The organism is Pantoea sp. Cr_R13 (assembly GCF_029222565.1).
Lineage (GTDB): Bacteria > Pseudomonadota > Gammaproteobacteria > Enterobacterales > Enterobacteriaceae > Pantoea > Pantoea eucalypti.
Genome location: NZ_JARHXL010000001.1, coordinates 57,672 through 115,342 on the forward strand (window position 1 = coordinate 57,672; position 57,671 = coordinate 115,342).

General features: G+C 51.6%; 42 protein-coding genes and 1 pseudogene (1 of these 43 only partly in view). 16 read left to right on the forward strand and 27 right to left on the reverse strand.

Features of this window, described 5'->3' with window-relative positions; all coding sequences use genetic code 11:
• Nucleotides 1–29: 29 nt before the first annotated feature.
• Complete coding sequence (locus P2R09_RS00265) at nt 30–599, reverse strand: pyridoxamine 5'-phosphate oxidase family protein (RefSeq protein ID WP_275765853.1); 570 nt, start codon at nt 597–599, stop codon at nt 30–32.
• A gap of 263 nt (nt 600–862) precedes the next feature.
• Between P2R09_RS00265 and P2R09_RS00270 the strand changes: the two genes are divergently transcribed.
• A complete protein-coding gene (locus P2R09_RS00270; protein WP_275765856.1) occupies nt 863–1,429 on the forward strand; it encodes a GNAT family protein in 567 nt (188 codons plus the stop codon).
• Nucleotides 1,430–1,490: 61 nt separating this feature from the next.
• Here P2R09_RS00270 and P2R09_RS00275 read toward each other — a convergent pair whose 3' ends face one another.
• Nucleotides 1,491–3,620: an EAL domain-containing protein gene (locus P2R09_RS00275; protein ID WP_008926797.1), complete on the reverse strand. Its 2,130-nt coding sequence runs from the start codon at nt 3,618–3,620 to the stop codon at nt 1,491–1,493.
• A gap of 1,089 nt (nt 3,621–4,709) precedes the next feature.
• Nucleotides 4,710–6,092, reverse strand: coding sequence for a methyl-accepting chemotaxis protein (locus P2R09_RS00280; RefSeq protein ID WP_275765864.1), 1,383 nt, complete (start codon nt 6,090–6,092; stop codon nt 4,710–4,712).
• Between the two features lie 348 nt (nt 6,093–6,440).
• Between P2R09_RS00280 and P2R09_RS00285 the strand changes: the two genes are divergently transcribed.
• The gene (locus P2R09_RS00285) at nt 6,441–8,228 is read left to right on the forward strand and encodes a GGDEF and EAL domain-containing protein (protein WP_275765868.1); all 1,788 of its coding nucleotides are present in this window, start codon (nt 6,441–6,443) and stop codon (nt 8,226–8,228) included.
• Nucleotides 8,229–8,246: 18 nt separating this feature from the next.
• On the opposite strand, the gene P2R09_RS00290 is transcribed toward P2R09_RS00285, so the two are convergent.
• Both P2R09_RS00290 and P2R09_RS00295 read right to left on the reverse strand, forming a co-directional pair.
• Nucleotides 8,247–9,830, reverse strand: coding sequence for a diguanylate cyclase (locus P2R09_RS00290; RefSeq protein ID WP_275765871.1), 1,584 nt, complete (start codon nt 9,828–9,830; stop codon nt 8,247–8,249).
• Nucleotides 9,831–10,227: 397 nt separating this feature from the next.
• Entirely contained in the window at nt 10,228–10,437 is a 210-nt protein-coding gene (locus tag P2R09_RS00295) for a hypothetical protein (RefSeq protein WP_003850629.1), read from the reverse strand.
• Between the two features lie 476 nt (nt 10,438–10,913).
• Between P2R09_RS00295 and P2R09_RS00300 the strand changes: the two genes are divergently transcribed.
• From P2R09_RS00300 to P2R09_RS00310, 3 genes are all read left to right on the forward strand, one after another.
• Nucleotides 10,914–11,825 carry an N-acetyltransferase gene (locus tag P2R09_RS00300; protein WP_275765876.1) on the forward strand — a complete coding sequence of 304 codons (912 nt, stop codon included), beginning with the start codon at nt 10,914–10,916 and terminating at the stop codon, nt 11,823–11,825.
• Nucleotides 11,826–12,041: 216 nt separating this feature from the next.
• The gene (locus tag P2R09_RS00305) at nt 12,042–12,587 is read left to right on the forward strand and encodes a chorismate mutase (protein ID WP_275765879.1); all 546 of its coding nucleotides are present in this window, start codon (nt 12,042–12,044) and stop codon (nt 12,585–12,587) included.
• A gap of 22 nt (nt 12,588–12,609) precedes the next feature.
• The gene (locus tag P2R09_RS00310; RefSeq protein ID WP_275765882.1) at nt 12,610–13,800 is read left to right on the forward strand and encodes a cytochrome P450; all 1,191 of its coding nucleotides are present in this window, start codon (nt 12,610–12,612) and stop codon (nt 13,798–13,800) included.
• A 28-nt stretch (nt 13,801–13,828) separates the two neighbouring features.
• Here P2R09_RS00310 and P2R09_RS00315 read toward each other — a convergent pair whose 3' ends face one another.
• The 7 genes from P2R09_RS00315 to P2R09_RS00345 form a co-directional block, all read right to left on the reverse strand.
• Nucleotides 13,829–14,833 (reverse strand): substrate-binding domain-containing protein, encoded by a 1,005-nt coding sequence (locus P2R09_RS00315; RefSeq protein WP_275765885.1) that lies wholly within the window; start codon nt 14,831–14,833, stop codon nt 13,829–13,831.
• A gap of 29 nt (nt 14,834–14,862) precedes the next feature.
• Nucleotides 14,863–16,272: a sucrose-6-phosphate hydrolase gene (locus tag P2R09_RS00320; protein WP_275765888.1), complete on the reverse strand. Its 1,410-nt coding sequence runs from the start codon at nt 16,270–16,272 to the stop codon at nt 14,863–14,865.
• Entirely contained in the window at nt 16,272–17,642 is a 1,371-nt protein-coding gene (locus tag P2R09_RS00325) for a sucrose-specific PTS transporter subunit IIBC (RefSeq protein ID WP_003850636.1), read from the reverse strand. Before P2R09_RS00325 ends, P2R09_RS00320 begins: the two co-directional genes overlap by 1 nt.
• A gap of 67 nt (nt 17,643–17,709) precedes the next feature.
• Nucleotides 17,710–19,245 carry a carbohydrate porin gene (locus P2R09_RS00330; protein WP_275765891.1) on the reverse strand — a complete coding sequence of 512 codons (1,536 nt, stop codon included), beginning with the start codon at nt 19,243–19,245 and terminating at the stop codon, nt 17,710–17,712.
• Nucleotides 19,246–19,402: 157 nt separating this feature from the next.
• Nucleotides 19,403–20,329: an aminoimidazole riboside kinase gene (locus P2R09_RS00335; protein ID WP_275765894.1), complete on the reverse strand. Its 927-nt coding sequence runs from the start codon at nt 20,327–20,329 to the stop codon at nt 19,403–19,405.
• A gap of 217 nt (nt 20,330–20,546) precedes the next feature.
• A complete protein-coding gene (locus P2R09_RS00340; RefSeq protein WP_275765897.1) occupies nt 20,547–21,518 on the reverse strand; it encodes a ParB family protein in 972 nt (323 codons plus the stop codon).
• Nucleotides 21,515–22,717: an AAA family ATPase gene (locus tag P2R09_RS00345; protein ID WP_275765900.1), complete on the reverse strand. Its 1,203-nt coding sequence runs from the start codon at nt 22,715–22,717 to the stop codon at nt 21,515–21,517. The genes P2R09_RS00340 and P2R09_RS00345 overlap by 4 nt, the downstream gene beginning before the upstream one ends.
• Nucleotides 22,718–24,705: 1,988 nt before the next feature.
• On the opposite strand from P2R09_RS00345, the gene P2R09_RS00350 reads away from it, so the two are divergent.
• Nucleotides 24,706–25,779 carry a RepB family plasmid replication initiator protein gene (locus tag P2R09_RS00350; protein WP_275765903.1) on the forward strand — a complete coding sequence of 358 codons (1,074 nt, stop codon included), beginning with the start codon at nt 24,706–24,708 and terminating at the stop codon, nt 25,777–25,779.
• Nucleotides 25,780–27,108: 1,329 nt separating this feature from the next.
• Here the strand turns inward: P2R09_RS00350 and P2R09_RS00355 are convergent.
• The 4 genes from P2R09_RS00355 to P2R09_RS00370 all read right to left on the reverse strand — a co-directional run bounded on the left by P2R09_RS00355 (nt 27,109) and on the right by P2R09_RS00370 (nt 31,471).
• A complete protein-coding gene (locus tag P2R09_RS00355) occupies nt 27,109–28,296 on the reverse strand; it encodes a diguanylate phosphodiesterase (protein ID WP_275765906.1) in 1,188 nt (395 codons plus the stop codon).
• 249 nt (nt 28,297–28,545) lie between these two features.
• Nucleotides 28,546–28,752 carry a YdgH/BhsA/McbA-like domain containing protein gene (locus P2R09_RS00360; RefSeq protein ID WP_275765909.1) on the reverse strand — a complete coding sequence of 69 codons (207 nt, stop codon included), beginning with the start codon at nt 28,750–28,752 and terminating at the stop codon, nt 28,546–28,548.
• A 193-nt stretch (nt 28,753–28,945) separates the two neighbouring features.
• On the reverse strand, nt 28,946–30,730 hold the full coding sequence (locus P2R09_RS00365; protein ID WP_275765911.1) for a GGDEF domain-containing phosphodiesterase: 1,785 nt from the start codon (nt 30,728–30,730) through the stop codon (nt 28,946–28,948).
• A gap of 540 nt (nt 30,731–31,270) precedes the next feature.
• Nucleotides 31,271–31,471 (reverse strand): DUF3606 domain-containing protein, encoded by a 201-nt coding sequence (locus P2R09_RS00370; RefSeq protein WP_275765914.1) that lies wholly within the window; start codon nt 31,469–31,471, stop codon nt 31,271–31,273.
• Nucleotides 31,472–31,838: 367 nt separating this feature from the next.
• Between P2R09_RS00370 and P2R09_RS00375 the strand changes: the two genes are divergently transcribed.
• The gene (locus tag P2R09_RS00375) at nt 31,839–32,078 is read left to right on the forward strand and encodes a hypothetical protein (protein WP_008926786.1); all 240 of its coding nucleotides are present in this window, start codon (nt 31,839–31,841) and stop codon (nt 32,076–32,078) included.
• 174 nt (nt 32,079–32,252) lie between these two features.
• Entirely contained in the window at nt 32,253–32,741 is a 489-nt protein-coding gene (locus tag P2R09_RS00380) for an Hsp20 family protein (RefSeq protein WP_275766042.1), read from the forward strand.
• Nucleotides 32,742–32,813: 72 nt separating this feature from the next.
• Here P2R09_RS00380 and P2R09_RS00385 read toward each other — a convergent pair whose 3' ends face one another.
• The 3 genes from P2R09_RS00385 to P2R09_RS00395 all read right to left on the reverse strand — a co-directional run bounded on the left by P2R09_RS00385 (nt 32,814) and on the right by P2R09_RS00395 (nt 35,379).
• Nucleotides 32,814–33,578, reverse strand: a complete 765-nt coding sequence (locus P2R09_RS00385; protein ID WP_275765921.1) for a MerR family transcriptional regulator — start codon at nt 33,576–33,578, stop codon at nt 32,814–32,816.
• Nucleotides 33,579–33,777: 199 nt separating this feature from the next.
• Nucleotides 33,778–33,987 carry a CsbD family protein gene (locus tag P2R09_RS00390; RefSeq protein WP_003850662.1) on the reverse strand — a complete coding sequence of 70 codons (210 nt, stop codon included), beginning with the start codon at nt 33,985–33,987 and terminating at the stop codon, nt 33,778–33,780.
• A 174-nt stretch (nt 33,988–34,161) separates the two neighbouring features.
• Nucleotides 34,162–35,379 (reverse strand): diguanylate phosphodiesterase, encoded by a 1,218-nt coding sequence (locus tag P2R09_RS00395; protein WP_275765926.1) that lies wholly within the window; start codon nt 35,377–35,379, stop codon nt 34,162–34,164.
• A 955-nt stretch (nt 35,380–36,334) separates the two neighbouring features.
• On the opposite strand from P2R09_RS00395, the gene P2R09_RS00400 reads away from it, so the two are divergent.
• Entirely contained in the window at nt 36,335–36,568 is a 234-nt protein-coding gene (locus P2R09_RS00400; RefSeq protein WP_275765929.1) for a DNA polymerase V subunit, read from the forward strand.
• Between the two features lie 82 nt (nt 36,569–36,650).
• Here P2R09_RS00400 and P2R09_RS00405 read toward each other — a convergent pair whose 3' ends face one another.
• The gene (locus P2R09_RS00405; protein WP_275765932.1) at nt 36,651–37,067 is read right to left on the reverse strand and encodes a hypothetical protein; all 417 of its coding nucleotides are present in this window, start codon (nt 37,065–37,067) and stop codon (nt 36,651–36,653) included.
• 535 nt (nt 37,068–37,602) lie between these two features.
• Between P2R09_RS00405 and P2R09_RS00410 the strand changes: the two genes are divergently transcribed.
• Both P2R09_RS00410 and P2R09_RS00415 read left to right on the forward strand, forming a co-directional pair.
• The gene (locus tag P2R09_RS00410; protein WP_275765935.1) at nt 37,603–39,261 is read left to right on the forward strand and encodes a methyl-accepting chemotaxis protein; all 1,659 of its coding nucleotides are present in this window, start codon (nt 37,603–37,605) and stop codon (nt 39,259–39,261) included.
• Nucleotides 39,262–39,853: 592 nt separating this feature from the next.
• Nucleotides 39,854–41,779 carry a methyl-accepting chemotaxis protein gene (locus P2R09_RS00415; RefSeq protein WP_275765938.1) on the forward strand — a complete coding sequence of 642 codons (1,926 nt, stop codon included), beginning with the start codon at nt 39,854–39,856 and terminating at the stop codon, nt 41,777–41,779.
• A 59-nt stretch (nt 41,780–41,838) separates the two neighbouring features.
• On the opposite strand, the gene P2R09_RS00420 is transcribed toward P2R09_RS00415, so the two are convergent.
• The 3 genes from P2R09_RS00420 to P2R09_RS00430 all read right to left on the reverse strand — a co-directional run bounded on the left by P2R09_RS00420 (nt 41,839) and on the right by P2R09_RS00430 (nt 46,390).
• Nucleotides 41,839–42,639: an MBL fold metallo-hydrolase gene (locus tag P2R09_RS00420; RefSeq protein ID WP_275765943.1), complete on the reverse strand. Its 801-nt coding sequence runs from the start codon at nt 42,637–42,639 to the stop codon at nt 41,839–41,841.
• Nucleotides 42,640–42,716: 77 nt separating this feature from the next.
• Nucleotides 42,717–43,832: a metallophosphoesterase gene (locus P2R09_RS00425; protein ID WP_275765946.1), complete on the reverse strand. Its 1,116-nt coding sequence runs from the start codon at nt 43,830–43,832 to the stop codon at nt 42,717–42,719.
• Nucleotides 43,833–44,062: 230 nt separating this feature from the next.
• Nucleotides 44,063–46,390 (reverse strand): FdhF/YdeP family oxidoreductase, encoded by a 2,328-nt coding sequence (locus P2R09_RS00430; protein ID WP_275765948.1) that lies wholly within the window; start codon nt 46,388–46,390, stop codon nt 44,063–44,065.
• A 401-nt stretch (nt 46,391–46,791) separates the two neighbouring features.
• Between P2R09_RS00430 and P2R09_RS00435 the strand changes: the two are divergent.
• A pseudogene (locus tag P2R09_RS00435) lies at nt 46,792–47,126 on the forward strand (cyclophilin-like fold protein).
• A gap of 166 nt (nt 47,127–47,292) precedes the next feature.
• Here P2R09_RS00435 and yajD read toward each other — a convergent pair.
• On the reverse strand, nt 47,293–47,640 hold the full coding sequence (yajD, locus tag P2R09_RS00440) for an HNH nuclease YajD (RefSeq protein ID WP_003850685.1): 348 nt from the start codon (nt 47,638–47,640) through the stop codon (nt 47,293–47,295).
• Between the two features lie 469 nt (nt 47,641–48,109).
• On the opposite strand from yajD, the gene P2R09_RS00445 reads away from it, so the two are divergent.
• Nucleotides 48,110–51,211 carry an efflux RND transporter permease subunit gene (locus P2R09_RS00445; protein ID WP_275765978.1) on the forward strand — a complete coding sequence of 1,034 codons (3,102 nt, stop codon included), beginning with the start codon at nt 48,110–48,112 and terminating at the stop codon, nt 51,209–51,211.
• A 59-nt stretch (nt 51,212–51,270) separates the two neighbouring features.
• Here the strand turns inward: P2R09_RS00445 and P2R09_RS00450 are convergent, their stop codons facing one another.
• Nucleotides 51,271–52,296: an alpha/beta hydrolase gene (locus P2R09_RS00450; protein WP_105100062.1), complete on the reverse strand. Its 1,026-nt coding sequence runs from the start codon at nt 52,294–52,296 to the stop codon at nt 51,271–51,273.
• Nucleotides 52,297–52,361: 65 nt separating this feature from the next.
• On the reverse strand, nt 52,362–53,486 hold the full coding sequence (locus tag P2R09_RS00455; RefSeq protein ID WP_275766045.1) for an MFS transporter: 1,125 nt from the start codon (nt 53,484–53,486) through the stop codon (nt 52,362–52,364).
• 202 nt (nt 53,487–53,688) lie between these two features.
• Between P2R09_RS00455 and P2R09_RS00460 the strand changes: the two genes are divergently transcribed.
• The gene (locus P2R09_RS00460; protein ID WP_275765984.1) at nt 53,689–54,585 is read left to right on the forward strand and encodes a LysR family transcriptional regulator; all 897 of its coding nucleotides are present in this window, start codon (nt 53,689–53,691) and stop codon (nt 54,583–54,585) included.
• A gap of 71 nt (nt 54,586–54,656) precedes the next feature.
• Here P2R09_RS00460 and P2R09_RS00465 read toward each other — a convergent pair whose 3' ends face one another.
• Entirely contained in the window at nt 54,657–54,833 is a 177-nt protein-coding gene (locus tag P2R09_RS00465; protein WP_008926846.1) for a general stress protein, read from the reverse strand.
• A gap of 574 nt (nt 54,834–55,407) precedes the next feature.
• Here P2R09_RS00465 and P2R09_RS00470 point away from each other — a divergent pair.
• Both P2R09_RS00470 and P2R09_RS00475 read left to right on the forward strand, forming a co-directional pair.
• Entirely contained in the window at nt 55,408–57,381 is a 1,974-nt protein-coding gene (locus P2R09_RS00470) for a methyl-accepting chemotaxis protein (protein ID WP_275765989.1), read from the forward strand.
• Between the two features lie 104 nt (nt 57,382–57,485).
• A protein-coding gene (locus P2R09_RS00475; RefSeq protein WP_039661912.1) for an NAD(P)-dependent alcohol dehydrogenase crosses the window boundary here: on the forward strand, nt 57,486–57,671 show its start. Its footprint extends 831 nt past the window's final position; the window shows 186 of its 1,017 coding nt (coding positions 1–186); the start codon lies at nt 57,486–57,488; its stop codon lies beyond the right edge, outside the window.

Here is a 57,671-nt window from a genome sequence, read left to right on the forward strand (position 1 = left end):
CGGGTATGACGTAAATCAGCCACCTCGGATCACGGGTTGAGCCATTCGCTTTCCTGCAAGCTTCCATCAGGAGAGTAATGAAACTGGGCACGCTGATTATCATTTCGCTGAAGCTGATAAGCGTCCAGTACGCTGACCCGCACGATCACCACGCCAAAGCGAGACGCTCCCGACTCTGCGGCTGTCGCTTCGCGTGTCTCATCAGCGGCTACCCGTACTTCTCCCGGTGGTCCGCCGGTGTAAGTCTGCTGCGTATGCTGCGGCAACTCACGCCACGCTGACCGGGCAACATCACTCCCTGCCGCATAGCACTCAACCCACCCCACCATCCGCAACTGCAGGCGCCGCTGATGACAATATCCCAGCACGGTAACCTGCGGATTAGCCGCCATCTCCTGCCACTTCGGGCTGCGGACATCGGTATGAAATGTCAGCATCCGTTGGCTGTCAGCACACTGGCGCAGCACCACGATGCGCGCCTGTGGTTGCTGCGCACTATCTGCGGTACAGAGCGTCAGATAACGAAACCCGCTCTGTGGATCGGCTGCGCCAGCCACCAGTTCCGCCCAGGCGGTTGCTTCAAACGTTTTCAGATCCATTGGATATTATTCTCATCAGTGTCGGCTTTCTGCCATCTGGCTAAAAGCGTAGCAACGAAGTGGGCAGATGAACGCTCATCGCAGCGATATCGGCAAATGCGCCCAGCGAAGACAGGTGGTCAACACTCAGGATAGTGCAGAGAATGAACTAAATTCAGAATGACGAGAACGCGTGAAGAGCAGCGAAAGTGAATGCCATCGGTCAGCGATGCTGTGCTATTTTGCACCATTGATTGCAGATTCGACATGCAGGGAGTTGTATCATGTCTGGTGAATTCACGTCAGAAATGCCACCGCAAATCACGTCGCCACGCCTGACCTATCGCCCGCTGCGCGAGGAAGACTGGCCATTCTATCTGGCGGTCAGTCAGGATCGAACGGTAATGAAGTACATTAGCGATCCGCGCAGCGCAGACGCGATCAGAAGCCTCTCTTTCGATGTCCGCCTGCCCGCCTGGTATCCGGGCTGTAATCACTGGCTGTGTCTGGTAATTGAGGAAAAAACAACCGGTTCAATGGCTGGCTTCTGCGGGTTCATCGATCGCGGAGAAGGCATTGCCGAGTTTGGATTTATTCTTGCGGCCAACGCGCAGGGCAAAGGCTATGGCAGCGAGTCGCTGCATGCCACTATCGCCTTTTGCTTTGAGCAACTGGACTATCGCAAGCTGACCGCCACGGTGACCGCAGGCAATGAGGTCTCACGCCGGACCTTGCTTTCTGCGGGCTTTGTTCAGGAAGGGACAATACGGCAGAATTTCTTTCTCGACGGTCAGTGGCAGGATGACTGGCTATTTGGCCTGCTGAAACAGGAATACCGGCCAGCAGGCTGACCTGACACGGTAACGGACTGGGGTCGCTCATCCTGCACTTTGCCTGTCACGGGCGCATCAACTAATGGGGCATAACGTCGTGTCCGCTGGCGACAACGGGCGGATAGTGTTCTTCACCGCACAGCATCGTCTCAAAGTCCGCTGGCGTCATTGGCCGGCAAAGGCCATTGCCCTGCATAATGTCGCATCCGGCAGTAGTCACAAAAGCGACCTGCTCTTTGTCTTCTACGCCTTCTGCCGCCACCCGAATCCCCAGGCTTTTGCCGAGCGCGGTAATCGATCGGAACATCATCCGCACCCGCATGCTTGAACTCAGCTCGTGCGTCAGCGACTTATCAATTTTAAAGCCTGCTACAAAGCTATAACGAAGCAGGTTAATCGCCCCTAGCGTACGTCCGTAATGATCGATAATGAATGAAGCGCCTGTCCGGCGTACCGCCTCAACCTGAACGGGCAAATCCTGCACCAGTACAGCAAGCAGTGGCTCATCCACCTCCAGCTCAACAAAACCGGCATCACCGCCCGCACTCTCGCGTATCACCGCCTCCAGGCTATTACCGGCTAACTGACGCGGAAAAAGGTTGATACTGACACGAAGCTGAGGCGCGCGAACCTGCCACTGCCGGACCTGTGCCAGCGCACTGCGAATGATCCATTCACCCAGTGTCACGGAAAGCGGACTCTTTACCAGCATGCCGATAAATTCGGCGGGCAACAGCAGCCCGCGCGTCGGATGCTGCCAGCGTACCAGTGTCTCGCAGCCAACAAGCTTTCCGCTTTCAACGTCGTAGCGGGGCTGGTAATAAAGCGTAAACTGCTGCTGCCGCACCGCCGTTTCCAGCTCGCGCTCAAAGCGGCGTCGTTGCTGTTCCGCTTCGCGAAACGCGGGCATAAATAGCATACTGCAGCCTTTCCCTGATGCTTTGGCGCGATAAAGTGCAAGGTCAGCCGCGGACATGACAGATGAGGGATCACGCCCATGCTCCGGATAAGAGGCGATGCCGGTGCTGGCACCCACGACTACCGGCGAGTCGTGATAGCGGAACGGCGTCTGTACGGCTGCAATCAGCCTTTCCGCCGTGATTGCCGCTTCCGCGCTGCCGCCAGCTAGCAGGATCACAAATTCGTCACCGCCCAGCCTGGCAGCCGTCACCGCACTGGCGCAGACCGCACGAATCTGTTCCGCCACATGGCACAGCAACGCATCCCCGGCAGCATGCCCCAGCGTATCGTTAACTTCTTTAAAACCATCAAGATCGGTCATCAGTAATGTATAAGGCACGGCAGCTTTAGTCAGTTGCCCGACCTGGTCCATAAACGCGCTACGGCTGGCGAGACGCGTTAGCATATCTATTGAGGCCAGCTCACAAAGCCGCGCTTCACTCTCATAGCGAGCCGTAACATCACGGATAATCATGCCCACCAGCCGATCGCCTTCTTCACGCCAGCCAGAAAAAGAGACTTCTGCCGGGAATTCACGACCGTCGCGCGTCACACCCCATATCTGCAACGAACGAGGATGCGAAATAGCGGCTTCGTCAGAGGTAATCCTGGCCAGTTCGTTTCGGTAGTCAGTCTGGCAGCGAGCCGGAATCAACTCGCTGACGTACTGACCACGCATCTCCTCTGCGCTGTAACCGAACAGCGCTGTGGCAGCCGGATTCCAGAAGGTAATGCCGCGACGCAGGTCTGTACAGACAATGGCGTCGGGAGAGGTGGAAGAGATCGCCTGAAGCCGCTGCTGACTGGTATAGCGCAATAATTCCAGACGATGCATTTCCATGCGATCCATGACCAGCGCGGCAATGTCAGCCAGATGCTTTCGATCCTCTGCAGTCAGCGGCTCACGAGGATGAGTGTCGGTCAGGCAGACCGTACCAATGTGGTGACCATCCGGCGTCGAGAGCGGAATCCCCGCATAAAAGCGGATAAAGGGGTAACCGTGAACCAGCGGACTGTCGCGAAAGCGCGGATCTTTCAACGTATCGGGCACGCAGAGAATCTCGCCCTGCGCCAGAGTATGATGGCAGAAAGCAACGTTTCGCGATGTACCTGAGATATTTAAACCGTAGCGGGAGGCAAAAAACTGCCGCTTCTCGTCGATAAGCGACACAAAAGCGACCGGCACCCGGAACAGCCTGGCAGCAAGCGTGGTCAGACGATCCAGCGCATCGGTCGGCGGTGAATCCATCAGGTTGTACTGCTTAAGTGCGTTGAGGCGAGCCGCCTCGGCATCATGATAAACTGGACGTTTCAGCGTAACTCTCCTCTGATGTTATCTGCTGCAGTCGGCACGACACAGCGTAAAGAGGACTCGTTCAATCAGACAGGACACGCAGAATTTGCTATCGACCCGTTGCCAGAAGAAAGGCCCACCAGTGAACTCTGCAACAAAAGATCGCCGCGATGAGCCCGATGAAGCTGGCACCGCAAATAAAGGGACGCCAGTTAATACGTTATGCCTGGCAGAGGAATTGCAGCGGATCAGCAGCTTATGGCGGACCACGCCAGAAAACTCTGGCCAGGGCTTATCAGACGCGCGCTAAAAGCGCTACGCTTGACTCACTATATCGGCCCGGAATAGCTTTACTTAAGTGTTAATACAGGCTGAAAACCTTACTTTGCCAGCTTTGCCAGCTTTGACAGGTGCTCATCATGCAGATGTCCTTCGGCCAGCAACATCAGCACTTCATACTTTTCCTGGCAGATCTGCGCCGGCTTTGCGATGCTTTCGTGCCCTGCCAGATGCGCTGACTAACGTCAAAATTGTTCTGTTACTCTTTCCTGAGAAAAAACCAGCAGCCTCGCGCAGTTCATACCCATTACGCTGTACGGAAACAGGCGGTTTTAAACGCTGATTTCCCGGATGAGTAACTCCCTGTTCAGTGCCCTGGTGACAAAACTACTGAGGATGAAATGGTGGCAGCGGAAACATAAATTTGAGTTAAGTTTCGAGTACCGGGCAATCCGCAGCTGTCAGAAAGCGTCAGACATCCATAAAACTGAATAAATTAACTGAAGGTTTATCTTATTTTCCTACCGCATAAAAATTGCGTAACTGAGAATAACAATCGCCATTACAAAGGGTGATGTTGACCAGGTGATGATCAACGTCGATCGCGCGCGCCATAAAGTGAGGCATTCATTCAATGATTAAATAAAAATCATCGTGAACTTTTATTTCGACACCTAAAGCCATTGTTTACCGGTCTGATTGTTATCTGGCAAGGCTATACCTGATCGGCACTCGCCTAGCCAGCTTTTCAACGGCCGTAACATACTAATTAACCGTGGCAACAGATTGATTCGGCAAAGTGAAACGCGTAATCACACTGCCAAGCGTCTGGGTCTGTCCACTGAGACTGCCTGCCGTCACGGAAACGTGCTGAACCAGTGTCGCATTCTGCTGGGTAACGCGGTCAAGTTCAGCAACGGCAACGGTGACCTGGGCAATACCTTTGCTCTGCTCATCCGATGCCAGCGCAATCTGTCCAATCAGTTCATTGACCCCATCGACGCCGCGCAGCACGGCTGCCATGGTGGTTCCCGCACTCTCGGCTGCCCGACGGCCATCCTCAACGCGCGTCACGGTATCGGCAATCAGTTCTTCAATCTCTTTTGAGGCAGCTGCGCTTCGCTGTGCCAGTGAACGAACTTCACTAGCGACCACCGCAAAACCTCGGCCCTGCTCGCCCGCACGGGCGGCCTCTACGGCGGCATTGAGCGCCAGAATGTTGGTCTGAAACGCAATGCCATTAATGGTTGTGGTGAACTGCCGGATTTTTTCAGACCCCTGCGCGATGCTGGTGATGGCTGCCGATACTAACTGAACCAGTTCCACGCCCTGATGAGTGGTATTCGTGGTCGTGGCGGCCAGTTCACGTGCTTCACGCGCATTTTGTGCATTATGACGCACAGTGACCGTGATCTCCTCCATGCTGGCTGCAGTCTGCTCCAGTGCAGCGGCCTGTGTCGATGTTCGATCGGAAAGATCGGCGTTGCCCGTGGCAATGTCGCCCGCTTCACGATGAAGAATGGCGGCGTTGTCGCGGATAGCACTGACCGTCTGCAACAGGCTGTATTGCATCTCTTTGATCAGCGGCACCAGTTGCCCGACACAGTTACGCCCCAGGTCTTCCGGCTCACGCGTAAGATCACCGCCAGCAATGATGTTTAAATGCGCGCGAATTTTACCAACAGGACGTACCAGGTGAACAACCAGGTAACGGTCACAAAACAACAGCAAGGCCAGAACAGCCACCAGCGCTGCCAGTAATACGCTCTCCAGCCGATGTCGTTCAGTTTTCAGTGGGGCCTGATTCCGGGCTAACTGTTGCGTGATTTTATCCAGCTGGGCGCGGGCAACAGATGTGAATTCAGAAGGTGTGGCTGTGAGTGCATTACGGAAGCTATCCCAGCCAGCATCGGCTGGGGTTAAAGCGACGAGAGCACTCTTCTCGGCTGCCGTACCGCTTTGCATAATAATGGCGCTGTTCGTCAGAAAACGTAGTTGTTGCGTCAGCGCTTCAGAACGATCAGTTTGTCGATAGATGTCGCGCACGAAATGGCTGCTGAAGCCGCCAGCTAACGCCACCACGCCCAGTGAGACGATCATCATCCACAGTACCACGCGGCGTATAGTGAAATGCCTGAGTGAATTCATGAGTTTTCCCCGATGTTGTCATTGGTGTAGGTAAAAACAGGTAAAAAATAAATTAGGTCATTTGATTTATCGCGTTATTATATAGCGCGCTATGTTTATAGTAGCTATACTGGCAGGATATTTAAGAAATTAATAGTTTTTGACGACGAAATAATAGAATCAGCAATACGAAAATATTTCGTTAAAGAAAAATTATTTACTAACCTGGCCAGTGATGGCGTGCGGTGCGATAAAAAATAAATCATTAAACTTCTTCTTTTTTTACAGAAATAGCCTATATTAATGCCGTCAAACCCTTTAGTTTTTCTGTTTAATTCCACTCCGTAACCAGCCGATGCAGAGGAATCCATGCTTATGAGCCTAAGCGGCGGCGACGAATGCCGTACGCAGACCCTGCACGCGTTGCGCAGTAACGATGAAAGCCGTGACGATGTGCTGCGACAATTCGTTCGGCTGTCGAGCCAGGCACTGGGTATTCCCGGCAGCTTTATCTCGGTGCTGGATGATGAGATGCAGTATGTTAAAGCGGCGCATAATTTCACCCTTATACAATCTTCCCGACAGGATTCACTCTGCAGACACGTAGTGGATAATGACAGTATTGTCGTGGTGCCCGATACGCTGCTTGATGTCCGCTTTGCTGAACATCCGCTGATTACCGGTGCGCCTTTTATTCGTTTCTATGCAGGTGTGCCACTGAAAAGCAGCACCGGTCTGATACTGGGCACGCTGTGTGTGACCGATACCGCACCTCACCGATTTAGTCGCGATCAGGCGGCGATGCTTAAAATGCTGGCAGCACTGGTGATCTCTTTTCTTGATGCCTGGTACTCGGCTGGCTTTTCCGACCCCGTCACAGGATTGCCCAACCGTCAGCGTTTGATTCGTGATCTGCAATTTCTGGCTGCTTCTGGAGACACCACCCCACGGCGGCTGGTACTGATTGACTGTATCGATATGCCACGCGCTTATGAACTTGCGCGTTCAATGGGAATGGGACCGGTTGAAAGCCTGCTGAAAGATGTGGCCACGCTATTGCCGCTGCGCCTGCGTCCTGCACCTTGTGAAATGCTCTATACCATAGCAACCGGGCGCTTTGCCCTGCTGACTCGTCAGGAGAGCAGGCTCACAGCTAACTGGGTGGCAACGAAGCTGGCTGGGATCAGTGCCGATATCGGTGATGGGCTATCGGTTGCATTAATGACCCACACCGGGGAAGCGAGTTTCAAAACCGGAGAGCTGCCCGCTCAGGAGATCCTGCGGCGCGCACTCAGTGCGCTGCACGAAGCCATTACCCGAGACATTGCTTCGATGCCTTTTAGTGAGGCCACCGATACGCGCCACACGCAGGATTTCACCCTGATGCATGATCTGGCTACGGCAATACGCCAGGACAAAGGATTATGGCTCGCTTATCAGCCTAAAATCTGTCTGCACAGCGGCAAACCGATTGGACTGGAAGCCCTGATCCGCTGGCGGCATCCGCAGCGCGGCGAACTGTCGCCTGCACAGTTTTTACCTTTTGCCGGGCAAACCGAGCTGCTCAGCGAGTTAACGACGTGGGTCACAGAGCACGTGATCGCCCGGCTATCCCGGCTTCGGAACAGCTATATACAGTTGCCGATCACAATTAATGTCAGCAGCAGCGATTTTTCCCGTGAAGGATTTGCAGACGAGCTGGAAGAACGGATGATCAGCGCAAAGCTGCCGGTTTCGCTGCTGGGCGTTGAGTGTCTGGAAACAGAACGGATTCTGGAAAGCCCGGCCGCAATACAGGGTCTGGAGATGCTTAAACTTCGTGGATTTGATATTTCACTGGATGACTTTGGCACCGGCTACAGCAACATCAGCTATCTCCGACGCATGCCGCTGGACGTAATCAAACTTGACCGTTCACTGATCAGCGAAATTGCGTCTGATACCGCATCGCGTGTCATCGCTCGCAGTATTATTGCCATGCTCAAGGATCTCGATTACAGGGTGCTGGCTGAAGGTGTGGAGAATGCGGAAACTGTTACGGCGCTGACCGAATTCGGTTGTGATCAGGCTCAGGGGTTTTTCTACTCCAGACCACTGCCGGAAGCGGCACTGGATGAGTGGCTGGGCTGGCGATTACGCAGTAAGAGCCAAGCCTGACCCACCCGCCCCACCCTCTTATTTTTCCGATCCAAATGCGCTGAAGCCGCCTGGCCCGGCAATCCTGGCAGTGTTACGCCCGGCAGCTTTAGCCTCGTAGAGCGCTTCATCAGCACGCCGTAGCACAGCCTCGCGATTGCCAGCCAGTTCAGCCCCTGACGCCACGCCTGCTGATATTGTCACTGTCCCGGCAAACGGGAAGGTGGTGATGCTGACGACCTCACGAATTCGTTCTGCGGTGCGTGCCGCCTCCGCCAGCGTAGTGTGCGGCAGCAGCAGGATAAACTCCTCTCCGCCAAATCGGCTAACGATATCGTCGATCCGACTGAGCTGACGCAGCAACGCCGCCAGATTCACCAGCACCGCATCACCTGCGTCATGCCCATACCAGTCGTTTATCTTCTTAAAATGGTCGATATCAATGGCGATGATACTCTGTTCATGCTCACTGTCTGACCGCGCTGCCAGTACAGAGAATCCACGCCGGTTACAAAGACCGGTCAGGGGATCGGTCATCACTTCATCGTTCAGCGCGGCCAGATGACCCGCCACAGCGTGACGATGCGCCTGTACCGCTTCTTTAAGTCGATCAGCTTCGTAATACCAGGTTTTAACCGTGGCGAGTGATTCGGCCTGCGCTTCGCTGCCGCCATCGCGCACTCTGTCCGCCAGTTTTTCCAGTGGAGAAGCAATGCGACCCGCCATAAACGCAATAACGCCCGCGGTCACGATGATAATGCCCAGAACAAACCAGACTGCGCTTTCCGCCGTGCGCATCAGAATATGCCTGACCGTTTCAGACGTGCCGGTAATAAATACATTCCAGCCGGTTTTGTGCAGCGTGCCGTAACCGGTGAGGTAGTTCTGTCCATCACTCTCCAGCGTGAAGTGCCCACTTTCTGTAGTGGCAAGTTGCTTCTGCAATGCCAGGCTAAGCAGCATCTTTGTTCCGACATGCGCCGGATCGTGACTGAAAATAATCAACCCTTCATTGCTGACCACGCTGACCATCGACCCTTTGGTGTAAAAATGCTGGCTCAGGATTTCGCTCAGCATGCTCTGTTTTTTGAGATAGATGGTGCCACCTATGTAGCCCAGATAATGGCCCTCCTCGCTGAACAGAGGCTGTGATAAAAAAACCACATAGTTACCCGCAGCAGAGGTAAAGGGAGGGGAAATAAAAGGCTTCTGTGTCGAAATTGCTCTGAGGCTGGCCGCAGAGTGTAGCTTCAAGCCAATCAGATTCAGACTATCGGGTGAAGTGGCCGCAATGATGGCGTCATGATTAACGACCACGACTGAATTGAAAAAGCCCGACTGCATTCTTAAGCGCTCGGTCTCTTCTTGCAGTTGTTGAACATCATCGAGCGTCTTGATCTGTGTTGCACTCCAGGCCAGTTCACGCTGCGCTATCGCCAGGTAACGATCGGTGGTATCGGCCAGTTTACGCGCATAAGCAATGTTCCCTTCCAGCAGGCTGTTTTCGATATTGGCTTTCTGAAACAGCAGTAACGCACTCAGCAGAAGACCGGAGGTTAGAATGACGCCCCCAATGGAAAGCAAAGTCAGTAGCGAACGCAGGCGCATTTTTTCACGGCGCATTACAGTCAGGATCCAGGATAAACGTCATCTGAGTTTAACAGTTGTGACTACAGGTCAAGGGAAGAACAGAAGAAGATTCAAACGGGATCACGACCTATTGCCGGGTTGAGCGCGAAATGACTCTGTATTACATCACGCATTGTTTAGCGTGTAGAGGGTTATGATAAGCAACAGCAGCGAATGATTAAGCCGTAATAATGATATCTGTTAAGCCTGGCACGATGCACCTGATGTTTAAAATTATCGCTGATCGCCATCATAACGCCCTTCAATAGCATTGAATAACGGGGCAGACGTTGCCCCGGTTATGATCATGAATAAAATAAGCTGAAAACAGTTAAATCAGAACAGTATCAAAAAAAGACAGATTTGCACGGATTTAATCATTTAATAGAATTTAACGCCAGAACGCTTTAATATAAGAACGGCTGCTGAGTCTTTTAATAAAATGATGCGGACAGTTAAAGCGAACTCCATCCCACTCAAGATTAAACCATTGAAATTCATCATTTTTAATTTTTTCTAGCAAGGTCATTGCCTGCATAGGCGTCTGAAAAGCATAAGCTTTCATCACGCCATCTTTGGTACATAAATCAATATGAACCATATAACCCCCGGGTGTTTAAAAAATCGTAACTTTATAATTATTGAACTGCCTGTTTAGCATAATCCATTTATTAGCTGCCGATTATCTGATTTCGTCATATTTACGTAAAAAATTCGTTTATAATTTTTCATTATTTTTTTGGGCAACTTAGCCATATTTAGTCAATTAATTTGACCATGTCAGCATAGTTGAGTCAGACCTGATTATATTTATATCTATGGCTTTCCTTCCATTCAGACGGCGGCGAAAAAGATGTTCGCAGAACAGGACGTTTATCGCGTCGCTTTTCAGCACTCCGCCGTCCACCAGTGAAGGCCCCATGCTGCAAAAAAGGAATGCTTTGTGCTGACAGGTTGAGATGGTCATAAACAGAGCACATCGTTTACACTCTCAGCAGTCTCATTTTAACCCGGCAACGGTTTAGACAGATCGCTGAAGAGGCAGGAGATCACTCACGGCGGGCAATAAGGAATCTTATGCTGGATTATATGATGTCGCTCTACCGTGCTGTTCCTGTTTCATCGGGCTGTCTCAGCGACTGGCTTACCGGCTGGCTGGCACAGCAGCAGACCCGATGCCACGACCATCATTTTTCCGCCGCCTTTCCCTGGCGAGAAACCGGGCTGCCCCAGCACACTTTTTTGCAGCGTGAACTGAGGATTAATGGCCAGCGTTATCTCACCGGGCCGCGCTATCTGGGTGGTGACCCTGCTCAGCCTTTTATTGAAATTGTGGCCCGTGACAGCGTTATCGATTACGCGGTGGCTGACGCTATCATAGAGGCCTGGCAGCCGCTGAAACCGCTAAAGTTGCGTGTCCTGTTGCCTGCGACCCATCCCGACATTGGTTTTACCGATCAACTGATATTCCTCAGCGATCCGGCTGCCGTTGCGAAGCCTCCCGATAAAAACATTTCACTGGTGAAGGCTGCCCGGAGAGATTATCCCGCCTGTCTTCAGATGATAAACAACGCCTATCGTGCCAGCTGGCACACGCTGCCGCATCTGCGTGATCATCTGATGGCTTCAAGCAAACAGGAATTACGTGAGGATATTGCCGCGGGTCATGTACTTATGATTGTCTGGCAGGGCATGGTGGCAGGGCTGATGATTTGCGAACGCCGGCGACTGGCCTTTATTGAAGGAGTTCAGATTATGGATGAAGTGATTTTACCCGCTTATCAAGGCCGCGGACTCGCCGCATGTGCACAGCAGCGTTTACTGCAACAGCTTTATCATCACCCTGGTGTGCAGGAGCTGCTGACTGGCACCATCCTTCCAGGCAATTTTCCTTCTGTTCGAAGTGCACAAAGTGCCGGACGACGCTGCGTGCTGAAATATCAGTTTTTTACCCCTGCTGATTTAGGTCCCGACCGGGTAATTATTTAATCTCGCCCTCAACACCCGCTCAATTGAACAACCTGTCAGTGTGCCAAATGAATGTGAAGCTTTCATGACTAAAAATTAAAAAAACACATTAAAATTAATAACCTGCTTGTATTTAGCTGACCTTGCACAGCATTCACATTTTGAAAATAAAATAATCACACAAGGTTATCTTTTCGTGCCTAAATTAGTGCCAGCTTTTATCAACGGAGCAGGCAAATGACTCACTTTGTGGCTATTTTTTTCTCTTCCCTCTTTATGTGCAGTAACGTTTTTGCAGGTTCGGTTTCCTCTGTTTCTCTGAGCGCTCTTTCTGCCGCATTAAATGAACGTATGCAGGTTATGAAAGTGGTGGCAGGTTATAAAGCACAGCATCATTTACCCATTGAGGATCTGCCACGTGAGCAAGTGGTGCTGGATCACATGCTGCAGAACGCCGAGCAGGCCGGGCTTGAACCCCACTCCGTGGAGCCGTTTGTTCACGCGCTAATGAATGCCAGCAAAGCAGTTCAGTATCGCTATCGCGCAGACTGGCTCTCAGTCCCGGACAGTGATCGCCCCATTCCGGATCTGGCCGAGACCAGGCAGCAAATAGAGAAGCTGGATACTCAGCTCCTTACCGCAATCAGCCAGCGTCTGATGACCGGTATCTTCTCACAAGAAGATAAAGCGTTCCTGATGTCACAACTCACGGCACCCCACCTCAGTCAGCATGATAAAAACAGCCTTTTCGCTTCCCTCGTCCGCATTCAGCGTTTGCGTTAATCCTCAGGCAGCGGAGTGAGCTATGCAACTACAGGAACTCATGAATCCCGACTACTCAGACAATCCTTTTCCGCTTTACCGCAAACTGCATCAGCAGGGACCGCTCATTCCTGCCGGAGATAAGATCATCATCAGCGGCAGTCATGCAGTCGTAGAAGCGCTGCTGAATGATCGTCGGGTTGGTAAAAATTATATGGAAAGTGTCAGGCTGCGATTTGGTGATGATGCCGCCGACATGCCGCTGTTTCAGGGGATCAGCAGAATGTTTCTGGTGCTTAATCCACCAGAGCATTCCCGGCTGAAAGGACTGGTGATGAAGTCGTTTAGCGCCCGGGAGATCAAACCTCTCAGGGAGATGGCACTGACTGTAGCGAATGAATTGGTTGATGCGCTGGCAGACCGTCGCGCCTGCGATCTGGCTCAGGCATTCGCTTTTCCACTGCCGGTGCGCATCATCTGCAGGATGCTGGATATCTCAGAGTCCGACGCGCCCGAACTGGGGCGCCTTACCTCTGCGCTGGTGAAAGTTTTCGATCCTCAAATCAGTCAGACAGACCTGCTCGAGGCCGCTGACGCTTTTGCTGTGCTGGAAAGATACTTCAGCGCATTGATCGTCTCCCGCCGTGACAGCACGGCGAATGATCTGGTGTCGCTTTTTCTGCGCAGTGGCAGTGAAGACGACCGACTAAGTCACGATGAGATCATCGCCAATGTAGTACTTCTGTTTCTTGCCGGCCATGAGACCACATCAAATATGATCTGCAACACCATTCTGGCTCTGCATGACCATCCACAGGAACTGGCATGCCTGAAACAGAACCCTGCACTGATACCCAATGCCATAGAGGAGTGTCTGCGCTACGACAGTTCGGTCCAGATGCTCTATCGGACGACTCTGGAAGAGATAGAACTGGCAGGCCAGTTGATCCCGACCGGAACCCGCTTCTTTTTGAGTCTGGGCGCAGCTAATCACGATCCGCTGGTATTTACTTCGCCCGAACGAGTGAATATCCGACGGCATGAGGGACGCTGTCTGGCATTTGGTGGCGGAATTCATCACTGCATGGGCTACCGGCTGGCCCTTGCAGAAATGGAGGTGGCCCTTCATGTATTACTGACCCGATTGCCAGAGTTGCGCCCCATAACCGCTGGCGTTCGCCGCAATCACAGGGCCAACTTACGCGGCGTCAACGCTCTGCCGGTCGAATGGTGAGGTATTGTCGGGCCAGAAGAACCGACGATCAGACACGCAGCCGCAGAGTAGCAGGCAGGATAAGCTGGCTGTTAACGGGATCCTCTCCGGCAATCATGGTCGTCAGCATAGTGAAGCAGGCCTGCGCGAGTGCCGGAACGTTCTGCTCTACCGTATCGATCGGAATGGAGAGTGAATCATAGAGATAGTGATCATCGAAACTGGCGATACGGATGTCGCTGGTCAGCAGACTATGCTCGCTCATATAACGCAGAACCCCCTCCAGCAGACCGCAGGCGGCGGTAAACATCGCTTTGGGCGGTCGGCCCAGCCGGTTACAGAGCGCTGCAAACATTTCATAGCCACTGCCAGGGTGGTAGTTACCCTGAATAATCCACTCAGGCTGCAGCGTCACCCCCGCCCGAGCCAGCCCCTCCCTGAATCCCGCCAGACGATTCTGGGTCGGGGAGAGATCAGACTGTCCACCCATAAAGTAGATCTCCTCCGGGCAGGCGCGTGCCAGCTTTTCAACCAGTTCAGCTGTTGGCGTTACCGAGTCGGTGATGACCCAGGGCAGCTTAGTATTGTTCATGGTCCTGTCAAACAGCAGTACCGGCAACTGTTCGCTGAGGCTGACATAGTCACTGTCTGTCAGCATACTGGAGGCAACAATGAGTCCGTCGACCTGCCGCGCGACCAGGTTGTTGACCACCACCATCTCCTGACCGGCATTTTCGTCGGTACAGGAAATCAGCAACTGCAGCCCGGACGCGCGGCAAAGATTCTCCAGTGCATGAGAAAAGGCAGCGAAGCCGTGGTTAGTGATTTCTGGCACCACCAGCCCCAGTGTATGACTGCGGGCATCATGCAGCATCCGGGCGTGGATGCTGGGCTGATAATGGTGTTCGCGGGCAAGCGTAAGAACCCGCTCTCGCGTCTCCTTCGCGACCCGTAACTCTTCGCCACGGCCGTTAAGCACCAGGCTGGCCGTGGCTTTTGAAACCCCGGCAAGCCCGGCAATGTCACTGATAGTAACGCGTTTTGTTTTTCTCACGGCAAGGCATCGTTTAGTGAAACAAGTACTTATTCTACCATGCAGCGGCGTAACGACCAGTAGCGGACCTGCAGTTCTGCGTGCCCGTGCAGGGTTAGCAACGCAGGATGGTCTGGAAAATAGCGGCTACTCATCACCCCTTCCCCATCGTTAATGAAAATCTCAACACTGGAGTGATCACACAGGATCTGTAACCGACTAGCGACTCCGGTCCAGTAGCGATATGTCCACTCACCCGTTACCAGGCTGCGACGGGCAAGCCGCAGTTCATTCTGTTGCCATGTCAGGATCAGCGTATTCGCAAAATTGAGTTCAACGTCGCCCCGACTCTCCAGCTCCAGCTCCAGCCGCTCTGCGCCCATAGGTGGCGCATCATCTGCACGCCCCTTATAGTGCTGCTCTTTCTCCCGCAACGCCTGCAGTTCCACCACTGGCTGCTGACAGAGCCGCCCATTGCGTGAGCTCAGTTCGCGCACACAGGTCATCTGGTGGATCCAGCCCTGTGTCACGGTTGGCTGAGCCATCTCTTCACCGTCCGGCGTCCCCATCCAGCCCACCAGCAGACGTCTCCCGTCAGCGGTCAACGTAGTTTGCGGGGCATAAAATTCAAACCCTGCATCCATTTCGTTAAGCGGACCGTGTTGATATAGAGGTTGCTGATAATCAAGCGAACCACTCAGCCAGGCGCAGGCGTGACTGTTCAGATAGCGCTTCTCTTCGGGTACTACGCCCTGAGGACAGCAAATCAGATAGGTGCTGTCGCCGAGCGTGAACATATCCGGGCACTCCCACATATAGCCTGCCGCGTCCAGACCACCCCGTTCGCTTCCCGCAATCTCGCCGAGATTCTGCCACTCCCGCAGATTGTCAGAACGCAACAGCAATACCCTGCCCTGTAACTGGGTAGTCTGCGCGGCCAGCACCATGTACCAGTAATCTTCATGGCGCCATACTTTGGGATCGCGAACGTGACCGGTATACCCTTCAGGCACAGCAATAACCGGGCCGAGCTTGTCAAACCCCCCCTCACTGTTCTGCTGCGCCAGACACTGCCACGCCGTTCGCGAACCATCATCAAACTTCACGTTGCCTGTATAGATCAGCGTCAGCTGACCGTTATCGTCTACCGCGCTGCCAGAGTAGCAGCCGCTGCGGTCATACTCCTCATCCGGCATCAGGGCGATGGGCTGATGCTCCCAATGCAGCAGATCGGCTGAACGCCAGTGCCCCCAGCATTTGTGCTGATGCGCACAGCCGAGCGCGTTCCACTGGTAGAAAAGATGGTAGTCACCGTCAAAATGGATGAATCCATTAGGATCGTTCAGTAACCCGGTTACCGGAGCCAGATGCCAGCCTGGGTAATGGCTGTCGCCCAGCGCCTTTGGCATACCCTGCATCACCGCCTGCAGAATAGTGGCGAGACGTGTTGATGAGGCCATTATTCGGAATCCGTTTTGTATTTGAGCAGGTATGAAATCACAAACGCGGTGGTAAAGGCGATTGCGATGCCGATGACATAATTCAGCAGAGAACCAGCCTGGACAATCGCCATGCCCGGTAGTCCGGTCAGCCCGACCGCGGTCATATAAACGTGAACCGACACGACCCAGGCACCGCCCAGCGCACCGCCCACCAGTCCAGCGATAAAGGGTTTCATAAATCGCAGGTTGATACCAAAAATGGCCGCTTCGGTGATCCCCAGTAATGCAGAAAACGCGGAGGGCAACGAAATCGCCTTGATCTTCGCATCACGGGTTTTGAACCACACTGCCAGACAGGCACCGCCCTGAGCCACGTTCGCCATCGCCCAGATGGGCAGCAGGAAATTCACGCCGATTGAAGGATTGCCCAGTAGTCCCGCTTCAATGGCGTGGAAGCTATGATGGACGCCGGTGATGACAATCACCGAGTAAAGCCCACCAAATACCAGCCCGGCCAGCCATCCGGCGTGCGCAATCAGCGTGCTGAGGACAAAGGAGATGCCATCACCCAGCATACGGCCCGCAGGACCAATAATCAGTAGCGCAATGAATCCGGAGATAATCACTGTCAGAAACGGGGTCAGGATCAAATCCAGCGCATCCGGTATTACCCGACGAAGCTGTTTTTCGAGCATGCTCATGAACCACACCGCCAGCAGTACCGGGAACACCGTGCCCTGATAGCCAATCATCGCGACTTCAATGCCGAAGAAGTTCATCGTGTGGAAACCGGCTGCCACGCCCCAGGCGTTGGTCAGCGCCGGGTGGGTCAGAATGCCACCCAGCGTTGCGCCCAGAAATGGGTTACCGCCAAACTCACGCGCTGCCGTAAAGCCAATCAGTATCGGCAGAATAATAAAGGCCGCCGAGCTGCACATATCCAGCATGATGTAGAGTGCATTTTCCGGATTGACCCAGCCGTAGGTTTTGACCATCCCCAGCAGGCCCATCAGCAGACCTGACGCCACAATCGCCGGAATGATCGGCACAAAGATGTTCGACAGCAGTCGGGCGATGCGCTGGAAAGGGTTAAGCTTGCGTGCGGCAATATCAGCAGCCTCAGACTTGCTCGATTCGCTGATACCCGCCTCGGCGATAAAGGCAGCGTAAACCTTGTTTACTACGCCAGTCCCAAAGATAACCTGAAGCTGTCCCGCATTACGGAAGCAGCCTTTAACCCCCTCAATCCGGCCGATCGCGGTAGTGTCCGCCTTTTCATCATCCGCCAGCACCAGACGCAGTCGGGTTGCACAGTGTGCTGCGCTGGCGATGTTCTCTTTACCACCCAGCAGCGGCAGTAAGGCCCGCGATATTTTTACATAGTCCATATACACCTCAGTCTTGTTTTGTTTTTATCCGTATGGCGTTGAGGCCCCGGTCTCCGGGGCCATCCGGTCAGAACCAGGTTTCCATTTGTACACCGAAGTTCCATTCGCCACCGGCATCAAAGCCCTTGCTGCCGAACGCGTCGTCACTGGCATAGTTATCGAGCCGATGATCCCAGTTCATCCAGGTTGCAAACAGACGAATTTCCGGACGCTTAAGGAAGTCACCGACATCACCGGCTTTCAGGGTTGGCGCAATAGTGAGTTTGGTAAAGCTGCCGCTGACCGCGTTACGGTTGTTGTAACCTTCCGGACGCAGATCCATGTACTGATAAGAGCCTTCATACTGCATCTCAAAATTCTGGGTGATTTCCTGAATCAGACGCAGGTTAACTGTCGCCCAATCATAGCTGTCACCTTTGACGTACCGATCGTCACTGCGCTGTGCCAGTACGGCAGGCGCAATGTGCCAGCCACCGCCCAGCGGGGTGATGCCGTAACTCGCCAGCCGCCAGGTGTTCGCTTCTGGCAACAGTGCGCCGTCAGACCCAATTGACTTCACCTCTGCGCCCAGGCCATGGCCATAGAGCAGTGCCGTTTTGGATGTGCCCTCTGTCAGCCCATAGAAGCTGTCGTTATGCAGGCCCAGCAACGCATGTACGCCGGTTTCGGCCGCATCGCCTTTGACTCTGAGTCCGTCGATATCACGGCGATCGTCGTTATCTTTCGCCCGCATACCACTGAGCATCATCTGCACCGGGCCGACAAAGTTATTCAGCGTCAGTATGTAGTTCTGCGCCGTATTTTCATTGTTTTCGATGTCGCCAAAGGTACGACCGTACAGCGAAATGTTGCTACGCGTCTGATCGCTCCACTTCATGTCGTAAATGCCGGCACCGGTACCTGCAAGAAACACAACATCAGAGTCGATCCAATGGATATCAAAGTTATCACGGTCAAAACGCTTACCGGCCCACACGGTGGAGTTATCAAACGCACCGCTGAAAGTAGGAAGTTGCCCAAGCTCGACAAATGCCTGACGCAGGTTGAGATCGCTGCTGGATGCTGTCCAGTCGTTGTAAGTGCGCTGCCCGTCAGCCAGCATGGCTTTGAAACGGGTGGTAGCACCATTATCCAGCGTCTGCTTATGTTCGAGGTTGAGCTCAACGTACGTATCCGGCTCATTACCGAGACGTCCAACGTGACCGCCGGTTTCGCCAGCAGGAGTGAGTGTCGGGCCACCCTGCGTTTTAGTGGCTGAGCTGTTCATCAGCAATCCGGAACGGGCGTAACCGTGGAACTCAAAGCCACCTTCATCGGCAGATTTTTGTTCCAGCTTCGCGGTGCGCTGAGCAACCTCGGCGGTGGAAGTCTGGGTCTGCTGCTGTATGGCTGCCAACTGTTGAGCCTGCTTCTCAGCCACCTGTGCCTGCTTTTCGGCGACCTGGGCGCGGGTTTCAGCAACATTCGCTCGATGCTCGGCTGCCTGAAGTCGTCGCTCCATCGCCGCAAGGCGTGCCTCAATGCTGCTCATGCTGGAATCGGCCCAGACTGATGTAGAAAAGAATATTAAAGAGAGGGCGACTGCTAACGTGCTTTTTTTCATTTTTTTATTCCCTGAGGAGAGGCTATCATCACCGGCATTTTTGCTAAACCGGTTTAGGCGCAAATCATAGCCACGGGTAATTTCCCTCTGCAATGAAAATAGCTAAACCGGTTTAGTGATTGTGAGATAGCTCCCAAAACAGGGGCGTCAGGAACGATTAGCCGGCCAGATTGTCCAGTTGGTGGAGCCAGGGAAGCGCTGTCATGGCACCTTTCGCGGTGGTTGCCAGGGCGCCACAACGTTGTGCTGTAGCAAGACAAATGGACAGCTTTGATTCATCGGCAGGCAGACCTGACGTCGCCAGAACCCAGAGTAATCCTGCCACGAAGGCATCACCTGCACCCGTGGTGTCGACGCTGTCCACGGGCGTCGTCGCATGGTGAGTTATCTCGCCCTTATAGCAGGCGATCACCCCTTCCCTGCCCCGCGTCACCAGTAATAAGCGAATACCGAATCGTTTGGCCAGCTGCGGCATGCTGACAGCTGGTTCCTGTCCCGGACAGAGGAAATCCAGTTCCTCGTCTGAGAATTTAACCACGTCGGTATGACTGAGCGCCTCGTTCACCACAGCATGCAGCAGTGCCGGATCGGACCAGAGGTCTTCACGCAGATTTAAATCAAAGCTGACATGGCCGCCTGCAGCACGAATGTGCTTCATGGCGGTAAGCGTGGCGGTGCGTGATGGCTCAGCTGCTAAGGCGATCGAACAGCAGTGCAACCATTCACCGCGCTGGAACTCAGGCAGGTCCGACGGTTCAAGAAACAGATCGGCGCTTGGGCGCACCATAAAGGTAAAAGAGCGTTCGCCCTGCTCATCCAGCCCGATTACCACCGTTGACGTGCGGTGCTGTGAATCAGCGATCATGTAGCGAGTATCAACGTTCTCCTCTCTGAGCGTCTGCCGCATAAATTCACCAAAAGGATCAGCGCCAACCCGGCCAATAAAAGCACTGTTTCCCTGCAGACGTGCAATGCCAACGGCGACATTAGCCGGTGCTCCACCCGGACACTGCATCAGATGGCCCGGCTTTTCGGGTAGCAAATCGACCACGGCATCCCCGAGACACCATACGCGAACAGACATAGACAACTCCTGTGATTGGATTTAAAAGCTAAACCGTTTTAGCTATAGCGTTAAACTGTACCAGGATCAAGCGTAATACTGCTGAAATGAGGCGCGTCGTACAGAACATTTCTTCAGGCGAAGAGGAAAATGCGGATAAGGCAGGTCTGCATGTCGGTGGATAGCAGATAAAAAAACCGGCGCAGTGGCCGGTTTCGGAGGCGATAAATGGTGACGATTAATTCAATGTAGAAAGAATCTTTCTTATTGATGCGTCAATTTGCTCAGCGATCTCTTTTGGCAGACGACTGAATTCATATTGCACGGTCCGCTTCTCATCATTGGTTTTGCGTCGTGCATAGGTATTAGCCGTGGTAAATGTTGCCAGTTTCTCCGTCACAGTTTTGCTGACGGGCGCCGGTTTCTTTAACTGACGACGCGCGCTTTTGAAGCCATTCAGGATAGCGCTCTTCTTATCATCCGGGTTGGTGATTCGCAGGAGATCATCTTCATGCAGCTTTTGCTTAATCTCGCTGACCAGCGCAGAGACCTCAACCGCTTCCGCTTTAGCCTCCTCCCAGACATCAAGCAGCAACTGGTAATCCTGAAGCGTCAGCTCAGAGACGACCGGGAAGAGTCCAATGAACTCAGCAGGCACAGCTGCTGCCTGGAACGCACGAGTGACCTTGGCATTAGAGATACCTTCTGCTTTGGCAATCTCGGATTTGCTCATGCCATTTTCGTTCATCAGCATAAAGCGTAACCCTAATTCGCGCAGGTTATGCTCTTTAGCGGTCTGTATATCAGCGGCCAGTTGACGCGCATCACTGATGCTCAGTTCATCAGCGGTGACCAGTACCTCCAGGCTTGCCCCCGAAAGAATACATGCAGCGCGGCGGCGTGAACCATCCATGATCTCAATCTGATCACCGTTGATGCGACCAATCGCCGGGAAAAACTGCTGCAACGTAATGGTACGGGTGATCTCCTGCAGCGATTCCGGTGTCAGTGTGCTCTGGTCACGACCGTTGATTTGGGGATCAACCGTTGTTCTGGTCTCAATATCATCATGCAGGATGAGCTGGCGAACAAAAGTTGCCTTCGCACCCGATTTCAGCGTAAAGGTGCGTGACTGACTGCTACTGTCGATCATGTTCGCGATAGCTGAATCACCAAATTTCCGGCCAATGCGCTGTATAGGTTTGCTCACAAGGTGCTCCTGATATATTCGATGCGGTCAAACACAGCCCTGGAGAACTGTTCGGCTTCATATTTAGCTTTGCGCAAAGCGTCCGCACTGCCTGGATAAGATGAGGGATTGGCACTAATGACGGTATCAAAGGATTCACCGCAGCGTTCAAATCCGTCCAGTCTTGGCAGGCTGCAGTCCAGCATTGATTTGGTAAACACTTCACGAGCATAACTTTGAGAGGTCAGGTGATCGTGTTTTGACGTCATTTTCGACATAAAGCCAATATTCGCTTTAAGACGCGGCTCAATGCCTTCTGACTCAATACGTTCCAGCATTTCTGGCAGGCGAGTCAGATACTTCATCGTTGAATGGAAATCGACCTGTGCCGGCGGCGTCGGTGTCAGCAGCACGTCACTGGCCGCAATAGCATTCAACATGAACGAATCAAGGTGAGGACCGGTATCGAGAAAGATGAAATCATAATCACCGGCCAGACGATCAATCACGTTGCGGCGCAATACTTCGGACGGTGCAACGCCTGGCAGATGTTCAGCAACCAACTCTTCCCAGTCACTGGCAACGAAACCATCGTCTATTGAGGCGGGGATCACATCCACTCCCGGCATGACAGTTGGCTTAATAAACTGTTCGCGAAGCTGCTCGGCATCCAGGTCGTTCAGCATGGCCTGCGCTGCGGTCTCAAGAACGGAGCCTACACTATTAGTGTGACTCAGGAACATTGTGCTTGATGCTTGTGGATCCAGGTCAATAACCAGAATGCGCAGGTCATTATGCAACATAGAAGGATGAGCGCGCATACCGTGGGCCAGTGTGACAGTACTGACTGTTTTAGAAACACCGCCCTTGAGACTTACAACAAAGACGACGAAGGGGCCATCATGGCGATCGCGATATTTTGGGACTTTACGGTGCTCATAGATGTCGACAACGTTCTGAATGGTCAGTGCGTATTGCGAGGTACTGCCGGTTTGTTTCTTACCAAACTGATAACCTGCTTCTTCCATATCACCAATGGCAGCAACAACAGCGTGCTTACTCAGTAATGGCATATTGGCGACGGCATTACGTGAGAAAGTCTGGTAAAAACCGGTCTGATTGAACTCCTGACGTTGTTGTTCAATGTGGCTACTCAGTCCATGTAACATGGAATTGGCTCTGGTCGCCATTTCCAGCACTCCACCATAATCGCGCTTCATAAGCCCCTCTGCTTTACTGTTTTTTGCATACTACACAAAAAGGCTAAACCTGCCAATTTTTTAGAAAAATGACAAAAACCTGGATTTTTTATTATCGACATTAAGATGACGATGAGATGGATGGGAGAGTTATGAAGAGGGTGGGTTAAATTTACGGTTTCTCTCGCTGAAACGAATGAATTCGATGTTTCAGGATTACCTCTTTAAAGAGGCTTAAGGGCGTTTCCAACTGTCTTTTCACCTCTTTGTATTACAGCATACCATTCTGTTTATTGTGCAATGAGCTATAAATTTCATATGTTTTCCATGGTATTTTCAGCATGAAAATTTAAATAAATATCTTATAAATCATCAACATAAAAGAGAAATTGAATGGTGAGAAAATACGCTGCAACATGTTGTAGATAAGCTCGCACTTTGATTTTAGTTTTTTTATCATTGCTTCAACTTCTTAATTTTATCAACAGTACTTGCAAGTAAGGTGAGTCGACTAAGGGTGGTGCCATTTCAATTTCCATCGCTTAGATGTGAAATTTTTACTCTCCTTAAATCATCATGTGTGATGATTTTTTCATACTCTGGATTGCCAGGCTTCACTGAAGCTTTAGGGTATTTTAAATCTGACAAACACTCTGTTACTTACTCAGGCTTCGTTTGAACAACATATCCAGTCGTTATGCCGGTTGATGAATTTTGTGAATTCACTGATCTTCCCGTATCCGTTTCAGACCGGGGCAGGGCTCATACTTATAAAGCAGGCATCAAATCTTAACCGAACATTTTGACGATTTAGTGATTACCGATATATATCATCGTCGTTTCAATATTGTATTCAACTCCGTTACCTATCTCTCAGTTTCTCTTTCTGAGGAGAACCTTCACTTACTCAAAAACGAGGCAGCACAACATTTCTTCCATATCTGACAATCTTCGACTTTTAAAAATATGAGTTTCCGGTTGCTTTTAGTAGTTTAAATTTCTGTTCAGCTCCTTTTTGAACGCTGCTGTAAACCAGACTTAGCTTTCTCAGTTAGTCAACATAAGATATTGAATCAGAAAATTATAAGGGGAATTTGGTTATGGTATTTTCATCATGAAAAAATTATAATAATTCCTTATTTATCATAATTTTAGGTGATTTTCTTTAGGGTGGTAACTCTTTAGAGCATGGACAGTACGACAAATGCTCCATCTGCATCAAATCCCTATTTAAAATGTGGTTATCAGGGTTTCTTTCACGGTCTTGCTGCTTATGCTCTTTTCAAAGGGCTTACATGTTAAATCCTCTGCTAAACCAAACCTGACGGCTGATTACAATCCAATGCCTGTCTTAAACATCAGATCCATCTGGCATGCTGCTTCTGCCATGTTTTCTCTGTTTTATCCTCATTATTCACAGGCCAGATCCAATTGGTCGATCCTTAATAGATCAAATTGAGATCCTAAACAGATCCCCAAAACGTCTGAGGGCTTGTGGCACAAGGCTTTGAAGGGTGTCAGTAACCACTATAGCGAGAAGAATAACCACTATAGCGAGTGAAATAACCACTGTAGCGAGGAAAGCAACCGCGCTGGCGAGTACTGAACAACCACTGTAGCGAGTAAATGACTTTTTATTGTGTGTATAACCCTTTTGAGAGGGCATTACTGTCGCTTCACTGACCCTGTGCGATGAGAGCGAGTGCTGCATGTCGAGGGCAGGGCAAATTATCCGTTCTGTTAACCTCTTTTTACCGGGTTATCCACTGAATAGATCCAATAACAGATCCTCATAAGATCCTAATAAGTTCCCTAAAGATCCCCAACGCGCTCCAGGCCTCGGTACGCCTGAGTTGAAGTAAGGTAACTAACCACTATAGCGAGTAGAACAACCACTGTATCGAGAGAAATAACCACTATGGTGAGTAGATTAACCGCTGTAGTGAGTGATAGTATCCACTGTATCGAGTAACAGCGGCTTTCGCCTGTTCACATCACGGATCTTCCTAATGCCAAGAAAAGAACCAGATATCCTGAACATAGCCGATGCGTTTAGCGAAACAGACAAACGCACAGGTGAAGTTGTTACTCTTACCCCTAACAGTAACAACACTGTGCAGCCGGTAGCGCTGATGCGACTCGGCTTATTTGTTCCGACGCTCAAATCTACGGCGCGCAGTCAGAAAAATCAGATGAATGCCATGGATGTGACACAGGATCTTAAGCAGTTATCCCTGGTCAGGTCAGAAGGCTATGACAACATTAAGATTCTGGGTGCCCGGTTGGATATGGATAATGATTTTAAAACCTGGGTCGGGATCATTCGTGCATTCGCCACGCATGAGTGTCTGGGAGACACTGTAACGCTCTCTTTCGTTGAATTCGCAAAACTCTGTGGCATACCTTCGGTACGACTCTCCTCGAAGCTCAGGAGCCGCCTGGACGCGTCCTTGACGCGTATCGCATCGAATACCCTGACCTTTACCAGTAAAGGCGGAGAAAACTACACGACGCATCTGGTGCAGTCGGCTAAATACAGCATCAAGAAAGATACGGTAACGCTGCAGGCTGACCCCAAAATCTTTGAGTTGTATCAGTTCGACAGAAAGGTTTTGCTGCAGCTGAAAGCTATCAATGAGCTGGCCCGCAAAGAATCCGCTCAGGCACTCTACACCTTCATTGAAAGCCTTCCTCCTAAGCCTGCCCCGATATCAATGGCGCGTCTGCGTGCCAGACTAAACCTGACGTCACGCGTGATTACTCAGAATGCGACTGTCAGAAAGGCCATGGAGCAGTTAAAAGAGATTGGTTATCTTGATTACACCGAAACACGGCGGGGCTCGTCAGTCTACTTTTGGGTGCATTATCGTCATCCTAAGCTGCGTCCGGCCGAACTGCCACTCAGCAACTCTGATCTGATCGATGATGAGATCGACGACTTCGACGATCTTGAACTAGACCCCGGCGTAATTGATGTCAGCTTGCCTGAACCGATGATCGAAGAAGAGAACAGTGAACTGGTCATGGTGTCTCGTGAGGAAAAAGAATTACTCAACAAAATCAGAAAGCAGAAGAAGCTGTGACAGATTCGCTGTGTCGCTCTCGCCATTTTGCAGGGATAGGCTTCTTTAAAAGTCGGTAACCACTGTAGCGAGTACTGCTACTCGCTACAGTGGTTAGTGAACAGTGATTAACAACAGATATCTTGTCTTACTAGCGTCGCTGCCAGCACCCTCACTTGTCATTTACTCTTTTTCTGAATTGAGTCTGGTGCTTTTCATGCTCGCTACAGTGGTTACTCACTGTGTAGGGATCTGTCTGTTAAAGCCAGATAACCAAAAAATGGCCTGTTATTCACTCGCTACAGTGGTTACTACGTCTGCTTCAGGCCTGAGATCGCTGGGTTAGAGTGACCAGATGCGCTACCGGGATAAAATTTAAGTTTTTATGTTACTCGCTACAGTGGTTAGTCCCTCCTGATTTCTGCTTAATCTTCTGATTTCCCTCTTCGATGCGCTCAGGCTTTACTCGCTATAATGGTTATCAGGCTAATTTTTCGTAAAAACGGCCAGTTAATGCTCAGATAACAACGAGCAATAATGAAATGTTCTCGCTACAGTGGTTGTTAATTGGGAGCAGAATTGTTTAGCTTACTCTCCATAGTGGTTGTTATTGTCGGGGACTTTTGTGCCTGGCAATGGATCCCTAATTAAAGTGAGTGTTTACTATCATTTAAAGCCTCTCTAGATAAGGTTTTTGCTAAAAGATTCAATTACACCTATCCCAAAATTGTTACTCGTTACAGCCGTTAATGAAGATACCCACCATTAGAATTTCGCTGACAAAATGCTTTATCGCATCCTTAAAAGCTCTTCTGTAAGGCCGCAGACTGCGACAATTGATGCAATCAAGGGTTAACTTTCATTATTGTGAAGGGGATTCGTCTTTTACTCTCTACAGTGGTTAGGGCATGACTGACGTGAACTGGTGCTGTTGAGGTGTGTCTGACGCCAGAGTGGTTGAATTGCCCTGTATGCTTTTTACATTTACTCGCTATAGTGGTTTCCGAAAATCTGCATGTGGCTTGTCTACTCGCTACAGTGGTTAGCTGATGGATTTTGATACGAAATCAGGATCTGCTATCGCTGATTTCTCAACGCAGGCGTTAAAAGGGGAGCTTTTCTCACTACAGTGGTTGCTCTGAGATCTTAGCGAGAATGAATAGTGAGACCAGAGATTTACCAACATTTGCAGTAAGAAGTTGCCGTTTTTCCCGATATCACAACACGGAGGGGAGTGGGGGAGGGCATGTTCAGAGGGAGGAGGTTAAAGCGCTGAATGACTCTCTTAAGGACAGTTATCAAAGCGGCCGCACCCGGGCGCACCGCTTGATACTGTTCAGGCAGCTTGCCCTATATCGCTTCCCGATATTCGGGCCAGGCGACAGACTGGGCTTCGTAGCGGCCTGCAGCAGCGAACAGCGTGCCCTGGAAATTAATCACACCTGCGGCCTCCAGCCACATCCACTCTTCAGCCTGTACGATCCCTGCGGCAATCACATTGATCTCCAGTGCTGAACAGCATTTTATGATCGCCTGCACGACTGCCTGCTTTGGCCCACTGCGATGGACGTCACGAGTGATACCAGCATCTATGCGAATGCGGTCGGGCTGAATGTGAGTCAGTAATGATAATCCTGCGGAACCGTCACCAAAATTGTCGATGGACAGACTAATTCCAGCCGCTTTTAGCGTGCGTACTGCCTCAGAGAAATCATCCAGCTGCGAGATAACTGCGGTTTCACTCACGCCGATAACGACCTGCTCAGGAACCAGTCCCGCCTGATGAATGGCGGTTACAATCTGCTCAACAGCCTGAGGTATCACCACCAGTGTCATCGGTAACAGGCTGACGTAAAGCGTCATACCGTCCGGGCAGACCAGTCCTGCATGGGCAAATGTCGCTTTAACGGTTTCCAGATCGTTTGCATAAAGCTGGTCCCCAGTTGAGTCATCAGCATGCGCAGGCCTCAGTGTGGTTGCTTCAATGGCCGTGACCTGACGAGCCAGGGGATCAACCACTGGACGGAAACTGACGCCTTCTGTCTCGGGACGGGAGTCAGGTACATCATTGTGTTCGGAAATAAACTCCCAGTAACCTGGCGGGAGAACTTCGTAGTAATTCTCTTTTTCACGTGACTCTACGAACGTGCGCAGGAATTGCAGTGCCCGATCATCATAGGTCAGGCGATATTTTGACGTCCCTTTATCCAGCACAGCCTGTAGCAGTGATGAGCGATCGTGTTCACGCAGGTCAAAGAGCGCCATACCTGCGTTACCAAAGCGGCGGTAAGGTGCATAATCGCGCATCAGCTCGACTACATTATGGTGTCGCCGATCGGCGCAAATTCGCTGATAGACAGCCTGAATGCCAGCTTCCGGCCCTTCAAGCAGCTGAAAAAAATGGGTACCATTAAATAATAAAATGCCGGTCACGTCGTGAGCCGTGTTTATTCTGTTGGCGTTGTCGACCATCGCGGGAATGGCTCTGATCGGAAAATCATCAGAAATATGGCTGCGATAAATTATGGTAGTTAGCAAGTGCAGCTCCGCTTTATATGAATGTTGTGGACACGCTAACATTGTTCAATAAATGTTTCATCACAACTTATTCAGTGTCGCACAGACTGCACCAGAGCAGATGGCAGTAAGCGTAACGGCAAATTGATGGAGCGACTTCAATAATGCTGACGGTATCAAAGAGACGGATACTGAACAGACGACTGCATGCCTGCTACTTAATAAAAAAGGCCGCCATATGGCAGCCTCGTCGTAATAACCTGATAAACGTTATTTAATCAGCTCAGCAGAGATGTAAGCACGGTTATCAACGCGTGCGCCGGTAATTTTATAAGATGCGCCAGCATCTTTGGCCTGCGCCGCGACTTTCGCTTCAGCAGCATCCAATGTCGAAGCAGTAGCGGTAACACTCTCTGCAAAACTACCAAAAGAAACCAGTAGCGCGGTAAAAGCAACGAAATTTTTGATGGTTTTCATGGTCAATATCCTCGGTATTTTCATTCAGAGAGAGGCTTTTTGCCTCCATGGAATGAATCATAGGCAAGATCATGCCGGACTAAAATAGCTAATATTTGCTGAAATTATTCAAATATTTTGAATGAATGTGAGGGTGTTTGAGAGGACCAGATGTGCGAAACGCGATCTGATATCAGATCGCGTTCAGGTCAGTTTAATGACACTCGCCACGTAGCTTCCAATGAAGCCAGTGATCGAGAGCTTCTTCGCGTAGCGGCTTTGAATAGAAATACCCCTGAGCCTGATCGCAACCATACTCAGTCAGGGATGACACCGCGTCCGGACACTCTACCCCTTCAGCTACCACGGTATAATCCAGCTCTTTGAGCATCGCGATAATGCTACGGGCAATGATGCGTGAAGCGGTATCTGAGGACAGTTCACTGATCAGGGAGCGATCCAGCTTAATCACATCCAGCGGCATACGGCGCAGATAACTGATGTTACTGTAGCCGGCGCCAAAATCATCGAGTGAAATTTTGAATCCTCGTTCCCTTAGCATCTCCAGCCCGCGCAGAGCGGTGGGGCTTTCGAGAATACGTTCGGTCTCCAGACATTCGATGCCCAGCAGAGAGGTCGGAAGTTTAAATTTCAGCATCTTGCTTTCCAGCGCTGAAGCGAATCCCTCACGCGCAAAGTCGCGCACACTAACGTTTATGGTCAAGGGCAACTGGATACAGTTATTACGCAGCCTGCTGAGACGTTCGACCGCTTGATCGATAATCCAGAGGGTCAACACAGAGAGTAGATCGGTCTGTTCAGCCAGCGGGATAAATGCAGCGGGTGAGAGCTCTCCCCGGCTGGGATGTTGCCAGCGGATAAGTGCTTCCAGACCCACCGGTTTACCACTTTGCAGACAAATTTTCGGCTGATAGACCATGTAAAGCCCGGTATTTTCACGTAACGCCTTTTTAAGATCGGTCATCAGCATGAAATCTTCTGAACGCTGGGTTTCCGATGCAATATTAAAGCACTGAGAAGGCAGCCCACGGCCAACAGCTTCATTCAATGCACTAACCGCGCGACGTAATATTTCTGATGCTGGCAGATGACCGGCAACAAATCCCGTTTCACCAGTATGGGGAGTCAGTGCGACCGACAGACCTTCATCCATGTCTGCGCTGATACCCTCCAGACGACCGGCTACCCAGGCAGCACTGAGCCGGCTGTCCGCTCGCGTCAGGATAGCAAACCGGCCCGTTGCGACTGTATAGATCATCTCGCCAACTGCCGGGCGCAGGCGCAGCGGCAACAGGGTAGCCATATCTTTTAGCAGACTTTCGACCGGTGTCATTCCCATGGTTCGGGCCAGTTCGTAAGCGCGTGACATATCAATGCAGTCAATCAGAACCAGACGGCGTGGCGTCGTATCGCCAGCCAGGGCCAGATACTGCAAATCCCGTATCAGGCGTTGACGATTGGGCAGTCCGGTCACCGGATCGGTAAAACCCGCCGAGTGCCATGCTTCCAGGAATGACATCACCAGTGTGGAGAGCAACGTCAATATCGTCACTTGCTCACTGGCAAATGCCTGTGGCTGGGTGTCGGTAACACAGAGTGTGCCCAGAATCATACCGTCGCGGGTTTTCAGTGGCACACCGGCATAAAAGCGAATAAAGGGCGAGCCGGTAATCAGAGGATGGGTGACAAAACGCGCGTCATGATACGTATCAGGCACAATAACTGCACTGTCACTGTCAACCACGTGGCGGCAGAGTGAATCTGCGCGGGTTGAGCGTTGCAGATCAAAATTGTGTGATGCCCGTACTGTTTGAAATTCATCATCCAGCACCGAGATAAAGCTGCCCGGGATACCCAGGGCCTGACTGGCTAGCCGGACAAACTTCCGCAGAACCTCGTCGCGGCTTTCATCTGGGGCGCGCAGAGCCTGTAAAGCGCGGCTTCGGCGCTCGTTGTCGCCGTCTGGATTGTTAAGCATGTGTGTAGAACCCCCGCACCGGCTGATTACAGTGCGAAAAAAAGAAAACTGTCCGGAACGAAATGTGATTCGGGCGGCAGGAAATAGAGTGTGATTTTTATTTTCAACTTAATGATAAGGGACTATGCACTGGGTGTCTCTTAATATTTTCTTTAACGCATTAAAAGCGTGTTTACGATTTGAAAATTTAATCGAAGAGGCAGAAGCCTATTTGAACCTCTTCATTTTATAAATAAAAAGTAATTTTAAGAAGGGCTAATGTTTATCTGCCATTATGCGATGAATAAGCATTCAGGATGGTTAATATTATTTAAAAGGCAATTTTACACCGAAGCAGAACGTTTACATGCAGAGCAATGGCAACTTGCGGGTCGAAGGGCATGTAACCGCATAAAAACACTAAGCAAAAGCCTGTATGTGATCTTCAACGGCAGATGTGACCTGTCAGCATGACTCTGTCTGATGCAGGTCAATCCACCGCATGGCTGGCGGAAAACCAGCGCATCAGTCAGGATTTATTTAACTTTTAGCCCTCTGGGATTATCTTGGACGGCGTGGCGGCGGATTTTGCTCAAGCCAGTCCCGGACCTGTTCTGTCTGCGGCCCCCCCTCCCGGATAGCGCGCGTCAGCCTTTCCTGTGTTGTTCCTAATTCCTGGGTCCAGTAAGTGATTTGCCACTGTTCACGAATTTCCACCTGTGACAAATCGTCAGGCGAGCGACGCTGGATAGGATTTTTCATTTATTATCCTCCTCTGGTTTCAATGAAGCAGCCTGAACATAATTCTCAAGCTAAGCATCTATCCTGATGAAGAAAGGTGTAATGAGGTAGCGGATTAATCCCTGAATGGACCTTAAGGCAAATAACAGGATAATTCCTGGCGGGAAGAATAAAGCACTCTAACGAAATAGAAAAATCGCCGATGAGTTGAAGTATGCCGCTTCGCTTAAAAAATTTATGTCTGAATCTTAAGTCTGAAAATTTGACATTTATTCAAAATAGTCAATTATTCTCTGGTCTTGTCGTCCTCACCGCTTTCAGATCGCTTCGCTCAGTCAATCGCGAAGCGCTGTGCGTTTTCGTTTCATCGTGTTGAAGGAGTCTTTGTTTGGTTAACCGTCCCCCCCAGTCGCCTGTGGTTGTCCAGAGTAACGTGCGTGAACTTCGTCTTGCCGCCGGCCTGTCGCAGCAGAGTGCTGCTGAGCGTTTTGACCTTAGCCTGAGAGTCTGGCAAACCAAAGAAGCTGCAGGCAATCCAACGTTATTAAGTCAGGGCGAATATGAGTTGCTATTATTATTGGCTGGCCGCCATCCCCATTTCGTTCTTTCACCCCAGAGTAAGAAATAGACGCTGTGTTATCGCCCTTAGTGTTATTCCCTGCAATAACCGGCTGTATGATAACAATAAAAAATCCAGTTTCTGGCTTGAAAACAGACTGAACAACCCTATTTAGGAAGTTGACTGGAAGTGTGTTACCGGTCAGATGAACTTTTGGATGAACCTGTTCAGGAGATTATCACTATGTCAGTACAACACGTTTCTGTTTTCCCCTCCCTGTCTGATTCAGTTTTTTCAGACCGCTTTAATCGCATCGATAAGTTGTTTAGTCAGCTTACTGGCGACAGTCCGGTAAGCTCTGTTCCTGCTTATGATCTTAAGCATGTTGAGGAAAACCGCTATGCTTTGACCGTTAGCGTACCGGGCTGGAAAGAGCATGAACTGGAGATTGAGTTACGTGGCGATCGGCTTTCAGTCGCGGGGCACAGAGAACAAGCATCTCAGCACGCATCCGATGAGGCCGACAAAGAGAGTGGCCGCTGGATACATCGCGGCATTTCCCGGCACGATTTCCAGCTGAGCTTTTCTATTCCTGAGCATATAAAAGTGACTGAAGCCAGCCTGGCGGAAGGATTGCTCAATATCGATCTGCTCCATGAAATACCAGAGAGTGAGAAACCGCGACGTATCCCTATTGCAATCGGCGGTCAGCGTACGCTGGAACATCAATAATATGAACAGGGCGGAGACGGCAAAGGCTGTTTCCGCCTTTTAAGTGTCGACTGGTGAAAAAGGTGACGGTGCTCAGGCGCTGGCAAAGATAAGATTATTTTGCGACTGCAAATCGATGTTGGTGCCAGTCAGCATGATGGGTTTACCCGCTTCAAGACTGGCATTGAATGCCGCCTTCATTGAGGCACTAATACCATCACCACACCACATCAGATGATGTTCAAAACGGCGTTGTGCCACGGCGGGTTGACCAGAAGCGACTGCGGCCACTTCAACCCGAAAACCCTGTCCATTAAGCCGTATCGCCTCCATCCAGATCTCTGTTTCATCTGTGACGCTGACTGCTTCCAGGAACAAGGGAACCGTGCTGCGTCGACGGGCTGCCAGAGACAGGTGCTCCCATTGCGCGACAACAGCGGCATGAAAGCGTTGCAGACGCATATCCGCACCCTCACTCAGGTCAGCGCGCAGCCAGAGGTTAAGGGGGCGCAGGTAGCAATTAACGTAATCGTCACCACAGTAGTCGGTGTTCATCATTTGAAGTTCGCGATCGATATCAGCATCTGGATTATTGGCCAGCAACTGCAAAATGTCCTCTTCGCGACAAGCCCACCCGCCTGACAGTGCCACGTTGGGCCAGTTAAGTGCCGTATGGATATCGAACAACGTATGACCTCCTGACGTCATTTCACGCACACATAGCGCACGCGTGAGCTGATTATCTGAGTAGCCAGCAGGACCCGGTGGCGTGATTAGCCCGGCACGGCGCCAGCGACGCAGAGTTTCAGGAAGAACACCGACGAGGCCACATACGGTGTCGGTAGTGTGGTGAGGCATAGGTAATATCCGGACGATTTTGAGGTCCCATGTTCAGGGACGATAGTCGCAGTATGCGCTTCATCGGCAAATAAAGAAATAATCATTTCCATAATCGCCGCCCGCAAAAGGGCGCTGCTGACATTAAGTCGGATGAAGAAGGATTAAGGGAAACCAAAGCAGGTGCCGGGCGCTGTAACGCCCGGCGATTCAGAACGCATTACCAGTGATACTTATTGGAGTCTTCCCAGTCTTTCACTTCTTTTTCAGCACGATCTTTTTCGTAGCCATAGCGTTCCTGAATTTTACCGACCAGTTGATCACGCTTCCCTTCTACAACGGTCATATCATCATCCGTAAGATCACCCCATTTTTCCTTAACCTTACCTTTGAACTGCTTCCAGTTACCGCTGATGCGATCTTCGTTCATGGTGACTCTCCCAATTTCGGTTGTTATCCAGGGACATGATGAATATCTGTTTTGCCTGTTGGCTGCCAGATGAATAAAGCATGGCACAGCTTTTGCACTTTGCAGCGGGGAGGTGTGAGCCGGGTCAAACTCTGAGTAAAAGAGGAGAGAGAAACGGGACACTCTCATCTTTAGTCATTCCGTGCGGCGCGATGGCCAGCTTACTGCAGGCAGGGCATTCAGGGCCGGGCGGGCAAACAGAAATCCCTGGTAATAGCGAACGCCAGCGCCTTCCAGCCAGAGCCACTCTTCAATTTTTTCTACTCCCTCCGCGATGACCGTGATCTCCAGCGCCTGGCAGCATTTAAGAATGGCCAATACTATCGCCTGGCGAGGGCCGCTACAGTGAATATCGGTGATGAGTTTGCGATCAATTTTAACTTTGTCGGGCTGAAAATCGGCTAACAGTGACAGGCCTGCGAAACCGGCGCCAAAATCGTCCAGCGCCAGACTGATTCCGGCAGCTTTAAGCTGCTGTACGGCAGACTGAAACTCGTCAAAGCGCGAAATGATCTCATCTTCCGTCACCTCAATCACGACCTGCTCAGGTCGCAATCCTTGCTGAATGATTTGCTGGATAAGATGGTCTACCGCATGATCGATCACGACCAGCGACATGGGCAGGAGATTGACGGAGAGCGTCAGCTCCCGCAATCCCAGGTGTCTGGCCAGCTTGAAAGCGTAGGCTTTAGAGTGCAGATCGGCCTGGTATCGCTCGTTCTCCTGCAGTTGTGAAAAATAGTCGGCGGGTGGTGCGCCATGTGGGCCGCGTATCAGGGCTTCACAGGACACAATCTGACGATTTGTTGCATCAACAATTGGCTGGAGTGCAAATTCACAGCGTTGCCCGGAAGTCTGTTGCCCGGCGGGCTGAACGTATTGTTCAGGAGGTGTAGTCAGCGTCCAGAGACTGGCGGGATCGATCTCAATAAACGTCGCTTTATCACGTCCCTCGACGAAAGACCGAAGGAACTTTACTACCCGGTCTTGTTTGATGCGCTCATCACTCAGAGTCACTCGCTTAAGCAGGGCATCAACCACGGTATGCTGCTGATAGTCACGTAAATCAAACAGGGCCATACCGGCATTTCCAAAGCGACGTGCGGGCGCATAATCTCGCATCAGCTCAATCAGATTAAAGTGTCGATCATCCTGACAGATACGCTGGAAGACAGTCTGCACATTATCGACTTTTCCTTCCAGCACCTGAAAAAAGTACTGCCCATCATAGAGCAGGATTCCAGTGACCTCAGCCTCGGCATTTTTTATTCTGGCGCGCTCCACCAGCGCCAGTAATCTCTCTGGCGAAACAGAAGTCACAAGCTGGCTGCGATATATAAGGGTGGAGAGCATAAGCAAACTCATATGGCCAAACGTTACTGATTAACCATATCACAGAAAAATTGATGGCTAAGGGCACAACTGTAGCCATTATGACCTTTTGCTTACAGCATTAATCGGACTATCAACTCCTGGCGTGGTCAGGATTGTGAGGATTGGCGTATTGCATTGCTCAGCGGCGGGAAGGGGATAAAGGAATGAGTAAAATAAAAAGCCCCCGCAAAAGCGGGGGCGAATATCGGATATAGCGCATTATTATAACGTTACGACATCCCTGGTGAGGCGCCGGTCAAAACAATAGTGACTGATTATTACGCGTTTTTTGTTCTCCTTACCATGGTGATTTGGCGAGCTTTTTTAGCAGATAAGAGTTGTTCTTTAGATATTCCATTAAAAATACCTTTAAATTCAAACAACTGTTTTTAAGTGTTGATAATTTAAGCCCGGCTGATGAATCATCAGGTTACAAATGCACCGTTTTTCCAGACAGCGCATTAACATAGTCACCACATTTTCGCTAAGTACACGCATATTACCCGTCAGCATAAACTCGCGAATGTCGTCATCTGTGTTATCTGAAAAAGTGCCCCCTGTAAAAGGGGGCAAGGGTAGGAGTCAAATCACTCTGTAAAAGAAGTGGATTTCATTACAGAGCCATTTAAAGATAGGGCAAAACCAACTTTTATGCCGCTGTGTTTAACAGTTTTTTTATTTAGATATCAAATCATTAAAATGCTACTTATGGTACTTGCTTTTTTTATCAATGACTTAATCTGATGTGAAAACGATTTCTAAGATTAGGATTAAAGTCCCCTCAAGCCTGCCGCTTCTGCTAAAAGTGGCCGGAACAGTGACGTCTCACAGTGTCTTAACCGGGCTTTTTACGAAGACTTGACCGCATCAAAAACAAATTGTACTGTTTGCATATACAGTTATTTTGGGCCTGAGCCAGAGCGGGGTAAATGTGATGTCGCAGGATGATGAGGTCTGGACTGCATTCAGGGAGGCGATAAGGCAGGATGATGTCGGTCAGTGCACAGTGAGCACCCGGGATTTTGTCGCTGAACTTGAACAGCGAAATGCCTCTTGCACATTTCGCGCCGCGAACACCTGGATTGAAATGCATATCACCACTTTCAGCGATATTTCGATTGAGGATGGTGATTGTCGGCTGTTTCAGGTGCCCGCGGCGCGCAATTAAAACGTGCCGCAGAATCGTTATACACAACAGACAAGAGAGCGTTTAAGCCTGCCCGCGTTAACGCTTGCAGGCTGAATAAACATCAGAGCCTTGACGTGTTGTGGCGCAAATCTGACCGATCCTGAAACTTAGGATTGGCGGAATAACTTTTGTCGCACGCCATGCGAGCCAGATTCAAAGCAACTTTGCGTTTTTTAAGCTTTAACTTCGGTAACCACTCTTTGAACTGGGCTGTCAGTGACGCAGCCTGCTGCTCGCTGGCGACACGGCAGATAAACAGCTTGCTTTTAGTCTGACGGCTGACGTCAATGGCGTAGATTTCAACGCCAGCGCTGCAAAAGTCATATTCAACATCCGTAAACTGCATGTGTGGCCAAAGACCCGTTCTGGTTTCAAATGTGGCTAAATCCATGATCACTACCTTTTTTATTTTAAGCGATATTGCTATCCGACAGACTAAAGCCTGGTCGGGCCAGTGAGCATAGACCAGAATCAGCATTCCGCCAGTCATTTCACTGATTTAATCTGGGCCTGCCACGAATGGCTAAAATCCTATGCCTTCTCCTTCAAGCCTCTGGACGGTCAACAACACATCCATCAGTGCCACTGATAATTAGCAGAGGCTGTGATTTTGGTTCTCAATCTTTACTTAGCATTACATTCCCTTTATTTACTGGGCCTGTAGCAAAATTTCTCTGGGATTGCCTTGCTTCCGACAGATAATTATTGTCAGTCAGGCTGTTGAATTAGCTCGCTAATCATCAGGTTTAAATGAATGGCTGATACGCATCAAAGATGACCTTCCTGCATTCAAATAACACCATTCTGAAAAAGGGGAAGTTATGTTAATACGACTAAATGTAAAAAATTATGTCCCGGTGGTAAGCATCATTTTGACAGGTAGTGCATTCTCTGAGATTCGCCAGAACAATTAAAAAAATATATTTACGCTAATCAATTAAAGCACTGCTGATAAGAGCCGATAAGAACGATCCAGCTTTCGCTATATTCAAATTACTCTTTTTGGGGCTCGTATGACTATTACACAGCGTCTCGTACTGATTTTTTCACTGCTGGCAATGTCACTGATTGCGCTGGTTATTATCTCATTGTCTGTGATCACGGGTTTTCAGTCGCGTTTTGAATATGTCCAGGTCAACGCGATACCCAGCATTCGTGATATTAATAAATCAATCAGCGCCACCAATCAGTTAGGTATTGCGCTTTATCGCCACCATAGCAGCAGTGATGAGACAAAATTCTCTGAGGCAGAAACGCGCATTGAAAATCTGCTTTCGCAGATTAAATCACTCAACGATTATTATATGGCGAATGACATCTCGAACGATGAAGATAAAGAGCTGACGCAGCAGGCCTATAAAAATCTGGATGCTGTTCGCAGCGCATTGCCGGCGTTTCTTGCCGCGTCACGTGCCCATAATGATGCTGTTACGCTGCCGTTATTACAGAGTGACAACGGAATCGGTGCCGCAGCCCGTAAAATGGAAGCAGATTTTACCCGCCAGATTCAGTTAAACATCGATATTGGCGAAAAACTCAGAGCGGAGAACAAGCAGGTTTATCGGCAGACGCTGTGGATGATGTCTGGCGGATCTGTGCTATTGATTCTGATACTGGCCATTTTTTCTGCGAAGGTGATTCTTGGCATCAAAAAGAGTCTCTCAGGTATGGTTAACACCATGACACAGGTCAGTCATACGCTTGACCTGACACACACCGCAGAGGTCCGTAGCAAGGATGAGATTGGCAAAACGGCCCTGGCATTCAATCAACTACTGGCTCGCGTTTCCGGCGCGCTGCTGTCAGTCAATCATGCGGCGCAATCGGTCAGTGCCGGCTCAACGCAGATTGCGGCAGGTAACGAAGATCTTTCTGCGCGTACCGAAGAACAGGCGGCTTCACTGGAGCAGACAGCTGCCAGCATGGCGACACTGAGCGAAACGGTGCGGCAGAACTCAGAAGGTGCGCACCAGGCCAGCAGTCTGGCGAATAACGCCAATACCATGTCAATCCAGAACGGGGCGGCGGTGAAGCAGATGCTCAGCACCATGGATGAAATCCGCGGCAGTTCCGCCAAAATTTCTGAAATTACCGGACTGATTGAAGGCATTGCATTCCAGACCAATATCCTGGCACTGAATGCGGCTGTTGAAGCCGCGCGTGCCGGTGAGCATGGCCGCGGCTTCGCCGTTGTCGCCTCTGAAGTGCGTAATCTGGCACAACGCTCCTCTTCGGCAGCCCGTGAAATTAAAGATCTTATCTCTACCTCGGTTTCACAGGTTGAGCACGGTTTAGAGCAGGCAGGCAATGTTGGGTCTAACAGTGAAAATGTTCGTCAGGCAATTCAGCAGGTGGCCGATTTGGTCAATGAGATTGCAGCGGCCACCTCTGAGCAGAGCAAAGGCATTGAGCAGGTTCATCAGGCGATTGGTCAGATGGATGAAGTGACGCAACAGAACGCCTCGCTGGTGGAAGAGGCCTCATCTGCCTCTAAGTCGCTGCAGGAGCAGGCAGAGACGCTGTCAGGGCTGGTGTCTACCTTCACGCTTGAGAGCCGTCACCGCGAAGTGCAGCCGCAGCAGGCCGCAGCTTTGCGTCGTCCCGTTTCAGAGACAAAACAGCCTGAGCGCCAGCCTATCGACCTGACTAAGGCGAACTGGGAAAGTTTTTAACCGTTCAGCCGTAACAGAAGGGCCCCCACAGCGTTGGGGGCTTTTTTATTATTCATCTGCGGTAATAAAATGATTCGCGAATAAACTATTTGAAATCGTTTTCATTATTGCCATTGAGATAACTCTTTGGGGTTATGAAGGCGCGTTTATATTTTCACAAAATTTATCCCCACACAGTATTCTGTAATGATAATTAATCCGATATGCGCAAAATGTCTGTCATTGATGACGTCTGGTTTGGCTTAAATTTCTTTTCTTAAAAAAAATGCTCAAGTCAGGCTTACTGCTTTGTAAGGTAAGTTCGCTGTGTTTTTTCTATCACAATGATAAATATGACTATTTTTAAGTTTAGCTTAAGGTAATCTTGCAATAAATATCGTCTTTATTTTCACTGAAAAAGAGTTGAACGCAATCTATACTCCTTTCTGTCGCGATATACATTTTCTGACTTTATATGAATACCTTTTCTTCATAGCAACATTGCGCTGCATGAGACGCCTCTGGCTATGTAAAAGAAAAAGTAAAAATAATAATAAACAACCTATTTTGTGCACTACTCACCTGCACGCCCCACACATCAGAGCGAAAAAGAATGAAGAGATTACTCGACCGTATTAACCTTCCAGCGAAATTCCTGCTTCTGGGATCCTTTGCGCTGGTGCTGTTTATTTTACCCACCTTTCTTTTTATTCAGACGGGTAATCAGCTCATTGATACAAAACAAATTGAACTATCCGGCATACCGGTAGAGAAAAAAGTCCTCAAACTTCTCAACCTGCTGCAGCGCCACCGTGCAGAGAGCGCTATCGCCATCTCTCTTAACAAAGCTGATAACGCACCTCGTCTGGAACTGGTTACGCAAATCAATACATTATCCCGGACGATTACGGAGGATCTGCGTAAAGATGATGAGCAGGCACAGCCACTGAAATCGCTGCAGCGTGTAAATCAGGAGTGGGATCAACTCCAGGGCGATATTAATAGTGGCAAACTGACTCTGGCAACGAGCCTGACACGTCATGCTCACTTGATTCAGGGTTTGCTGGATATGAATCAGGATGTGCTGGATTTTTATCAGCTGTCCCTGGATGCGGACTTAAATACTTATCAGTTGATCGTCAGTATCTATAGCCGTCTGCCACTGCTGACTGAAACTCTGGGTCAGATTCGCGCCAATGGAACCTCGCTTATTGCGAGCGGAAATATCTCTGATGCCGATCGCAGCCGACTGGCGTTCCAGATTGATAATGGCAGAACGGCCCTGGCGCAGTTCAGCAGTAATATGAACAAAGTATTTTCCATTGAGCCAGATTTAAAAACCACTTTCTCTGGTCTGGCACAGGATGCAAATCAGCAGGCTCAAAGTGCGCTGCAACTGGCTGATGGGATATTTGTGAGCGGGCATGCCAGCGTCTCACCGGTTGAATATGTTCGGGTGTTTACTCAGGCGATCAACCGCTATTCTGAGCTGGGTAATCAGTCCAGTACCCGTTTGCAACAAATGATGGATGAACAAATTGATACCAAGCGAAAGTCTCAATATGTGCTGCTGGCAGGTCTGCTGGCCGTGGCGCTGCTGGCCATCTTAGTCGCTGTAATGATTACGCGCTCTGTTACCCGTCCTGTTAAAGAAGCGGTGGAAGTCGCCAGTCGTGTTGCAGCGGGTGATTTAACGGCAGCACTGATCGTTTCCGGCAGCAATGAAATGGCTGAGTTGCTGAATGCGTTGATGCGGATGCAGCAGCGTCTTGCTCAGCTGGTTTCCGATATCAAAGGTAACGCGGCCACTATCGCCAACTCTTCAGAAGAGATTGCACGGGGCAATGGTGACCTTTCGTCACGCACTGAACAGCAGGCTGCCTCGCTGGCTGAAACGGCTGCCAGTATGGAACAACTGGCGGCAATCATTCAGCAGAATGCGGATAATACGCGCTTTGCCTCTGACCGCGCGGAGTCGGCCACGCAGGCGGCGCTGTTAAGCGGTGCAGCGATGGATTCCGTGATGCAGACGATGCATAAAATTCGCGGCAGCTCCGGTCAGATTGAGGAGATTACCTCAGTCATTGATAGCATCGCTTTCCAGACCAACATTCTGGCGCTGAATGCAGCGGTAGAGGCAGCACGTGCGGGTGAGCAGGGCAAAGGTTTTGCCGTTGTCGCGTCGGAAGTCCGTGCGCTGGCACAACGTTCAGCCAGTGCCGCGAAAGAGATCAAGGGCCTGATTGAACAGTCGGTGAATCATGCTCAGGAAGGGATCGCGATGGCACAGAATGCGGGTGACAAGGTTAAGCAGAGCGTCAGCGCTATTGAGCAGACCTCGCAGCTGATGCGCGAAATTTCTTCGTCATCGGAAGAGCAGAGCAGCGGTATCTCGCAGGTGAATATTGCGGTAAACCAGATGGATCAGGTGACGCAGCAGAACGCCGTGCTGGTTGAAGAGTCAGCTTCCTCTGCTGATGAACTCGCCGCACGAGCAGGGCAGTTGCGTACCATGGTCGCACTATTCCAGACCGCATAATTGTGTTAAAACAGCCGTCACCTGTGGGCGGCTGTTCTCTTCTCCGCGTTTATTGTCCGCTACGCCTGATGATCCTGCAGACAGGCCAGATACTTCTTACCCGACCGTATCACTTTCTCTTTTGCCTGCTGATGAATATCCTGACCTTCAAATGCGCCATAAAGCTGCCCGAATGTAACGTCAGAAAGCCGCCGCATGATGTCACTCACGGTCGCGGCTGACAGCGGCAGCATATTCGGGTAGCTCCACATAAAGGACACGCCATGCGCACCCGGCGTGACCTGAATAATATCACCCGCCAGTATCACGCCTTCGCCCTCATCCCAGTGCAATACGCTGCCGCCAGGAAAATGGCCGCCCAGCCGTAACAGCGTTACACCCGGCATCAGCGTCAGCGACTCACCCTGCCAGAGCTGGATATGCGGACTTTCCCGCACAATCCATTGCTGATCGTGGGCATGCAGATGAATGGGTGCGTTAAATGCCTCAGCCCACTCCTGCATGGTGGTGTAGTAGTGCGGATGTGAAATCGCGATAGCATCAATGCCACCCAACGCGGTGATCAGCGTGAAAGTCGCATCATCAAGATTAGCAATGCAGTCCCATAACACGTTGCCGTGGGGCGTACGCAGCAGGAAAGCGCGCTGGTTAATGGCAAACTCGGGCACGGTTTTAAGGCTTAACAGCGCATCGCTATGGGCTGTCCACTTATTGGCGTGGCTGGCACGCAGTTCATCAAACGCGATCCAGCGCTGACCCGCAGCCGGAACATACTGGCGTTCATCATCACAGATTTTACAGTGCTGATCAGGGGCAGCAGAGGGATAAGCGGTCCCACAGGCGGTACATAACATCGTCATCGTGATCTCCTTTGTTTCACTCAAGCTTATGCACACCTGCGAAAACCGCACTTTCCTGAGGCTATTTCGTCACGCGTTTAGGGCTGGCGGCGCAGGGTAATCCGGGTCAGTTCCGAGGGACGGCCCAGTCTGACCGCCATGCCTGGCCAGAGTGCCGTGCCGTTATTCACATAGAGCTGCATTCCGTCGACCTGATAAAGCCCGGAAACAAATCCGGCGTTGGGTTTAGCAAAAAACCGATCCAGCCCGATAATCAGGCCGCCATGCGTATGACCAGAGAGTTGCACATCCACACCCTGTGCTGCGTTCTGGCGGGCGTTGCGTGGCTGGTGATCCAGCAGGATCACCGGCGCGTTTTCAGGCACATGCTCCAGTGCTCGGGCCAAATCCGGGCCGGTTGCGTTTCTGCCCGGTGCGGAAGCGTCTGGCAGGCCGGCAATCACCAGCTTTGCAGTGCCGCGCTGAATAATCGTGTGGCTGTTGAGCAGGGGCTGCAGCCCCAGTGAGGCCAGATGCGCCGTCCAGATCGCCTGATGGAAGAAATATTCGTGATTGCCGGTGATGGCCCATACGCCGTCAGGCGCGGCCAGCTTCCGCAGCGGCGCGACGTCATGCCGACGATGCTCCAGGCTGCCATCGATCACATCGCCTGTCACCACAATCAGATCGGCTTTAAGAGACATCGCTCTTTCAACCATCCTGGCGGTCCAGGCCGCATTAAACAATCGGGTGATGTGAAGATCGGTCAGCTGAAGTAGCTGATAGCCATCGAATTCTGGGGGCAGGTTGGGTAGCACCAGCGTCACCTCTTTAACCGGTGGCACCCGTATCGCTTGCTGAACACCAAAGGCAGCCAGTCCCATCGCCAGTAAGACGGCTAGATAGCGAACGCCGGGAACCAGTGCCAGCGGGTGGCGTAAAAGCAGGGCAATCAGCATGATCGCATCCATCATCATCTGAAACAGCGCAAGCAGCAGTACAGTGCTGTAGGCCCAGTTAAAAAGAATGATGACGGTGCGCGGCATTTCGGCGGAGAAAATCCCGCCCGAGGTAAAGCGGCTCACCAGCAGATATTGTGAGGCCAGCAGCACCAGTACGGAGAGCAGGATTTTGATGGCCAGTGGCATAGATAATGGAATAATGACGCGCGCAATAACATACCAGCTCGGTAAGCTGAAAATCAGGTGAAACATGGCATTCATCCGGTAGGGCGCTTAACACCGCGCAGGCAAAAAAGAGACGATCGTTTTGAGCTGTTTTCAGCACAGTAGTGTATACGATGCTGCCGCTCGGTTTGCTTCACGCAGGGTGCTCTAACGGTGGTAAACCAGTAAGCGAAGAGGAATAAAAGCCTGTCTGAAGGATAGAGAAACGTGCCCGGGTATCCGGGCACGCTGGCAACATTCACCTCTGACACGTCAGGTTAGCGTAAAACGTCTGAGGTCGTCGGGGTCTCTTCAGTTACACGTGTCATAGAGACCGGAATGTTTTTATAGGCGGGGATGCCGCTTTTGGTATCGTGGCTGTCGAGCGGCACCATCACATTCGCCTCCGGGTAGTACGCGCCGACTGAACCTGCGGCCATATCAATAATCACAATGGTCAGGTTTTTCATCTGGCGTGAGGTGGGATTGCCATCCGGGTCCAGTGCCATCAGATCGACACGGTCACCGACACGCAGCTGTCGTTTCTCCGCTTCCTGCTCACTGATAAACAGCACATCGCGGCGCCCTGTTACGCCACGATAGCGATCATTCAAACCGTACAGCGTAGTGTTGTACTGGTCGTGGCTACGCAGAGTGGTAAGCACCAGGTCATGACACTTCAGTGAGCGAGGATCTTCGTTGATACCCTGCATCACTTTAAATTGTGCCCGGCCAGAGGGCGTGAGCCAGACACGTTCAGATGCAGCGTTATGCAGACGGAACCCACCCGGATGCTCGATGCGCTGATTAAAGTTTTCAAACGCCGGGAATACCGCTTCAATGGCATCACGAATGCGGCTGTAGTCGCCTGCCATGGCAGACCAGTCAACCACGCTCTCTGGCAGCGTCGCCTTAGCCAGTGAGGCGACCAGTGCGGGTTCAGATTTAAGATGTGGAGAGGCCGGATTCAGCGACCCGCGCGAGGCGTGTACCATCGACATTGAATCTTCAACGGTTACGCTCTGCTGGCCGGTTGCCTGAACATCGGTCTCAGTACGTCCCAGCACCGGCAGCAGATAATTGTGTTTGCCGAGTAACAGATGCGAGCGATTCAGCTTGGTCGCCATATGCACCACCAGATCCAGATTGCGCATTGCCGGGAACGTTACCTGTGGATCAGAAATCGCTTCCGCCAGGTTACCTCCTAAACAGAGCAGTGCTTTAGCCTGGCCATCACGCATGGCCTTGATCGCCTCCACGGCGCCGTGGCCATGTTTCTGCGGTGGCTTGAATCCAAAGACCTTCTCAATACTATTCAGCAGCGATTGCGGCGGAGCCTCAGTGATACCTACCGTGCGGTCGCCCTGTACATTGGAGTGACCACGTAACGGACAGATGCCAGCACCCGGCTTTCCGATATTGCCTCGCATCAGCAGCAGGTTGGCTATTTGCTGCACGTTCTGAGTGCCGTACTGGTGCTGAGTAATGCCCATGCCGTAGCAGATGATGGTTCGTTCCGCGCTGGCGTAGAGCCGGGCAATATGCTGAATCTCCTCACGGGTCATACCGGAGACGTTGAGAATGTGCTCCCAGTCGGTGCTCTCCAGGTCTGCTTTCAGCGCATTAAAACCGTCTGTGTGTTCAGCGATAAATGCTTCATCAATGACACCAGGTTCGCCTTTGCTGAGCGCCTCCTCGTGCAGGGTGAGCAGAACTTTCATTACCCCTTTCAGCATCGCCGCATCGCCGCCCACCCGAACTTTATAGTAAGTCGATGCCAGCTCTGTAGAGGTCAAAGAGAGCATTTCAATCGGGCTCTGCGGTGAAGTAAAGCGCTCCAGGCCGCGTTCACGTAACGGGTTAATTGCCACGATGGTGGCGCCGCGTTTTGAGACTTCCCGCAGTGTGCCCAGCATGCGAGGATGGTTTGTGCCGGGATTGTGGCCAATGCAGAGCACCAGGTCGCAATGATCAAAATCCTCCAGCTCTACCGTACCTTTACCGATGCCAATCGACTCCGGCAGTCCGACGCTGGTGGGTTCATGACACATGTTTGAGCAGTCGGGGAAGTTATTGGTGCCATATTCGCGGGCGAAGAGTTGCCACAGAAACGCCGCTTCATTCGACGCACGGCCCGAAGTATAAAACTCCACGCTGTCTGGATCATTGTAGCTGCGCAGATGCTCCCCAATCTCCTTAAACGCCGTCTCCCATTCAATGGGTTGATAGGTATCGGTAGCTGCATCGTATTTCATTGGGTGGGTTAGCCGTCCTTCGCCCTCCAGATGCAGTGCGCTACGTTCCCATAATTCAGTCACGGTGTGGGCATTAAAAAACGCCGGCGTGGTGCGCTTACTGGTGGCTTCCCACGAGACGGCTTTTGCACCGTTTTCACAGAACTCAAACGATGAAGCATGTTGCGGGTCGGGCCAGGCGCAGCCCGGACAGTCAAAGCCCTGCGGCTGGTTGACTTTAAACAGAGCGATCACATCCTGTTTTACGGCCATCTGGCCGCGTATAGCATTCGCTACCGCTTTTAATGCGCCCCAGCCACCGGCAGCGCCATCATAAGGGGCGATGCCATCTGTGCGATTTTGCTCTTTCATACTGCTCCACATTGTCTCTGTTGTTATTTTCTAAGCCTGGTACAGAAATAGGGGTAATAACGTGGAAACTGGCTGATATTCAGGGAAATTACTTCTCAAAATGTTTCGGGAACCCGAAACGTAAGCCGAAAATCAGTTCAGCACACCAGATGAAGCGCAACGCATCCGGACTATGATGAACTGATACATCAACGGCGTAATTGGCATTTTGATCAAGATATCGGGCAAGCCAGGGGTCATCGCTGCAGGCATGACACGCCTGAATTCATACGCCAGGATCGGGAGATCTGTCTGATGAAAAAACCTTACTTATTATGGCTTTAATTTCCACTGCGAGTACGCTGCCGGTGAAGGCCAGTGACAGTGACCACCTGACAGAGGGGCATACTGTGAAGATTATTATGACGATTGACCATCAGGCGTATGACATTACGCTGGCCGATAACCCCACCGGAAAATCATTCTTACAGAAACTCCCGCTGACTCTGACGATGAGGAGCTGAACGGCAATGAGAAGTTTGCTGACCTGACTGATGCGCTTACTACCAATCCGCGCAAACCTGGCACAATACAGCAAGGCGATGTGATGCTGTATGGCGATAAGACGCTTGTTCTTTTTTATGAAACATTCCAGACCTCCTATAGCTACACGCCAATAGGAAAGGTGCTGTCTGCAGGCAATTTAAAGAAGAGTGTTGGTGAGGGAGAGGTTCACATACGTTTTACCCGGCCATGACGGGTATCAGCATCTGAAAAAGACCGGTTGGTCAATTCATTCCGCGCTGAGTCAGAATGTACAGTATTTGCCCGGACGGGCGACTTTTGGGTCTGGTCGCAGTCCGTTGTTGTAAACCTCTCTATGAGGCGAGGCTGTCAGGCAAGCCAGCCTGACAGTGCAGACATTACTTCTTCTTATTCAACATCGATTTCAGGTCAGCAAACGGATTGTAAGTAGCCTCACCCACATCTTTTTGTGCATCTTCGCCAGCGACTACGCGGGTGCCATACTGGTCAGCCTCGGTGTACTTTGAGTGCTCGTGGTCATGACAATAGAGACACAGCAACTCCCAGTTACTGCCATCTTCAGGATTATTGGTGTGATCGTGATCAATATGGTGAACGGTCAGTTCGCGTAGGTTGGAATAAACAAATTCGCGTGAGCAGCGTCCACATACCCAGGGATAAATTTTAAGTGCTTTTTCACGATAGCCGCTTTCCAGCCGCGTGTAATTTTTGGGGATAAGTGCCATTGCCGGGATTACCTGTTATGCAGAGAACATTTCGTGATAGTGCAATCAATATATCTCACATCGGAACAGAAGGAGAGTGCCGTGCGCATTTCTCCTTTACCCGATAAATCAGCAAAGTCCTTCCTCTGTATGCTATCCAGCCAGCGTCAACCTGACGCATCAGCAGGATGGCATCTTAAAGGGGATGATTTACCGCTTTGCTAAGATAGTGGCGCTAAATACAACGCATGACAGCCTGCACTTAACAGAAATGTCGCTGGCACCCTGATACGTTCATCTCCCTGAGCAATTCATGAATTCGCGATGAATCCCTTACTCATTGAATTGCCACGTCCCGGTGTGATCCGGCGGGTTTAAGAAAAGAGAACGTCAGGATGTTCAGCCAGAAGTTACAACCTATAATCATCGCTGTTTGTTGACCCGCAGGAATGCGGGTCCTGCACCCGCCTATAAGGAAGAGACCCCGCTGATGTTTTCTCGTTTTTTTATTTATCGTCCCGTCTTCGCATGGGTTGTTGCCATTTTAATCATGCTGCTTGGCGCGCTCTCCATCACTCTGCTGCCGGTTGAACAATATCCCGATGTGGCACCGCCTTCTGTGAACATCAGTGCAACTTATACCGGGGCATCTGCCGAAACGCTGGAGAACAGCGTCACTCAGGTGATCGAGAAGCAACTGACCGGGCTGGATAATCTGCTCTACTTTACCTCCAGCAGCAGTTCGCAGGGGGATGTGTCGGTCACCGTTACGTTTAGTCAGGGCACCGATCCGGACACTGCTCAGGTGCAGGTACAGAACAAGGTGCAGCAGGCGCTCTCCCGTCTGCCCAGCGAAGTACAGCAGCTTGGCGTCACCGTGACTAAATCGCAGTCGAACTTTTTGCTGGTGATGGGGCTGTATGACACCACAGGCAAAAGCAACAGCACTGATATCGGCGACTGGCTGGTCAGTAACATGCAGGAGCCGCTGGCCAGGATAGAAGGTGTGGGGGATATTGAGGTGTTCGGCGGTCAGTATGCGATGCGCATCTGGCTCGATCCGTTCAAACTTAACGCTTTCGCGTTACAGCCCTCCGACGTGTCGGCAGCGATACGCTCTCAAAACATTCAGGTCTCAGCCGGTAAAATTGGTGGCCTGCCGTCCCCCGACAATCAGCAACTCACTGCCACGGTCAGAGCGCAGTCGCGACTGCAGACGCCAGAGCAGTTCCGCAACATCATTGTTAAAAGTGACAAAAGCGGTGCCATTGTGCGGGTGGGGGATGTGGCGCGGGTTGAACTGGGTGGAGAATCCTATGACATGACGACCCGACTCAACGGGCATCCTGCGGCCGGGGTCGGGGTGATGCTGGCGCCGGGCGCGAACGCGCTGGCCACCGCGACGCTGGTGAAAAACAAAGTTGAAGAGTATCGCCACTCGATGCCGCAAGGCTACGAAGTGGCTTATGCACTCGACAGTACGGACTTCATCAAAATCTCCGTTGAGGACGTGGTGATCACCCTGATTGAAGCGATCGCGCTGGTCGTGGTAGTGATGTACCTGTTTCTTCAGAATCTCCGTGCGACGCTGATCCCGGCTCTGGCGGTGCCGGTAGTGCTGCTCGGCACCTTTGGCGTGCTGGCGCTGTGTGGATACACCATCAACACACTGACACTGTTTGCCATGGTACTGGCAATCGGCCTGCTGGTAGATGATGCGATTGTGGTGGTCGAGAACGTCGAACGCATCATGCGTGATGAAGGTTTACCGGCGAGAGAGGCAACTGAAAAGTCGATGAAAGAGATCTCGGGCGCGCTGGTGGCTATCGCGCTGGTGCTTTCGGCAGTATTTCTGCCGATGGCCTTTTTCGCCGGATCGACCGGTGTAATCTATCGACAGTTTTCTATCACCATCATTGCGGCTATGACTTTCTCCGTGGTGGTGGCGCTGACCCTGACGCCCGCGCTGTGTGGCATGCTGCTGAAGCCGATATCACCGCACAGCAAAGGCTTTTTTGGCGGTTTTAACCGCTTTTATGCCGCCACCGAGCACCAGTACCGTCACAAAGTCGTGAGGACTTTGCGTCGCCCACTAATCATGGTATCGCTTTATGCGGCAATGGGTGTGGTGCTGTTTGTGATGTTCACCCGATTGCCAGGCAGTTTCCTGCCGACCGAAGATCAGGGCAGTATCATGCTTCAGGCTACATTGCCAGCGGGCGCTACGGCCAGTCGTACAGAGGCCGTCAACCAGCAAATAGTTGACTGGTTTCTGACTGAAGAAAAACAGAATGTTGATGTGATCTTCACCATCAACGGCTTTAACTTCAGCGGTGCTGCGCAGAATGCTGGTATGGCGTTTATCAAGCTTAAAAACTGGGACCAGCGGCCGGGGAGTGAGAACTCTGCTGAAGCGATTGCCGGCCGCGCCACTTATGCGCTTGCGGCGATTCGGGATGCACAGATCTTTGCACTGACACCGCCCTCAGTACCTGGACTGGGACAAAACAACGGCTTTACCTATGAGTTACTGGCCAGCGGTGGAACCACGCGTGAGCAACTGGGTAATCTGCGCGATCAGTTATTACAACGCGCAGCGCAGAGCCCGGAGTTAACGGGCGTGCGGGCAAATATCCTGCCACAAACACCGCAGTTGCAGGTAGATATTGATACCAGCAAAGCGGTGGCGCTGGGACTGAATTTGGATGACGTGACCGATACGCTGACCAGCGCCTGGGGTGGTGCTTATATCAATGACTTCATCGATCGTGGACGGGTGAAGCGGGTCTATGTGCAGGGCGACAGTCAGTATCGTTCAGCACCGTCAGATCTGAATAAGTGGTACATCCGGAACAGTGAAGGCACCATGACGCCATTCTCGGCCTTTGCCTCGACCCAGTGGACCATGGGACCAGAAAGCCTTGATCGTTATAACGGCTCTGCCGCCTATGAAATTCAGGGTCAGAATGCCGAAGGGTTTAGCTCCGGCGATGCCATGAATGCGATTGAGCGGCTGGCTAATCAATTACCTGCAGGCACGACGGGCGCGTGGAGCGGGCTTTCGCTGCAGGAAAAACAGGCGGGCGGGCAATCGACTACGCTTTATGCGATCTCGATTCTTGTGGTTTTCCTCTGTCTGGCTGCGCTGTATGAAAGCTGGTCGGTGCCGTTCTCAGTGCTTCTGGCGGTGCCGCTTGGTGTGTTGGGTACCGTGCTGGCAGTGGCGCTGCGGGGATTGAGCAACGATATCTATTTCCAGGTGGCGTTGCTGACCACGGTCGGACTGACCTCTAAAAACGCGATATTAATCATCGAATTTGCAGAAGATGCAGTGCGCCGGGGCAGTTCGCTGAGTGCAGCTGCATTGCAGGCGGCACGAACCCGTTTGCGGCCGATTATGATGACGTCACTGGCCTTTATTGCCGGCGTGATCCCGCTGGCGGTGGCAACCGGTGCGGGTGCTAATAGCCGCATTGCCATCGGGACCGGCATCATCGGTGGCACGCTGGCAGGCACGGTCCTGGCATTGTTCTTTGTTCCGCTGTTCTTTGTGCTGGTGAAGCATTATCTGACCCGCCATCGCAAAGGCTAATCACGCAGACAGCCCGTCTGCAGTTTTCTGGAGACGGGCTGGAGTCGATGAGCAGAAGATTACAGATTCTGTTTAAAGAAAGCCGTCAGTTTCGCGAACGGGATCAGATCAGTGCGATCATAAAGGTCGACATGACCTGCATCAGGTACGATATACAGCTCTTTGGGCTGAGCTGCGCGCTGGAAAGCATCTTCACTGAACTCGCGTGAGTGCGCTTTATCACCGGTGATGAAGAGCATTGGGCGCGGAGAGATGGTCTCAATATCATTGAACGGATAGAAGTTCATGAACTTCACATTGCTGGTGAGCGTCGGGTGCGTGGTTAGTGCAGCTGACGAGCTTTTTGGGGTGAACTCGCCCCGAGGTGTCCGGTAGAAATCATAAAACTCTTTAGCAACTGGCGGTGAATCAGCATCAATTTTGTGTGGTGTACCGCCGGTGTATGCGATTTTACCCCCGGTAAATTCCGCATAACGTTGCTGTGCCGCTGCTTCAATGATCTGCTTGCGCTGAGCCAGCGTCTGGCTTTTATTCAGCGCATTACGGTTGGCTGATCCCATGTCATACATGCTGACGGTAGCTATCGCCTTCATGCGGGGATCGATCTTTGCCGCGCTGATGACGAAACTGCCACTGCCACAGATGCCCAGCACACCAATCCGATTGCGGTCGACAAATTCGCGTGTCCCCAGGTAATCGACTGCGGCACTGAAGTCTTCGGCATAGATATCCGGAGAAACCGCATTACGTGGCTGGCCTTCACTTTCGCCCCAGAATGAGAGATCGATTGCCAGGGTAACAAAGCCCTGCTCAGCCATCTTTTGCGCATAGAGACTGGCGCTCTGCTCTTTGACTGCGCCCATCGGATGCCCCACCACTATCGCCGGAAGACGCGCTGTTTTACTCGCTTCTTTAGGTCTGAACAGGGTGCCGGTGACGCCCATCTGATACTGGTTTTTAAACGTCACTTTTTCGCGGGTCACTTTATCGCTTTGATAAAAGTTGTCGGCGCCGCGTGACATATCGGCAGCGCTGGCTGCAAATGAACTGATCAACAGTCCAAACATCAGGGTTAATGCTCTCATGAAAGGATCCTCAGGGTTGACGAGAAGTGGGCAACAGGCTGCCCGGTTAAACAATGAATCTGCTATCAGGCGGCGCTTTCTTTGCGCGCAGTGATCAACGCCAGTCCAGCGGCAGCGATGAGTAATGTGGCGCTGATGGCAAAGGTGATCTGCCAGCCTGCATGGTCAAAGGCCAGACCGCCCAGCGTCGATCCCAGAGCAATCGACAGCTGGACAATGGCAACCATTAATCCGCCGCCCGTCTCTGCGTTATCCGGGAAGGTTCTGGCGACCCAGGCCCACCATCCGGTGGGTGCGGCAGTTGCCACCAGTCCCCAGATGCCCAGCAACGGTGCCACCAGCCACAGCTGATGACCGAACACCATGAGCAGCCCTGCGACTGACGCCATGATCAGTGGAATAATCATCAGGGTGGGATAAAATCCACGCTGCAGAACAACCCCGACGATTAGTGTTCCGATAAAACCGGCAACGCCAATGGTCAGCAGAACCAGCGATAGCGTAGAAACGTCAACCTGCGTGACGGTTTCCAGAAACGGACGGAGATAGGTAAAGAGGGTGAATTGCCCCATAAAGAGCAGTCCGCAGGCGGCAAGACCTATTGTTACCAGCGGTGAACGCAGCAGCTGCAGGAGGTTTGCGCTTTGCTGCCGTGCTTTATCGACTGGCATTGACGGCAGTGTAAATCCTTGCCAGAGCAGGGCGAGCAAGGCCACCGGCACCAGGCTGAAAAAAGCGCCACGCCAGCCGATGACAGAACCGAGATAGCTCCCCAGCGGTGCAGCGATAACCGTCGCCAGCGCATTACCGCCGTTAAAAATAGCCAGTGCATGCGGCACCTGCCCGGTGGGGACCAGCCGGATAGCCACCGCAGCTGACATCGACCAGAACCCGCCAATCACCACGCCAATCAACGCCCGGCCAGTCATGTAGATGAGATAGTTGGGTGCCATCGCGACCATCAATCCGGATAGCGCCATTAGAAGTGTCAGCGTCAGCAACAGGATTTTGCGGTCGAGATTGCCTGCAATACGGGTGATCAACAGGCTTGTCATCACCGCCAATGCGCCGGAGATAGCAATGCCCTGTCCGGCCTGACCTTCACTGACCGCCAAATCACGTGATAACGGCGCTAAGAGGCTGACTGGCATAAATTCAGATGCGATCAACGCGAATACGCAAAGCGTCATCGCCCAGACGCCACCCCAATGGGCGACGTTGTGCTGAGGGGAATATGCCGTTGTTTCCGGAGAAGTCATGCTGAATCCTGTTTCATTGTTGGTGGTCATGATGAACTCAGGAAATTTTACTGTTTAACTTTATATTGACTAGCTAATGAATCCTTAATGGGGTTATAACCAGCGATTATGAATCCACCAACGGGAGCGCAATATGAAGCGCAACATGAATGATCTGCAGGCTTTTATTACCGTAGCGCGTGAGGGCAGCTTTACCCGTGCAGCGGCACTGCTGGGCGTTACGCAGCCCGCGCTGAGTCAGACTATTACTGCCCTGGAAAACCGGATGGAAATTCGGCTGCTGACCCGCACGACGCGGAACGTCTCACCGACCGCAGCAGGTGAACGGTTAATCCTGGCGATTGGCAATCGATTCGATGAAATTGAGGCGGAGCTGGATATGCTGACCGCGATGCGTGACAAGCCCGCCGGCACGGTACGCATCACTTGTGGCCCGCATATTCTCAGTTCACTCCTGATGCCTAAACTGACGCCACTGCTGGAGGCTTATCCGGATATCCGACTCGAATTCGATGCGAATCATGGCTTGCGCAACATCGTGGCCGATCGGTTTGATGCCGGAGTCAGAATGGGTGACACAATTGATAAAGATATGGTGGCGATGCCCATAACCCCACCGTTACGAATGGCGGCGGTGGCAGCGCCAGACTATTTTCGTCGTCATGCTGCGCCTCAGGTCCCACACGATCTGCTGCATCACAACTGCATTAATATGCGACAGGCAACAGCGGGAGGATTGTATGTCTGGGATTTTGACGGAGAAGAAGGGCCGTTGAATGTGCGGGTAGATGGACAGTTAACGTTCAACACTTCGGCACACATTGCAGAAGCGGCAGTGGCCGGTCTGGGAATTGCTTTTCTGCCTGAACAGGAAGTCGAAGAAGGGCTGGAGCAGGGCACGCTGATCCGGGTACTGGAGCGCTGGTGCGAACCGTTTCCTGGTTATTATCTCTATTATCCCAGCCGCAAGCAGCACTCACCGGCTTTTAACCTGGTCAGAGAGGCGCTGAGGCTAAAAGAGGGGGAATGATGAGATTCAGAGAGTTGATGGAAGAGATGCCACTCCATGGCGTAATACGTCCTAAAGCGCTTTATTCAGAATTACTTAGAAGGACGTCGACTAATCTTGCCTCCTTTCCGACCGGCTTCCCTGGCCTTTTCAGGATCGTTTCTGAAGTTGCCCCCACTGACCTTGCCTCCTGCACTGCCAGCTTCACTCGCCCGTTCTGGATCGTTGGCAAAATTGCCGGCACCACCTCTGTACTTCTGTTGTGTCATAGGAAGACCTCATATCAATGTTCCATTAGATAAAAAGGACTAGCTAGTCACACCAGGAAGCATAGTCGTCCGCTTCGTTTATGCAAATGCACAGACTGAAGTTGTTGATAATGCAGACGTTAATTTTGAATAGAGCGCTGGCGTCGGCATGGTAAAGAGAGATGAACTGCGCATAACGGCCTGACGAAAAAGGAGAATATTATGAGTAACGCGACCTTGCTCCGCACGCGGGGAGATTGACAGGATCTGCCCGCCGCCGCACGCAAAGGCTGCGAAAAGCAGAGGCAACAGATGAGTGACAGATAAACAGGAATAGTGCCAGGCCCTCATTCTGGCTTATTTTATGCTACTAAAATGTAACAACTTCATTCATTAAACCAACTGCAGCAATTGCTAAAGGTTTTCCCGCTAGTGGCGATAACCCAATGGCGTTGAGCGCGCCGATCAATGATGAACCCGGCACTCAGCGACGAGTTCTGAACGCGAACGGACCTGCATTTAGCCCTCCTTTTAAAAAACACCAGCAAGCGCGAGTTTAAGCGCAACCTACTCTGATAAAAGCGAAAATAATAATATGTCGATCATTAAGACGATCAAAAGTCGCCTGCCTGTTGCCCGTCTCAGGCGTAGCAGCCAGCCAGCGAATGGCACCTGGGATTGTCGTGCGCTGCCGGAATCACTCTCTTCCATCGGGTTAAGCTCGCGCGCGGGCGGGATCCTGATGACTTTTGTTCCGCCTGAAGCCGATTTTCAGCGGGTCAGTCAGGCCTGGCAACGCTTTAATTCCGCCGATTTGACCGTGCTGACACTCTCTTCCAACGGTGCGCTGAGCAGCAGCCGATCACAAAGTACTTACTGTGATGGCAATGGCCCGGAGGGAAGCTATCTCTGGCTGCCTGACACGCTGATCGCCAGCCATGAGACACACATTGTCGACCTGCATGTCGCGGACACTCAGACTGCCAGCCAGCGTATCACCGCCATCCAGCAGGAACTGATGCGGTTGCAGGTGCGGATGCCGCTTTCGGCAGACCGTACTTTCGCGATGATTTATTGCGACGGATTGTCGGCGTCCGAAGGCTTTCTGATGCAGGCGTGGTACAACTGCGGGCGTTTCCCATGCCTGGCGATTGGCGGTTCAGCGGGCGGTAAAATTACCTTTGATGGCACCTGGATCGGTACTGGTGGCAAGGTGCTGCAGGGCAAAGCTGTGATTATGTTCTGTCAGATGGCGCCAGGAAAATCATTTGCTCCGTTTAAAAGTCAGAACTTTACGCCACGCGAGCAGAGCTGGCTGATTGCCGAAGCCGATCCGGTTGCGCGCACCGTCACCTCTGTGTTTAATCGCCAGGGTCAGCAGCAGCCGTTTGTTGCATCGCTGTGTGAACACCTTAACTGCACTGAAGCGCAGCTGACCGAACGGCTGAAAGGGTTAACCTTTGGCGTTAAAGTCGGCGGGGAATACTTCATTCGCTCGATCGCCAAAATTGAATCGGGTGGCGTGCAGTTTTTCTGCGACCTCGAGTTTGGTGACCGGCTGTTCCTGATGGAGGAGAAAGACTTTAAACAAGCGACGCAGCAGGAGTGGCAGGCTTTTACCGCACAGCATGGCAAACCGGCCGCTATTCTGATGAACGACTGTATCCTGCGTCGTGTCGGTAATGCTGATAAGCTTCACAGCGCCCACTTTTTTAAAGGCATCGCTGCCGCCGGCTTCTCCAGCTTTGGCGAAATCCTGGGCGTGCCAATCAATCAGACGCTCTCTGCACTGGTGTTCTTTAATCATGACGTCAAAGCGATGAGCCAGTTCCCGGTGGAGTATGCTGGTTACGCCGCACATTACGCGCAGCGTGCATTGCGTCGCTGGGAAGCGCTGAACAGTATTCAGACGCGGGTCCTTGATCGGGTTATCAACTATCAGCAGGCATTGACACCGCTGATGGAAGCGTTGCCAGTGCTGGAAACCGCTACCCAGAGCCAGGGTGAAACGTTGAGCCTGGCAGAAAGCAGCATCCGTAACATCAGCAATATCGCCACTGAGAGTCAGCAGGCTCAGGGACGACTGGACGATGGGTTGGACGATCTGGAAAAAATCTCTAACGGCATCAATGAGATTACGCATGGCATCAGCAATATTGCTTTCCAGACCAACATTCTGGCGCTGAATGCCGCAGTCGAAGCGGCACGTGCGGGCGAGGCTGGCCGCGGATTTGCCGTGGTCGCGGGCGAAGTCCGGCGTCTGGCGCATTCATCGAAAGAGCAGGCTGAAGCCACAGCCAGTAACATCGGTGAGGCGGTCAGCACCATCTCACGCATCCGGCTGGTGGCCAGTGATTCGGCGCAGACCGCCGCGCAGATGGCAGAGCGCAGTATTTCAGCAGCCGATACGCTGGCGGCGATGAACCAGCAGACGCGTCATGAGCGCGCCGACATCGCGAAGCACCTCGGCAGCCTGCGCGAACTGACGCAGGGGATGGATGCGATGCAGGAAGCCGTTGCGCAGCTCAAGGTGTTACAAACTCTTTCAGGTGCGCAGGTTAAAGGCTGAATTATCTGAATAAAAGACAAAAAAGTGCGGTGTAAGCGCAACGGCCAGGCAAGGCCGGCTTTCAGTTGTTACACTTGTCTGTGATTAATCACGCAGAGGTATGAATGAAAATTAAAAGTTATGCAGCCATGCAGGCTGGCCAGGCCCTTGAACTCTATGAGTACGATGCCGCCGAGCTGGCAGCCGAAGAAGTCGAAGTCCAGGTCGAATATTGTGGTGTCTGCCACTCAGACCTGTCGATGATCGATAACGAGTGGGGCATCTCTCAGTTCCCGGTGATTGCAGGACAT

What these genes read in the sequence shown, in the direction of transcription:
- P2R09_RS00280 (WP_275765864.1), bottom strand. Translation starts at nt 6,092, where the DNA reads ATGAATTCACTCAGGCATTTCACTATACGCCGCGTGGTACTGTGGATG.
- P2R09_RS00415 (WP_275765938.1), top strand. Translation starts at nt 39,854, where the DNA reads ATGAAGAGATTACTCGACCGTATTAACCTTCCAGCGAAATTCCTGCTT.
- P2R09_RS00365 (WP_275765911.1), bottom strand. Translation starts at nt 30,730, where the DNA reads ATGCTTAACAATCCAGACGGCGACAACGAGCGCCGAAGCCGCGCTTTA.
- P2R09_RS00335 (WP_275765894.1), bottom strand. Translation starts at nt 20,329, where the DNA reads ATGTCTGTTCGCGTATGGTGTCTCGGGGATGCCGTGGTCGATTTGCTA.
- P2R09_RS00275 (WP_008926797.1), bottom strand. Translation starts at nt 3,620, where the DNA reads ATGGATTCACCGCCGACCGATGCGCTGGATCGTCTGACCACGCTTGCT.
- P2R09_RS00420 (WP_275765943.1), bottom strand. Translation starts at nt 42,639, where the DNA reads ATGACGATGTTATGTACCGCCTGTGGGACCGCTTATCCCTCTGCTGCC.
- P2R09_RS00330 (WP_275765891.1), bottom strand. Translation starts at nt 19,245, where the DNA reads ATGAAAAAAAGCACGTTAGCAGTCGCCCTCTCTTTAATATTCTTTTCT.
- P2R09_RS00310 (WP_275765882.1), top strand. Translation starts at nt 12,610, where the DNA reads ATGCAACTACAGGAACTCATGAATCCCGACTACTCAGACAATCCTTTT.
- P2R09_RS00430 (WP_275765948.1), bottom strand. Translation starts at nt 46,390, where the DNA reads ATGAAAGAGCAAAATCGCACAGATGGCATCGCCCCTTATGATGGCGCT.
- P2R09_RS00410 (WP_275765935.1), top strand. Translation starts at nt 37,603, where the DNA reads ATGACTATTACACAGCGTCTCGTACTGATTTTTTCACTGCTGGCAATG.
- P2R09_RS00445 (WP_275765978.1), top strand. Translation starts at nt 48,110, where the DNA reads ATGTTTTCTCGTTTTTTTATTTATCGTCCCGTCTTCGCATGGGTTGTT.
- P2R09_RS00325 (WP_003850636.1), bottom strand. Translation starts at nt 17,642, where the DNA reads ATGGACTATGTAAAAATATCGCGGGCCTTACTGCCGCTGCTGGGTGGT.
- P2R09_RS00305 (WP_275765879.1), top strand. Translation starts at nt 12,042, where the DNA reads ATGACTCACTTTGTGGCTATTTTTTTCTCTTCCCTCTTTATGTGCAGT.
- P2R09_RS00450 (WP_105100062.1), bottom strand. Translation starts at nt 52,296, where the DNA reads ATGAGAGCATTAACCCTGATGTTTGGACTGTTGATCAGTTCATTTGCA.
- P2R09_RS00465 (WP_008926846.1), bottom strand. Translation starts at nt 54,833, where the DNA reads ATGACACAACAGAAGTACAGAGGTGGTGCCGGCAATTTTGCCAACGAT.
- P2R09_RS00405 (WP_275765932.1), bottom strand. Translation starts at nt 37,067, where the DNA reads ATGCTGATTCTGGTCTATGCTCACTGGCCCGACCAGGCTTTAGTCTGT.
- P2R09_RS00360 (WP_275765909.1), bottom strand. Translation starts at nt 28,752, where the DNA reads ATGAAAACCATCAAAAATTTCGTTGCTTTTACCGCGCTACTGGTTTCT.
- P2R09_RS00395 (WP_275765926.1), bottom strand. Translation starts at nt 35,379, where the DNA reads ATGCTCTCCACCCTTATATATCGCAGCCAGCTTGTGACTTCTGTTTCG.
- P2R09_RS00350 (WP_275765903.1), top strand. Translation starts at nt 24,706, where the DNA reads ATGCCAAGAAAAGAACCAGATATCCTGAACATAGCCGATGCGTTTAGC.
- P2R09_RS00455 (WP_275766045.1), bottom strand. Translation starts at nt 53,486, where the DNA reads ATGACGCTTTGCGTATTCGCGTTGATCGCATCTGAATTTATGCCAGTC.
- P2R09_RS00285 (WP_275765868.1), top strand. Translation starts at nt 6,441, where the DNA reads ATGCTTATGAGCCTAAGCGGCGGCGACGAATGCCGTACGCAGACCCTG.
- P2R09_RS00290 (WP_275765871.1), bottom strand. Translation starts at nt 9,830, where the DNA reads ATGCGCCGTGAAAAAATGCGCCTGCGTTCGCTACTGACTTTGCTTTCC.
- P2R09_RS00345 (WP_275765900.1), bottom strand. Translation starts at nt 22,717, where the DNA reads ATGAAGCGCGATTATGGTGGAGTGCTGGAAATGGCGACCAGAGCCAAT.
- P2R09_RS00370 (WP_275765914.1), bottom strand. Translation starts at nt 31,471, where the DNA reads ATGAAAAATCCTATCCAGCGTCGCTCGCCTGACGATTTGTCACAGGTG.
- P2R09_RS00470 (WP_275765989.1), top strand. Translation starts at nt 55,408, where the DNA reads ATGTCGATCATTAAGACGATCAAAAGTCGCCTGCCTGTTGCCCGTCTC.
- P2R09_RS00320 (WP_275765888.1), bottom strand. Translation starts at nt 16,272, where the DNA reads ATGGCCTCATCAACACGTCTCGCCACTATTCTGCAGGCGGTGATGCAG.
- P2R09_RS00265 (WP_275765853.1), bottom strand. Translation starts at nt 599, where the DNA reads ATGGATCTGAAAACGTTTGAAGCAACCGCCTGGGCGGAACTGGTGGCT.
- P2R09_RS00385 (WP_275765921.1), bottom strand. Translation starts at nt 33,578, where the DNA reads ATGCCTCACCACACTACCGACACCGTATGTGGCCTCGTCGGTGTTCTT.
- P2R09_RS00270 (WP_275765856.1), top strand. Translation starts at nt 863, where the DNA reads ATGTCTGGTGAATTCACGTCAGAAATGCCACCGCAAATCACGTCGCCA.
- P2R09_RS00295 (WP_003850629.1), bottom strand. Translation starts at nt 10,437, where the DNA reads ATGGTTCATATTGATTTATGTACCAAAGATGGCGTGATGAAAGCTTAT.
- P2R09_RS00390 (WP_003850662.1), bottom strand. Translation starts at nt 33,987, where the DNA reads ATGAACGAAGATCGCATCAGCGGTAACTGGAAGCAGTTCAAAGGTAAG.
- P2R09_RS00425 (WP_275765946.1), bottom strand. Translation starts at nt 43,832, where the DNA reads ATGTTTCACCTGATTTTCAGCTTACCGAGCTGGTATGTTATTGCGCGC.
- P2R09_RS00300 (WP_275765876.1), top strand. Translation starts at nt 10,914, where the DNA reads ATGCTGGATTATATGATGTCGCTCTACCGTGCTGTTCCTGTTTCATCG.
- P2R09_RS00380 (WP_275766042.1), top strand. Translation starts at nt 32,253, where the DNA reads ATGTCAGTACAACACGTTTCTGTTTTCCCCTCCCTGTCTGATTCAGTT.
- P2R09_RS00460 (WP_275765984.1), top strand. Translation starts at nt 53,689, where the DNA reads ATGAAGCGCAACATGAATGATCTGCAGGCTTTTATTACCGTAGCGCGT.
- yajD (WP_003850685.1), bottom strand. Translation starts at nt 47,640, where the DNA reads ATGGCACTTATCCCCAAAAATTACACGCGGCTGGAAAGCGGCTATCGT.
- P2R09_RS00400 (WP_275765929.1), top strand. Translation starts at nt 36,335, where the DNA reads ATGTCGCAGGATGATGAGGTCTGGACTGCATTCAGGGAGGCGATAAGG.